This is a genomic window from Shinella sp. GW835-FHT14H05 (genome assembly GCF_058793575.1).
In genome coordinates, this window is sequence record NZ_JBXAFY010000007.1 from 218,349 (window position 1) to 273,023 (window position 54,675).

57 protein-coding genes and 1 riboswitch (2 of these 58 running past the window's edge) are annotated in these 54,675 nt (G+C 65.0%); of the genes, 25 read left to right on the top strand and 32 right to left on the bottom strand.

Annotation, left to right across the window (positions count from 1 at the left end):
* On the top strand, positions 1-61 hold the final stretch of the coding sequence (locus tag AC1Q6Z_RS21565; RefSeq protein ID WP_492649222.1) for a metallophosphoesterase family protein. It extends 593 nt beyond the left edge of the window; the window shows 61 of its 654 coding nt (coding positions 594-654); the start codon falls outside the window, past its left edge; its stop codon occupies positions 59-61.
* 8 nt (positions 62-69) lie between these two features.
* On the opposite strand, the gene AC1Q6Z_RS21570 is transcribed toward AC1Q6Z_RS21565, so the two are convergent.
* Together AC1Q6Z_RS21570 and AC1Q6Z_RS21575 are read right to left on the bottom strand one after the other, a co-directional pair.
* Positions 70-1,167 (bottom strand): FAD-binding oxidoreductase, encoded by a 1,098-nt coding sequence (locus AC1Q6Z_RS21570; protein ID WP_492649223.1) that lies wholly within the window; start codon positions 1,165-1,167, stop codon positions 70-72.
* A 1-nt stretch (position 1,168) separates the two neighbouring features.
* Complete coding sequence (locus AC1Q6Z_RS21575) at positions 1,169-2,413, bottom strand: aromatic ring-hydroxylating oxygenase subunit alpha (RefSeq protein WP_492649224.1); 1,245 nt, start codon at positions 2,411-2,413, stop codon at positions 1,169-1,171.
* 108 nt (positions 2,414-2,521) lie between these two features.
* A riboswitch (cobalamin riboswitch) is annotated at positions 2,522-2,751 on the bottom strand.
* A gap of 300 nt (positions 2,752-3,051) precedes the next feature.
* Here AC1Q6Z_RS21575 and AC1Q6Z_RS21580 point away from each other — a divergent pair.
* Positions 3,052-3,657, top strand: a complete 606-nt coding sequence (locus AC1Q6Z_RS21580) for a DUF6656 family protein (RefSeq protein ID WP_492649225.1) — start codon at positions 3,052-3,054, stop codon at positions 3,655-3,657.
* Positions 3,658-3,712: 55 nt separating this feature from the next.
* Here the strand turns inward: AC1Q6Z_RS21580 and AC1Q6Z_RS21585 are convergent, their stop codons facing one another.
* Positions 3,713-4,768 (bottom strand): GGDEF domain-containing protein, encoded by a 1,056-nt coding sequence (locus AC1Q6Z_RS21585; protein WP_492649226.1) that lies wholly within the window; start codon positions 4,766-4,768, stop codon positions 3,713-3,715.
* A 156-nt stretch (positions 4,769-4,924) separates the two neighbouring features.
* On the opposite strand from AC1Q6Z_RS21585, the gene AC1Q6Z_RS21590 reads away from it, so the two are divergent.
* A complete protein-coding gene (locus AC1Q6Z_RS21590; protein WP_492649227.1) occupies positions 4,925-5,899 on the top strand; it encodes an L-threonylcarbamoyladenylate synthase in 975 nt (324 codons plus the stop codon).
* A 10-nt stretch (positions 5,900-5,909) separates the two neighbouring features.
* The gene (locus AC1Q6Z_RS21595; RefSeq protein ID WP_492649228.1) at positions 5,910-7,340 is read left to right on the top strand and encodes an FAD-binding oxidoreductase; all 1,431 of its coding nucleotides are present in this window, start codon (positions 5,910-5,912) and stop codon (positions 7,338-7,340) included.
* Here the strand turns inward: AC1Q6Z_RS21595 and AC1Q6Z_RS21600 are convergent.
* Positions 7,337-9,919 carry a DUF1217 domain-containing protein gene (locus AC1Q6Z_RS21600; protein WP_492649229.1) on the bottom strand — a complete coding sequence of 861 codons (2,583 nt, stop codon included), beginning with the start codon at positions 9,917-9,919 and terminating at the stop codon, positions 7,337-7,339. The two genes, AC1Q6Z_RS21595 and AC1Q6Z_RS21600, sit on opposite strands and share 4 nt — an antisense overlap.
* A gap of 285 nt (positions 9,920-10,204) precedes the next feature.
* Here AC1Q6Z_RS21600 and AC1Q6Z_RS21605 point away from each other — a divergent pair, with 285 nt between their 5' ends.
* Together AC1Q6Z_RS21605 and AC1Q6Z_RS21610 are read left to right on the top strand one after the other, a co-directional pair.
* Entirely contained in the window at positions 10,205-10,768 is a 564-nt protein-coding gene (locus tag AC1Q6Z_RS21605) for a DUF6101 family protein (RefSeq protein ID WP_256118560.1), read from the top strand.
* A gap of 168 nt (positions 10,769-10,936) precedes the next feature.
* On the top strand, positions 10,937-11,107 hold the full coding sequence (locus tag AC1Q6Z_RS21610) for a hypothetical protein (protein ID WP_435267443.1): 171 nt from the start codon (positions 10,937-10,939) through the stop codon (positions 11,105-11,107).
* A gap of 3 nt (positions 11,108-11,110) precedes the next feature.
* Here the strand turns inward: AC1Q6Z_RS21610 and ubiA are convergent, their stop codons facing one another.
* Positions 11,111-12,064 (bottom strand): 4-hydroxybenzoate octaprenyltransferase, encoded by a 954-nt coding sequence (ubiA, locus tag AC1Q6Z_RS21615; protein WP_492649230.1) that lies wholly within the window; start codon positions 12,062-12,064, stop codon positions 11,111-11,113.
* Positions 12,065-12,119: 55 nt separating this feature from the next.
* Complete coding sequence (locus AC1Q6Z_RS21620) at positions 12,120-12,905, bottom strand: MipA/OmpV family protein (RefSeq protein ID WP_439629915.1); 786 nt, start codon at positions 12,903-12,905, stop codon at positions 12,120-12,122.
* A 193-nt stretch (positions 12,906-13,098) separates the two neighbouring features.
* Between AC1Q6Z_RS21620 and AC1Q6Z_RS21625 the strand changes: the two genes are divergently transcribed.
* The 3 genes from AC1Q6Z_RS21625 to AC1Q6Z_RS21635 all read left to right on the top strand — a co-directional run bounded on the left by AC1Q6Z_RS21625 (position 13,099) and on the right by AC1Q6Z_RS21635 (position 15,269).
* Positions 13,099-13,338: a hypothetical protein gene (locus tag AC1Q6Z_RS21625; protein ID WP_256118557.1), complete on the top strand. Its 240-nt coding sequence runs from the start codon at positions 13,099-13,101 to the stop codon at positions 13,336-13,338.
* A 75-nt stretch (positions 13,339-13,413) separates the two neighbouring features.
* Entirely contained in the window at positions 13,414-14,685 is a 1,272-nt protein-coding gene (purD, locus tag AC1Q6Z_RS21630; protein WP_492649231.1) for a phosphoribosylamine--glycine ligase, read from the top strand.
* A gap of 107 nt (positions 14,686-14,792) precedes the next feature.
* Positions 14,793-15,269, top strand: coding sequence for a plant virulence effector HPE1-like domain-containing protein (locus AC1Q6Z_RS21635; protein WP_492649232.1), 477 nt, complete (start codon positions 14,793-14,795; stop codon positions 15,267-15,269).
* A gap of 80 nt (positions 15,270-15,349) precedes the next feature.
* Here the strand turns inward: AC1Q6Z_RS21635 and AC1Q6Z_RS21640 are convergent, their stop codons facing one another.
* The 4 genes from AC1Q6Z_RS21640 to AC1Q6Z_RS21655 all read right to left on the bottom strand — a co-directional run bounded on the left by AC1Q6Z_RS21640 (position 15,350) and on the right by AC1Q6Z_RS21655 (position 20,606).
* On the bottom strand, positions 15,350-15,865 hold the full coding sequence (locus tag AC1Q6Z_RS21640) for a 2-thiouracil desulfurase family protein (RefSeq protein ID WP_492649233.1): 516 nt from the start codon (positions 15,863-15,865) through the stop codon (positions 15,350-15,352).
* Between the two features lie 13 nt (positions 15,866-15,878).
* Complete coding sequence (gene glyS / locus AC1Q6Z_RS21645; protein WP_439629829.1) at positions 15,879-17,993, bottom strand: glycine--tRNA ligase subunit beta; 2,115 nt, start codon at positions 17,991-17,993, stop codon at positions 15,879-15,881.
* Positions 17,994-18,096: 103 nt separating this feature from the next.
* Positions 18,097-20,043, bottom strand: a complete 1,947-nt coding sequence (locus tag AC1Q6Z_RS21650) for a DUF2207 domain-containing protein (RefSeq protein ID WP_492649234.1) — start codon at positions 20,041-20,043, stop codon at positions 18,097-18,099.
* A gap of 14 nt (positions 20,044-20,057) precedes the next feature.
* Entirely contained in the window at positions 20,058-20,606 is a 549-nt protein-coding gene (locus AC1Q6Z_RS21655; RefSeq protein ID WP_492649235.1) for a LemA family protein, read from the bottom strand.
* A 190-nt stretch (positions 20,607-20,796) separates the two neighbouring features.
* Between AC1Q6Z_RS21655 and AC1Q6Z_RS21660 the strand changes: the two genes are divergently transcribed.
* Positions 20,797-20,994: a hypothetical protein gene (locus AC1Q6Z_RS21660; protein WP_256118548.1), complete on the top strand. Its 198-nt coding sequence runs from the start codon at positions 20,797-20,799 to the stop codon at positions 20,992-20,994.
* A gap of 58 nt (positions 20,995-21,052) precedes the next feature.
* Here the strand turns inward: AC1Q6Z_RS21660 and AC1Q6Z_RS21665 are convergent, their stop codons facing one another.
* Positions 21,053-21,757, bottom strand: a complete 705-nt coding sequence (locus AC1Q6Z_RS21665) for an SDR family oxidoreductase (protein ID WP_435267450.1) — start codon at positions 21,755-21,757, stop codon at positions 21,053-21,055.
* A 128-nt stretch (positions 21,758-21,885) separates the two neighbouring features.
* On the opposite strand from AC1Q6Z_RS21665, the gene AC1Q6Z_RS21670 reads away from it, so the two are divergent.
* Positions 21,886-22,782 carry a LysR substrate-binding domain-containing protein gene (locus AC1Q6Z_RS21670; protein WP_492649236.1) on the top strand — a complete coding sequence of 299 codons (897 nt, stop codon included), beginning with the start codon at positions 21,886-21,888 and terminating at the stop codon, positions 22,780-22,782.
* A 7-nt stretch (positions 22,783-22,789) separates the two neighbouring features.
* On the opposite strand, the gene AC1Q6Z_RS21675 is transcribed toward AC1Q6Z_RS21670, so the two are convergent.
* The 6 genes from AC1Q6Z_RS21675 to AC1Q6Z_RS21700 form a co-directional block, all read right to left on the bottom strand.
* Entirely contained in the window at positions 22,790-23,752 is a 963-nt protein-coding gene (locus tag AC1Q6Z_RS21675) for a glycine--tRNA ligase subunit alpha (protein WP_256118545.1), read from the bottom strand.
* Between the two features lie 94 nt (positions 23,753-23,846).
* Positions 23,847-24,917 carry a dTDP-glucose 4,6-dehydratase gene (locus tag AC1Q6Z_RS21680; RefSeq protein ID WP_492649237.1) on the bottom strand — a complete coding sequence of 357 codons (1,071 nt, stop codon included), beginning with the start codon at positions 24,915-24,917 and terminating at the stop codon, positions 23,847-23,849.
* Between the two features lie 212 nt (positions 24,918-25,129).
* Positions 25,130-25,321: a hypothetical protein gene (locus AC1Q6Z_RS21685; RefSeq protein ID WP_064329246.1), complete on the bottom strand. Its 192-nt coding sequence runs from the start codon at positions 25,319-25,321 to the stop codon at positions 25,130-25,132.
* A gap of 33 nt (positions 25,322-25,354) precedes the next feature.
* The gene (locus AC1Q6Z_RS21690; RefSeq protein WP_492649238.1) at positions 25,355-26,227 is read right to left on the bottom strand and encodes a S49 family peptidase; all 873 of its coding nucleotides are present in this window, start codon (positions 26,225-26,227) and stop codon (positions 25,355-25,357) included.
* A 78-nt stretch (positions 26,228-26,305) separates the two neighbouring features.
* Positions 26,306-27,112 carry a tRNA1(Val) (adenine(37)-N6)-methyltransferase gene (locus AC1Q6Z_RS21695; protein WP_492649239.1) on the bottom strand — a complete coding sequence of 269 codons (807 nt, stop codon included), beginning with the start codon at positions 27,110-27,112 and terminating at the stop codon, positions 26,306-26,308.
* On the bottom strand, positions 27,109-27,330 hold the full coding sequence (locus tag AC1Q6Z_RS21700) for a putative signal transducing protein (RefSeq protein ID WP_435267457.1): 222 nt from the start codon (positions 27,328-27,330) through the stop codon (positions 27,109-27,111). The genes AC1Q6Z_RS21695 and AC1Q6Z_RS21700 overlap by 4 nt, the downstream gene beginning before the upstream one ends.
* Positions 27,331-27,439: 109 nt before the next feature.
* Here AC1Q6Z_RS21700 and AC1Q6Z_RS21705 point away from each other — a divergent pair, with 109 nt between their 5' ends.
* From AC1Q6Z_RS21705 to AC1Q6Z_RS21725, 5 genes are all read left to right on the top strand, one after another.
* On the top strand, positions 27,440-28,456 hold the full coding sequence (locus AC1Q6Z_RS21705; protein ID WP_256118541.1) for a polyprenyl synthetase family protein: 1,017 nt from the start codon (positions 27,440-27,442) through the stop codon (positions 28,454-28,456).
* Between the two features lie 167 nt (positions 28,457-28,623).
* On the top strand, positions 28,624-30,477 hold the full coding sequence (locus AC1Q6Z_RS21710) for a tetratricopeptide repeat protein (RefSeq protein ID WP_256118540.1): 1,854 nt from the start codon (positions 28,624-28,626) through the stop codon (positions 30,475-30,477).
* 4 nt (positions 30,478-30,481) lie between these two features.
* Complete coding sequence (locus tag AC1Q6Z_RS21715) at positions 30,482-31,381, top strand: 4-(cytidine 5'-diphospho)-2-C-methyl-D-erythritol kinase (protein WP_492649240.1); 900 nt, start codon at positions 30,482-30,484, stop codon at positions 31,379-31,381.
* The gene (moaB, locus tag AC1Q6Z_RS21720) at positions 31,368-31,916 is read left to right on the top strand and encodes a molybdenum cofactor biosynthesis protein B (protein WP_435267459.1); all 549 of its coding nucleotides are present in this window, start codon (positions 31,368-31,370) and stop codon (positions 31,914-31,916) included. The genes AC1Q6Z_RS21715 and moaB overlap by 14 nt, the downstream gene beginning before the upstream one ends.
* Before the next feature lie 78 nt (positions 31,917-31,994).
* Positions 31,995-32,987 carry a calcium-binding protein gene (locus tag AC1Q6Z_RS21725; RefSeq protein WP_492649241.1) on the top strand — a complete coding sequence of 331 codons (993 nt, stop codon included), beginning with the start codon at positions 31,995-31,997 and terminating at the stop codon, positions 32,985-32,987.
* Here the strand turns inward: AC1Q6Z_RS21725 and AC1Q6Z_RS21730 are convergent.
* A complete protein-coding gene (locus tag AC1Q6Z_RS21730; RefSeq protein WP_492649242.1) occupies positions 32,984-33,517 on the bottom strand; it encodes a glycosyltransferase family protein in 534 nt (177 codons plus the stop codon). The genes AC1Q6Z_RS21725 and AC1Q6Z_RS21730 overlap by 4 nt on opposite strands.
* A 172-nt stretch (positions 33,518-33,689) precedes the next feature.
* Here AC1Q6Z_RS21730 and AC1Q6Z_RS21735 point away from each other — a divergent pair, with 172 nt between their 5' ends.
* The 4 genes from AC1Q6Z_RS21735 (at position 33,690) to AC1Q6Z_RS21750 (ending at position 36,310) form a co-directional block, all read left to right on the top strand.
* Entirely contained in the window at positions 33,690-34,847 is a 1,158-nt protein-coding gene (locus AC1Q6Z_RS21735; RefSeq protein ID WP_492649243.1) for a PA0069 family radical SAM protein, read from the top strand.
* 166 nt (positions 34,848-35,013) lie between these two features.
* Entirely contained in the window at positions 35,014-35,664 is a 651-nt protein-coding gene (gene rnhB, locus AC1Q6Z_RS21740) for a ribonuclease HII (RefSeq protein WP_256118533.1), read from the top strand.
* A gap of 102 nt (positions 35,665-35,766) precedes the next feature.
* Positions 35,767-35,943 (top strand): hypothetical protein, encoded by a 177-nt coding sequence (locus tag AC1Q6Z_RS21745; protein ID WP_256117961.1) that lies wholly within the window; start codon positions 35,767-35,769, stop codon positions 35,941-35,943.
* A 190-nt stretch (positions 35,944-36,133) separates the two neighbouring features.
* Complete coding sequence (locus tag AC1Q6Z_RS21750; protein ID WP_256117961.1) at positions 36,134-36,310, top strand: hypothetical protein; 177 nt, start codon at positions 36,134-36,136, stop codon at positions 36,308-36,310.
* A gap of 128 nt (positions 36,311-36,438) precedes the next feature.
* Here the strand turns inward: AC1Q6Z_RS21750 and AC1Q6Z_RS21755 are convergent, their stop codons facing one another.
* The 12 genes from AC1Q6Z_RS21755 to AC1Q6Z_RS21810 form a co-directional block, all read right to left on the bottom strand.
* Positions 36,439-36,924: a F0F1 ATP synthase subunit B gene (locus AC1Q6Z_RS21755; protein ID WP_256118531.1), complete on the bottom strand. Its 486-nt coding sequence runs from the start codon at positions 36,922-36,924 to the stop codon at positions 36,439-36,441.
* A gap of 10 nt (positions 36,925-36,934) precedes the next feature.
* A complete protein-coding gene (locus AC1Q6Z_RS21760; RefSeq protein WP_256118530.1) occupies positions 36,935-37,588 on the bottom strand; it encodes a F0F1 ATP synthase subunit B in 654 nt (217 codons plus the stop codon).
* An 88-nt stretch (positions 37,589-37,676) separates the two neighbouring features.
* On the bottom strand, positions 37,677-37,904 hold the full coding sequence (locus AC1Q6Z_RS21765; RefSeq protein WP_024270186.1) for a F0F1 ATP synthase subunit C: 228 nt from the start codon (positions 37,902-37,904) through the stop codon (positions 37,677-37,679).
* A gap of 66 nt (positions 37,905-37,970) precedes the next feature.
* On the bottom strand, positions 37,971-38,723 hold the full coding sequence (locus AC1Q6Z_RS21770; RefSeq protein WP_256118529.1) for a F0F1 ATP synthase subunit A: 753 nt from the start codon (positions 38,721-38,723) through the stop codon (positions 37,971-37,973).
* A gap of 61 nt (positions 38,724-38,784) precedes the next feature.
* Complete coding sequence (locus AC1Q6Z_RS21775; protein ID WP_492649244.1) at positions 38,785-39,180, bottom strand: AtpZ/AtpI family protein; 396 nt, start codon at positions 39,178-39,180, stop codon at positions 38,785-38,787.
* Between the two features lie 272 nt (positions 39,181-39,452).
* Positions 39,453-40,607 carry a cell wall hydrolase gene (locus tag AC1Q6Z_RS21780; protein ID WP_492649245.1) on the bottom strand — a complete coding sequence of 385 codons (1,155 nt, stop codon included), beginning with the start codon at positions 40,605-40,607 and terminating at the stop codon, positions 39,453-39,455.
* A gap of 293 nt (positions 40,608-40,900) precedes the next feature.
* On the bottom strand, positions 40,901-42,802 hold the full coding sequence (locus tag AC1Q6Z_RS21785; protein WP_492649246.1) for a potassium transporter Kup: 1,902 nt from the start codon (positions 42,800-42,802) through the stop codon (positions 40,901-40,903).
* Between the two features lie 14 nt (positions 42,803-42,816).
* Entirely contained in the window at positions 42,817-43,797 is a 981-nt protein-coding gene (locus tag AC1Q6Z_RS21790; RefSeq protein ID WP_492649247.1) for a magnesium transporter CorA family protein, read from the bottom strand.
* A gap of 141 nt (positions 43,798-43,938) precedes the next feature.
* Positions 43,939-45,138, bottom strand: a complete 1,200-nt coding sequence (locus AC1Q6Z_RS21795; protein ID WP_492649248.1) for an Mrp/NBP35 family ATP-binding protein — start codon at positions 45,136-45,138, stop codon at positions 43,939-43,941.
* A 102-nt stretch (positions 45,139-45,240) separates the two neighbouring features.
* Positions 45,241-45,984, bottom strand: coding sequence for a helix-turn-helix transcriptional regulator (locus tag AC1Q6Z_RS21800; protein WP_492649249.1), 744 nt, complete (start codon positions 45,982-45,984; stop codon positions 45,241-45,243).
* 84 nt (positions 45,985-46,068) lie between these two features.
* The gene (locus AC1Q6Z_RS21805) at positions 46,069-46,806 is read right to left on the bottom strand and encodes a helix-turn-helix transcriptional regulator (protein ID WP_439616551.1); all 738 of its coding nucleotides are present in this window, start codon (positions 46,804-46,806) and stop codon (positions 46,069-46,071) included.
* A gap of 262 nt (positions 46,807-47,068) precedes the next feature.
* Positions 47,069-47,863, bottom strand: a complete 795-nt coding sequence (locus tag AC1Q6Z_RS21810) for an IclR family transcriptional regulator (protein ID WP_492649250.1) — start codon at positions 47,861-47,863, stop codon at positions 47,069-47,071.
* A gap of 105 nt (positions 47,864-47,968) precedes the next feature.
* Here AC1Q6Z_RS21810 and AC1Q6Z_RS21815 point away from each other — a divergent pair, with 105 nt between their 5' ends.
* From AC1Q6Z_RS21815 to AC1Q6Z_RS21835, 5 genes are all read left to right on the top strand, one after another.
* Positions 47,969-48,730, top strand: coding sequence for an SDR family NAD(P)-dependent oxidoreductase (locus AC1Q6Z_RS21815; RefSeq protein ID WP_492649251.1), 762 nt, complete (start codon positions 47,969-47,971; stop codon positions 48,728-48,730).
* A complete protein-coding gene (locus tag AC1Q6Z_RS21820) occupies positions 48,730-49,647 on the top strand; it encodes a 2-dehydro-3-deoxygalactonokinase (RefSeq protein ID WP_492649252.1) in 918 nt (305 codons plus the stop codon). The genes AC1Q6Z_RS21815 and AC1Q6Z_RS21820 overlap by 1 nt, the downstream gene beginning before the upstream one ends.
* 14 nt (positions 49,648-49,661) lie before the next feature.
* Entirely contained in the window at positions 49,662-50,300 is a 639-nt protein-coding gene (locus AC1Q6Z_RS21825) for a 2-dehydro-3-deoxy-6-phosphogalactonate aldolase (RefSeq protein WP_256118519.1), read from the top strand.
* Positions 50,297-51,181, top strand: coding sequence for an SMP-30/gluconolactonase/LRE family protein (locus AC1Q6Z_RS21830; RefSeq protein WP_492649253.1), 885 nt, complete (start codon positions 50,297-50,299; stop codon positions 51,179-51,181). Before AC1Q6Z_RS21825 ends, AC1Q6Z_RS21830 begins: the two co-directional genes overlap by 4 nt.
* 145 nt (positions 51,182-51,326) lie before the next feature.
* Complete coding sequence (locus tag AC1Q6Z_RS21835) at positions 51,327-52,040, top strand: PRC-barrel domain-containing protein (protein WP_256118517.1); 714 nt, start codon at positions 51,327-51,329, stop codon at positions 52,038-52,040.
* A 91-nt stretch (positions 52,041-52,131) separates the two neighbouring features.
* On the opposite strand, the gene AC1Q6Z_RS21840 is transcribed toward AC1Q6Z_RS21835, so the two are convergent.
* Complete coding sequence (locus AC1Q6Z_RS21840) at positions 52,132-54,180, bottom strand: oxidoreductase (protein ID WP_492649254.1); 2,049 nt, start codon at positions 54,178-54,180, stop codon at positions 52,132-52,134.
* Between the two features lie 8 nt (positions 54,181-54,188).
* On the bottom strand, positions 54,189-54,675 hold the 3' end of the coding sequence (locus AC1Q6Z_RS21845; protein ID WP_492649255.1) for a trimethylamine methyltransferase family protein. Its footprint extends 1,055 nt past the window's final position; only the last 487 of its 1,542 coding nucleotides appear in the window; the start codon falls outside the window, past its right edge; its stop codon occupies positions 54,189-54,191.

Here is a 54,675-nt window from a genome sequence, read left to right on the forward strand (position 1 = left end):
TGATGCCATCGCCGGCGCGCCGATCGACTTCATCGAGGTTGCGGCCACCGGCGACGCATAAACTCCTCCTCACGCCTCGATAGACACATCCCCGATCGGCCGCGAGCAGCAGGCGAGGATGTAGCCTTCCTCGATTTCGTCGTCGAGGATGCCGCCGTTGTGGCGCATGTCGACCTCGCCGGAGACCTTCATGACACGGCAGGTGCCGCACAGGCCGCCCTCGCAAGCGGCACCGATGCGCACGCCGGCTGCGCGGGCGGTTTGCAGGATCGTCTGGCCGGGCGGGCATTTGGCGTCCTTGCCGGCCATGGTGAAGGTGACGTTCGAGATCGCCTCCGCATCCACCTCGCCCGCACCGCCGCGGATGGCGAGTTCTTCAGGCGCGGGTGCGGCCGCCGGCTGGAAGCTCTCCTCGTGGTAGCGTTCCATGTTGAAGCCGCAGACCTTCAGCATATCGCGCACGCCGCGCATGAACGGCTCCGGGCCGCAGCAGAAGACGGTGCGATCACGGAAATCGGGCGCCAGCAGCGAGAGCCGGGCGGCATCGATGCGGCCGCGCAGGCCGTGCCAGCCGTCGCGCGGATTGTGGCCCTCGACGACGAAGCCGAGCGCGAGGTTCGGCATGTGGGCGGCGAGACATTCGAGCTCCGCCTTGAACAGCAGGTCCTCCGGCTTGCGTGCGCAGGTGACGAAGGCGACATCCGATTGCGGCGCGCAATCCGACATCCAGCGCGTCATCGACATCATCGGCGTCACGCCGGAGCCGGCCGAGATGAACAGGTACTTTTCCGCCGGATAGCGCACGAAGGAAAAGTCGCCGAGCGGGCCGAAGGCCTTGAGCTTCACGCCGGGGCGCAGGTTGTCGAACATCCAGCGCGTGCCGATCGAATTCTTCTGCACCTTCACCGTCACGGAGACGGCGAAGGGGCGCGAGGGCGTCGAGGACAGCGTATAAGTGCGCATCACCGGATCGTCCGGCGACACCGGCAGTTCCAGCGTGACGAACTGGCCCGGCAGGTAGCGGAACCAGTTGTCGCGATCCGAGCGGAAGGTGAAGGTCATCACATCCGTCGTCTCCGCCGTGACGGCGATGCATTCCAGGAGGTGCTGGCGATCGTTCCACGGATGGAGTTCGTCGAAATGGTGGAAATGGCTCGCGACCGTCATGTCAGGCCACCCGCGAGAGCGGCTTTTTGGCGCCGTCGAGCCGTTCGATCATGAAGTTGGCATACCATTCGACGAACTGCATGACGCCGCCTTCGTCCTCCGGCGAATAGGGGCCGGGCTGGTAGGCGGGCGAGCGGATGCCGAAGGCGTTTTCCTCGACGATCCGGCGGTCCTGGTCATTGGTCTCGGTCCAGACATGGGTGAGCTCGTCGAGACGATAGTCGATGCCTTCCACCGCATCCTTGTTGACGAGCCACTTGGTGGTGACCTGCGTCAGCTCAGGGCCAAGCGGGATGACACGGAAGGTGATGGCGTGGTCGGCCAGCACATGGTTCCACGTCGTCGGATAGTGGAAGAGCAGCAGCGTGCCGATATGGCTTTCCAGCACGTCGCTCGACAGCGGGCGCTGGACGGCGCGCGCGCCGGACATGGTGTAGCTCTCGGCGTCCTGGATGAGCGGCATGCGCGCGGCGCGGAACTGGCCCGTCGGCGACATGCGGAACTCGCTCGGCAGGCCGGCCGCCTCGCACTTCGCCCAATGCTCGGCGATGACCGGATCGTCCTTGGCGCCCTGCACGCCGGTGGCGCTGGGGGCTTCCGGATAGGTGCGGCAGAGTTCCGGATGATTGGCGGCGCAGTGGTAGCACTCGCGGTTGTTTTCCCAGACGAGCTTCCAGTTGCCCTTTTCGATGATCGTGCTTTCGAAGGCGACCTTGGTTTCGCCGAGGCGATGGCGCGCGAGATAGGGCTCGACCAGATTGCGGAAGGCGGTGAAATCCGGCGCCTGATCGGCCAGGCAGATGAAGATGTAGCCGCCGACCGTCTCGCAGTGGATCGGCTTCAGGCTATGCTGCGTCTTGTCGAAATCCTCCGCCATGTGGCGGGCGAAGAGCAGCGAGCCATCAAGTTCATAGGTCCACTGGTGATAGGGACAGACGAGCTTTGCCGACGTTCCCTTCTGCTGGTTGCAGACGCGCGAGCCGCGGTGGCGACAGGAATTGTGCAGCGCGCGCACCGTGCCCTTGCGGTCGCGCGTGATGACGACGGGATAATCGCCGACCTGGACGGTGAAATAATTGCCGGCCTTGGGGATTTCGCAATCATGGCCGATGAACAGCCAGTCGCGATACCAGATCGTCTCCATGTCGAGCTTGTAATGGTCGGGGTCGATGTAGAAGGCCTGCTCGAGGCTGTAGCCATCGCGCCGGTTCTTGAGCTTGCGGAGCACGTCGCTGCGAATGTCCATGCCGGATCCTCGGATAATCTAAATGGGGGCTGAGGCGCACGGAAGAAGACGGCATCCGGGCAGCGAACCGCACGGAATGCACGCTTCCCAGCCGCCCGCCGCAGCCAGTCACGATCGTTTCTCCAGGCTGGTTTCCGGGCTGAGGAGCGTTCTGCGGGGCATGACCTTGTCGGGTCATTCCTCTTCGAACCGTCGCGGCGCCTTCCCAGACCTCCCGTCCAGTGACGTATGCCGCGTCTTGCTCCAACACCGTTGCGGGGGCAGCGCCGGATTTTAACCGGCTTCCCAATTCTCCAAACTCTTTTCAGGAGCGTGGCACCTTGAGTGAGCTTATCTAACCGCAAGAATCGTCGCGCGACATGTCGAAAAACGACATGCCATCATGATTTGGCGACAGGATTTTCGCGTGGTTAAAAAGCGGGACGCCGAGATTTCTGCATATATGTCAGGGTGATATGCCTAGCTTTGCGGCAAAATGCCCATCCCCTCGGCAGTTTGCAGCCCACGATCATGCTCTTGTCATATTGCGACCCATAGCACTTGCCTGCGAGGAATGGGGAGCGGACCGGAAAGAATTGTTTAACGTCGTTTGCATAAACTTCTCCCCGATCAAGGCGCTAGGATGGGGTGCTCGCCACGTGCAGCAGACGAAGTTCCGATATTACGACGCCGTCGCCTACAAGCGCGCGAACCCGCCCAAATCCGCCGTGCACACGGAATTCCTGCGCACCGGCCGCATCGATCGCAACCTCGACTGGCTGCCGAGCGAGAAGCGTTACCTCACCTACCAGGAGGTCGCAGAACGCACGGGGCGCAAGCTCGAACGGGCGGGCACGGTCACGCATGACCGCATCAACGGTTTCCACCGCTCGATCCAATTTCCCAAACTGATCTTCCACCGCACGCTCGCCCGCACGCCGCATCTCGGCTATTGCCACATCACCGTCGCCAATTCGCGCTTTGCCGAATTCGAGAGCGTGCAATGGGCCTTCTACATGGCGAACTTCTTTGCCGACATCGGTGACGAGGAGCAGTTCTTCGCCGGCATTTCGCAGAAGCCGGGCCGCATGTATTTCGCCGTCGCCATCGTGCCCGGCGACGAGGAAGGCCGCTTGCGGATCGACCGCAAGGTGCGCGGCAACGGCGTGATTTTTCGCACGGACGATCCCGCCCTCGCCATGAAGAACGTGCTGCTGCTCGGCGCCCGCGACGAGGCGCTCCGCAAGATCATCCGCGCCATTTGAAGCTAGAACGCATGTCGTTATCGCAAAACCGCTGCACACTTTTGCGCGACATGCTTTAGGCTCTATACAGCAGCCATTCCTTGCCCGCCGGCACTTCGTCGCCGCGGCCATAGACGATCACGAGATCCCCGCCCGCTCCCTTTGCCTCCGCAAGCGCCCGTTCGCAGGCCGACGAGAGGTCGAGCGCGCTGTCGGCGCGGTCCGACATGCAGACACCGGCCGAAAGCGTCAGGTGGCCGAGGTTGCGGCCGGTGCGCGGATCGCGCAGCGCCATCGTCTGGAAGGCGGCGCGCAGCAGGTCGATCAGCCGCGTCACTTCGCTTTCGTCGGCGGTGTGGAACAGGAAGCCGAAGCGCAGGCCATCGATGCGCACGGCAAGCTCGCCGGCCGGGAAGACCTGACGGATCAGCCCGCCGTAGAAGCTCACGAGGTGCTCCGACAGGGCTTCGATCTGCGCGGGTGAGAAGCGGCGGTCGGCATCGACCTCCGCGACCGCGACGCCGCAGAGCATCGGCAGGTCCGGATTGGAATAGATGCGGGCGAGCGCCTTGTTGAAGGCGCGGCGGTTGCCGAGCTTGGTCGGCGGATCGACGAATTTCATCGCCTCGAACTCCGCCATCTCCTTCTGGATGCTGTCCATGACGGCCGATTGCGCGGCGACCTTTTCCGCCATTTCCGCCGTGTGGGTGACACGCAGCTCGGTCGCCCGTTGCAGGGCTTCGAGCGACGAGCCGAGCGCGCCCTCGCCCGCCGCGCTGCGGATGACCTGCGAGGCCTCGCCGATCAGGCGGCCGTAGTCGGACAGCGACGAGCGCTCCTGGCTGAGCAGCTCCATGAAATTGCCCATCTCGCTGCTGATCGCGCCGGCGGAGCGTTGCAGCACGCTCGCCTCGTGCTGGTGCGGCAGGTATTTGCGCCCGAGCTCGTCCAAAGCAGCTTGCGTCTTGTATTTGCCGAGAGCGATGAAATCGCGCACCAGATCCGGGTTGGCACCGGCATAGGCCTCGTAGACCAGCTCGTAATTGCGCGGCAGGCCATCGATGCCCATCTGCTTCATGGCCGTTGCGACGCGGAGCGCGATATCGGTCGTCGAGGATTTCTTGTGAGCCATCAATGCGGGACCTGTGTGCGGGACTTTTCACACCTTCGTAACAGCCCCCGCTTTCGGTCGCTCTAATCGGGTCGCTCGCATTTTAGGCAAACGGCCGGCCCTTGGCATTTCCCGGCAAAGAACGCTAAAGGAGGCCGGGAGCGACGGAAGGGCGAGATGGCAGATATCGTGGATACGCGGACGGAACCGGAGGCAGCACTTGCCCGGGCGTGCGAGGTGCTCGGCCGCGGCGTGCCCGTCGCCATTCCCACCGAGACGGTCTATGGCCTCGCCGCCGACGCCACCAATCCGCTGGCCATCACCCGCATCTATGAAATGAAGGGCCGGCCGCGCTTCAATCCGCTGATCTGCCACATGGCCGACCTAACCATGGCGGAACGGCATGCGGTCTTCGATCCCCTCTCGCGGCAGATCGCCGAGGCCTTCTGGCCCGGCCCGCTGACGCTCGTGCTGCCGATCCGGTCGGACAGCGCCATCCATCCGCTTGCCCGCGCCGGGCTGGACACGGTCGGCATCCGTGTACCGACGGGTTTTTCAAGCCGGCTGCTCGCCGCCTTCGGCCGGCCGCTGGCGGCCCCGAGCGCCAACACATCCGGCCGCATCAGCCCAACCACCGCCCGCCATGTCGCCGAGGATTTTGGCGCGAAGCTGGAGCTGGTGCTGGATGCGGGGCCTGCCGTCGTGGGGCTGGAATCCACCATCCTCAAGGTCGAGGGCGAGACGATCCGGCTGCTCCGCCCCGGCGGGCTCGATGCCGCCGAAGTCGAACGCGTCACCGGCCGCACTGTGCTGCGCAACGACAAGGCTGGCGCGACGATCGAGGCGCCGGGCATGCTCGCCTCGCATTATGCGCCCGATGCACCCGTGCGACTCGATGCCCGCGAGGTGCGGCCGGGCGAGGTGCTGATCCGCTTCGGCGGCACGCCGCTGCCGGGCGAGGCCGACGCGGCGCTCGTGCTGGATCTGAGCCCGGGCGGCGATCTCGCGGAGGCGGCCGCCAATCTCTTCGGCTATATGAAACAGGCGGATGCGACGGGTGCTGCCGCCATCGCCTTTTCGCCGATCCCCTCGACCGGCCTCGGCGAGGCGATCAACGATCGTTTGCAGCGCGCCGCCGCGCCCCGCGGATAAAGGAAACACGATGGTCCAGGCAAAGCTTTCCCCCGATCTCATCGCTCGCTTCGCCGCCATCACCGGCCCGGCCTATGCGCTCGTCGAGGACCGGGATATCGCGCCTTATCTCATTGAAAGCCGCGGGCTCTACCACGGCACGTCGCCGCTGGTGCTGCGGCCCGGTTCGGTGGCCGAGGTTTCCGCCATCCTGGCGCTCGCGAGCGAGACGCGCACGGCGATTGTGCCGCAGGGCGGCAATACCGGCCATGTCGGGGGTGCTGCGCCGCGCGAAGGTGAAGCCGATGTCGTGCTGTCGCTGTCGCGCCTCAACCGCATCCGCGATGTCGACCCGGTCGGCAATGTCATCGTCGCCGATGGCGGCGCCGTGCTGGCGGAGATCCAGAAGGCGGCCGAGGCGGTCGACCGGCTCTTCCCGCTGTCGCTCGGCTCGGAAGGCTCCTGCCAGATCGGCGGCAACCTTTCCACCAATGCCGGCGGCACCGCGGTGCTCGCCTATGGCAACATGCGCCAGCTCTGCCTCGGGCTGGAAGTCGTGCTGCCGACCGGCGAAATCTGGAACGGGCTGCGCCGCCTCAAGAAGGACAATACGGGTTACGACCTGCGCGATCTCTTCATCGGCGCGGAAGGCACGCTCGGCGTCATCACAGGGGCGGTTCTCAAGCTCTTTCCGAGGCCGCTCGGCCATGAGGTCGCCTTTGCCGGGGTGAAATCCGTCGCGGACGCGCTCACGCTCTTCGAACGCGCCTCCAGCCGCTGCGGCCATGCCCTTACCGGCTTCGAGTTGATGCCGCGTCTCGGCGTCGAGTTCACCACCCGCCATATTCCCGGCGTGCGCGATCCGCTCGCCAGCCCGCACGACTGGTATGTGCTGGTCGACATCTCGACCTCGGATGCCGCGGAAACCGCGACGCGCATGATGGAAGCGCTGCTGGCCGAAGGCATCGAGGCGGGGCTGGTGGAGGATGCGGTGATCGCGTCGAGCGAGGAGCAGCGCCGGGCGCTCTGGCACATGCGCGAAAACATGTCGCCGGCGCAAAAGCCCGAGGGCGGCTCGATCAAGCACGACGTCTCCGTGCCGGTCTCGGCCATTCCGGCCTTCATGGCTGAGGCCGACGCGGCGGTGATGGCGGCCATTCCGGGCGCGCGCATCTGCTCCTTCGGCCATATGGGCGACGGCAACATTCACTACAACATCTCGCAGCCAGTCGGCGCCGACAAGCAGGCGTTCCTCGACCGCTGGAGCGGGATAAACCACCTCGTGCACGGCATCGTGCTCAGCTACAACGGCTCGATTTCCGCCGAACACGGCATCGGCCAATTGAAGCGGGATGAACTGGCCGCAGTGCGCGAGCCGATCGAGATGGACCTGATGCGCCGGGTGAAACGATCTTTCGACCCCGCCGGCATCATGAATCCCGGCAAAGTCGTCAAAGTTTAGGAGCCGCCGGTGCGCAGTTGTGCCAGCGACATCATCAGGTCGGCGCTGATGCCGGCGGAGCCGGTGCCGTTCAGCACGGAGAGCGCCGGGTCGACGGTGGTCTGGTTGTCCAGGTCGTAGAGCACGGCGAACTTGACGATCATCTTGGAGACCTTTTCCGGGTCCTGCAGGTCCTCAAGCTCCAGATAGCGCTCGATCATGCTGGCCTGGGCGTCGATATCGGCGCTGCCGATTTCATCCGGAAGCTGGTAGATCGTCTTGAAGACCTCGAACAGCGCGTCGTCGGCGAGCAGGTCGTAGGGGCTGGAGATGGTTTCCGCCTTGCGCTCGAAATAGAGCGCCAGGCGCACGCCGGCATTGTCGTTGCCGGCCTCCTCTTCCAGCTTCTGGCGCACATAGCTGTCGAGCGTCTCGTAGATGCCGCGACGCGACTGGATCTGCGCGTCGTCCGGACGCTCGACCAGGCCCTCGGCATTGAAGTTGAATGAGGCGACGAGCTTGCGGTAGTCGCGATCCGCCTGCTGGTTGACGAAGCTCTTCGGGTCGTCGAGGTCGGAGGTGAAGATCTTTGCCATGAACTCGGCATCGACGCTTTCCGGATCGATGCCGTTGGCCGTCAGCACGAAGGCGACGAGGCGCGGGTCGGCGAGGAATTCCTTGACCGATTCCACCTTCTGCATCTGCACGGAGTAATATTTCGCCTCTTCCTCGGCGAGCGTGCGGTCGTCCTCCGTTCCGAAACGGGATTTCTCCACCACATAGGCGCGCGACATCACCAGGATCTCGGCCTCGGATTGTGCCAGCTTCGGCACGGTGATGTTGCCGTCCGACCCGAAATTGAACGCCTTGGCGAGCTCGACGTAACGCTCGTCCTTCAGCTGGTACACATAGCTCTTCGGATCGTTGAGGTCGCTTTTCAACACGTTCTTGATCGTCAGCGGCGTCACCTTGGCCGGATCGAGGCCGAAGGCTTTCAACGCGAAGTCGTAGATCGTCGCCTCGCCGACGAAATCCTGCACGGTCTTGACCGCGCCGATCTGGCTCTTGAAGCGGTTGACCGCAAGCTCGTCCGCCTCGTCGTCGACGTCGTTGTAGCGGATCATGTAATTGTTGGCAGTCGTGGTTGTCTGCGCGGCCGTCTGCGGCGTGTCGCCGGGCGCAAGCGTGCCGTCCAGCTGGAAGTTGAAGGCGGCGCGCAGCGCCTTGTACTGCTCCTTGCTGGAACCGCCGAACAGGTTGATGTAGCTCGTCGGATTGTTCGGGTCCGGATCGCTCTCGATGATGTTGCGGATCGTCAGGTTGGTGACGGCCGGCTTGTCGAGCCCGAAGGCGACCTTGAGATAGGAGACCAGGCGCGGGTCGTTGGCGATCTCGTCGGTCGTGGTGATGCTGGCGATCCGGCTTTCGAAATAGTCTCGGTGGATCAGCGCCGCCGCCGTCGTCACGCGCGGATTGGAGAGCGTGTAAAGCTCTTTCGTGCTGGTCTTCTGGCTGTCGGTCTGCACCGTGCCGGCGACCGCCGTGCCATCCGTTTCGAAATTATAGGCCGAGGCGAGCACCTGGTACTTGTCGACATTGGCAAGCACGCCGTTCTGGCTGGCGATCTCCGCCTTCAGCGCGGCGATGCGCGCGGCAGCCTGCGGCCGGGGAACGAGCACCGCATCGAGATCGGCGACGGCGACCTGCTTGTCCGCCAGTTCCGTCTGGTATTCCGCCCGCCGGGTCTGGAAGAGCGTGATCTCCGCCCGCTTGCCATCGATGATTTCCTCCAGCTCCGCAGCCGGCAGGCCGTTCGGATTGGTGGAGAGCGTGGCGATCTCGGCTTCGAGCGCGGTGATGCGCGTCTGCATGGCGGGAATGTCGGTTTGCAGCTTGGTGATGCGCTTCAGGTGGCTCTCGCGCAGTTCCAGCGGCTCCAGCGCGTCGCTCGCCGCCTGGCGGGCCGCCAGGGCATCCGCCGCCCGGCCGCCAAACTGGGTGTTGAAGAAGCTGTTCGGGTCGTCGAGGTCGCTCGTCAGCACGTTGCGGATCGTCTGGCGCGAATAGGTATCCGCATTGATGCCGAAGGCCGTCAGCATGTAGTTGCGCAGGCGGTCGTTGTTCAGCAATTGGTCGACGCTTGTCACGCCGTCGATGACGGCATCGTAATAACGCGTTTCCTCCTTGATCGCCGTGCCGGCATTGGCGGCGGTCGAGGAATAGAGCCCGATGATCTCGTCAAGCTGCACTTCGGTCTGCGCCGTGGCGGCCGTCGAAGCCTCGAAGCTGAAGGCGTTGGCGAAGGTGCGGTAGCGTTCGTCGGTCAACAAGTTGACGAAGCTGTTGGCGTCGGAGAGGTCGCTTTCCAGCACCTTGCGCATGAAGGCCTTGGCGTAGGTCATCTCCTCCAGGCCGTGGGCCTTCATGGCATAGGAATAGAGCCGGTAGTCGTCGAGGAACTCGTCGACCGATGTGACCTTGCCGATCGCCTCCTTGTAATAGGCGGTATCGCGCGCATTGGTCGTTTCGTTCGCGGTGCGGTCCAGCGACGTCAGCATGTCGCGCGTGATGAGGTTGTAACTCGTATAGGTGGACAGCATCGAAAAACTCTCTTTTCCGGGCGCGGGCAGGCCGATCGAAGGCCATTTTCGCGCGCGAGGCTTGTCCCGGCCTGTCGGGGGCGTGGCACAGATTGGCCGGCCCGCGTTCACCTCTCCTAAACCCTGCGCCGTGGAGTTTTGCTAACCATCAGGAACTGCAAAGTTTTCTTAACCGCAATTTTTAAGCGGCTCGGAAGGGGCCGCGCCTATTCTCGCCCTCAGAGGACGAAAAGTCCCGATGAGAAGACCGGACACCGGCTCTCAAGGAAAACAAGGGCGAAAGACATGCTGAATACCGTTTCCAAGCCGGCCTGGGCCGGCACCACGCTCCGGCTCGACCCCAAGCGCTTCCCGCAGCAGGTGACATTCGAGCTGCGCGCCGAGGGAACCAATGCGACGATCACGCTCGACGAACGCGGCGCCGTGCTGCGCAAGGTGCTGCCGTCGAGCGGCCTCCCGCTCTCGATAGCCCTGCCGCCCCGCGCCTTCAAGGGCGTGGCCGCCCGCGCCATCGACCACGGCAACGGCCAGGTCACCGTCACCCTCGAACTGCACCACGACGACCCGGACCTCTGCATCCCGCTGCTCGTGGCACACGATCTCTGCGATATCGCCGCCGACTGGCGCAGTTGGGCCGAGGCCTATCGCATTCCCATGCTGATGGTCGAGGCCGACGGCATCGCCCGGCCGCTCGACGACAACCTGACGGTCGGCAGCCGCCCGGCAAAACCGCGCCGCCGCCATTCCTTCTTCGCCGATCGCCGCCCGCGCTTCCTCGTTCGCCGCACGACCGGCAAGCTCGGCGTGCAGATGAAGATCAACGGCCGGGAGATCACCGCCCGCAGTTGAGCCTGCAATGAAAACATGACCTCCAAGAAGCCGGCCGTCCCCTGCGGCCGGCTTTTTCGTGTGCCTCTTCTCCTGTTCCCTCAGGAACACTTTTCACGCCGCCATCGTGGGAAACAGCTTCCAACAGACCGGCACAGCCCGGCACCGCGAAGCAAGGGACAGATCGCCATGGCAAAGTTCATCACCACCCTCCTCGGCCGTATCCGCACCGTCGAGAGCGCCACCACGGAACGCGCCCGCCCGCCGCGCCGCGGCTTCGAGATCGCCCCGCACCCCTCCATCCTCCGCCGCCTGGAAGACCGCCCGCAGACGGGCGCCCGGGCGCCGCGGCACCGTTAAAGGTCAGGCGAACGGGATCGCGATCGTCAGGGACAGGAAGAGGCAGAGGCCGACCACGCCGTTGAACTTGAAGAGTGCGAGGCACTGTTCGGGGTCGTCGATGTCGAGGGTGGCGATCTGCCAGGCGAGCATGAGGGCGGCGATGGCGAGGCCGAGCCAGGCGACGAGGCCGATGCCGGCGAGCCAGAAGGACAGCGCGACCAGCACCACGGTCAGGCCGTAGAGGCCGATCAGCCATTGCGCCGTGCGCTCGCCGAACAGGCGGGCGGTGGAGCGCACGCCGATCAGCGCATCGTCTTCCTTGTCCTGGTGGGCGTAGATCGTGTCGTAGCCGATCGTCCAGGCGATGGCGGCGATGTAGAGCGCGACGGAGGCGCTCGACACTTCCGCGAATTCCGCCGCCCAGCCCATCAGCGCGCCCCAGGAGAAGGCCATGCCGAGGAAGAATTGCGGCCAGTCCGTAAAGCGCTTGGCGAAGGGATAGATCGCGACGATGGCAAGCGAGGCGACGCCGAGCAGGATCGTAAACAGATTGAACTGCAGGAGCACGACGAGACCGACGAGCGCCTGCAAGCCCATGAAGATCTTCGCCTGCCGGCGCGTGACGCGGCCCGACGGCAGCGGGCGCGAGCGGGTGCGGGCGACGGCCTGGTCGATCTCGTGGTCGACGAGGTCGTTATAGGTGCAGCCGGCGCCGCGCATGGCGACGGCACCGACGAAGAACAGGAAGAGCTGCGTGAGGAAGCGCACCGTGTCGAAGGTGCCGATCGCGGCCGAGACATTGGCGGCCAAAGCCGTCGACCAGAGGCAGGGCAGAAGCAGGAGCTGCCAGCCGATGGGCCGGTCCCAGCGCGCGAGCTGCGCATAGGGCCAGGCGCTGCGCGGCAGCACGCGGTAGACCCAGTTTCTGGACGGCGCATCGGCGACGCGGCCGGAATCGGACGGAGAGCTGATCATGTCCCTCAATCGCAAGCGGCACCGCGCGGGTCAAGCCGGCGCGGTGCCGCAGCGCTCAAGGCACTGTAAAATCGAAGCGGTAGGTGGCGGACAGGCCGATCAGCAGCTGGTCGCGGTCGCCGCGCTCTTTGACGAGGCTGGACTTGGCAGCATCGCCGACGAGGCGCTTGTATTCGGCGAAGGCGCTCGTCTCGATCTTTTCGTTGACCTGCCAGGTGATCGCGGCACCCGCGCCGACGGAATGGATGCCGCCGTCCGGATCGTAGGCGGCGAGGCCGGATTTGGCGACCTGGTTGCGGTTCACGCCATAATAGGTGTCCATGTAGTCGTTCGAGGCGAGCGTCACGCGCGGGCCTGCGGAAATGCGCACGTCCGGCCGCACGTCGACGAAGGCGTCCGCCGCGACATCGGCGACGATGCCGTCATGGCTGCGGATGCCGTGGCGCACTTCGCCGCGCACGCGCAGCCAATCGGTCGGATAGGCTTCGGCGAAGCCGCCGAGTTCGCCGCCGAACTTCACCGGCGTCAGGCCGCGCAGGTCCTTCGAATCGTCGTCGTCGCGCGGCATGATGAGCTTGCCTGTGGCGCCGGCACGAAAACCGCCATTGTCGATCAGCGCGAAGGACGGGTTGTCGTTGCGCGAGGAGAAACGCACCGTGCTGCCGGCCTTGCCCAGCGAGATCATCGGAGTGACCTGGAACAGGTATTTTTTCGCGCCCTCGTAGCGTGGCGCGGCAAAGCCGGCAGCGCCGACCTTCAAATACCAATCCCCGGACCAGAAATAACCGCCGTCGCCGGCAAGGGCGGAAACGGGCGCAAAAAGGAGAGCGGCCGCAGTCATTGCGGTCGAAACACGGATACTCAAAACACAATCCTCGCTTCACCGACAGGCCCGCCGCGGGCTGCCGAAACCTTTGATTGCGTCAACATTAGCCCCCTTTCATTACCGTTTCGCTAACCATCCGCCGGGTCGGCCCATAGGAACGATTCGCCCAAGTCTGCGTTTTCCGCGTGACGAAACAAGGAGTTTCCCGATGACCGTCAGCACGATGGAACTGAAGCTGCAGGCAATCCGCTCCGACGAGGGGCTTTCGCGCAAGGAGAAGATCGCCCAGCTGGAAAAGCTACGCACCGAGGCCCGCGCCCTGCAACGCGCCGCCAGCGAAAGCGCGATGGTGGAGGATGACGGCTGGTACGAGGACGTGCACCTGATCGACACCGAGCTCGAAAATCTCGGCCGTGGCACGCCGGAAAAGGGCGCGGCGACGCTCTGACGCCGCGCAACCCTTGACCTTTCAGCCCCATCCCCTTAACCCGCCAACAACCAAGGACGGATCGAGGGTATGGGCATGAAGGTTCTGTTGATCGGATCGGGCGGACGCGAGCACGCGCTGGCCTGGAAGCTGGCGCAATCCCCCCTCCTCACCACGCTCTATGCCGCCCCCGGCAATCCCGGCATCGCCGAATGCGCAACGCTGGTTCCCCTCGACATCGACGACCACGCCGCCGTCTCAGCCTTCTGCAAGGAAAACGGCGTGACCTTCGTCGTGGTCGGGCCGGAAGCACCACTCGTTGCGGGCATCGCCGATGCGCTTCGCGCAGACGGCATCGACGTGTTCGGTCCCTCGGCGGCCGCGGCCCAGCTTGAAGGCTCCAAGGGCTTCACCAAGGACCTCTGCGCCAAATACGACATTCCCACCGGCGCCTATCAGCGCTTCACCGATGCCGCTTCCGCCAAGGCCTATGTCGAGGCTGAGGGCGCGCCGATCGTCATCAAGGCCGATGGGCTTGCCGCCGGCAAGGGCGTGACGGTCGCCATGACGCTCGACGAGGCACTCGCCGCCGTTGCCGACTGCTTTGATGGCGCCTTTGGCGCGGCGGGTGCGGAAGTCGTGGTCGAGGCCTTCCTCGATGGCGAGGAGGCGAGCTTCTTCTGCCTCTGCGACGGCGTGAACGCGCTGCCGCTCGCCTCCGCCCAGGACCACAAGCGCGTCGGCGATGGCGACACCGGCCCGAACACCGGCGGCATGGGCGCCTATTCGCCGGCCCCCGTCATGACGCCCGAGATGGTCGCGCGCACGATGCAGGAGATCATCGAGCCGACGATCCGCGGCATGGCGGCGGATGGCCATGCGTTCCAGGGCGTGCTCTTCGCCGGACTGATGATCACCGCCAAAGGCCCCGAGCTCATCGAATACAATGTGCGTTTCGGCGATCCGGAATGCCAGGTGCTGATGATGCGGCTCGAAAGCGACCTTCTGCCCATCCTGCATGCCGCCGCGACCGGCCGGCTTGACACGGTTTCCGCCGCCTGGCGCGACGCCCCGGCGCTCACCGTCGTCATGGCCTCAAAGGGGTATCCTGGCGCTTACGAAAAGAACACGCCGATCCTCTCGCTGCCGGCCGATGACGCGGCCACGAAAGTGTTTCATGCCGGCACAGGCCTGAAGGACGGCCAGCTTGTCGCGACCGGCGGGCGCGTGCTCAATGTCACGGCCGTCGCGCCGACCGTCGCCGAGGCGCAAAAGGCGGCTTACCAGGCGCTCGACCGAGTGGAATGGCAAAACGGCTTCTGCCGCCGCGACATAGGCTGGCGCGCCGTCGAGCGTGAAAACGGCTGAATCCCGCCCATAAAAAACGCGTGGTCGTTCAAAGTTTACCATTTCCCCTGACGGGACCGTAACCGGCGGGCGCTATTCTCCCCTCAACCCTGAGGGAGAACCGTTTCATGCGTACCCTGCTGCCGACCCTTGCCCTGATGCTTCTCGCCGCCCCGGCCTTTGCGGGTTCGATCGAACCGCTCGCCAGCGCCACCGCCGACGGCACCAGCGTCGCGACGATCCGCTGCGAGGATTGCCCGGCGCTGAAGCCGAAGGCCAAATCCGCCACCTACCATGTCGACGCCATCGAGCCCGGCACGCAGAAGGTGGAGATCCGCGAGCAGAACGGCGAACGCAAGATGTTCCGCACGGAAGCCTGGATGGGCGGCTCGCCCGTGCTCTTCGTGAGTAAGGCCCCGGCCGAGACGGTGCAGGCTGCCGACGCCGAAACACCGCTGGACGAGAAGGCGACAGCGACGGAAACCGTCGATGCCGGCGCCAAGACCGGCGCGCTCGACGGTACCGCCGCCCGCGACGCGGCGACGGCCTCGATGGCGACTTCACGGGAGTTTGATCCGGCAGGGTTTGAACTTCGGCTCAACTGACCGCATACTGCAGACCCCTGCCTCTCAGTCCCTCCAGGCTGACAGGAATCCGCGAAAGCGGACGTTTTGCGCCCCTGACCTCAAGCGGGGGCGCAATCGTGTCGGCCGGCCTCTCCCAAATCGCTGACGAGCTGGTCGACCTCACGGTCGGAATAGACGGCGATGCCGTTTCGGCGCAAAAGCGCTGCCGTCACCCCCTGCCCCGCATGCCTAATACCTGAAAAGCTGCCGTCATAGACGAAGCCGGAGCCGCAGGACGGGCTGCCGTCGATCAGCAGCGCATGCCGGCAATCGTTCTCCCGCGCCACATCGAGCGCGATGCGCGCGCCGTCAATATAGGCCGCCGAAACATCCCCGCCCGAAACCTCGAGCACGCGCGCCCGCCCGTCGAGCACGTCGTCGCCGTCGCGTCCCGCTTCGATCTCCGCCGGCGGACGCGGCACCTGGAAACCGCTGGCAAGCTCCGGACAGAGCGTCACCAGCCGCCCCTCCGACCGCCAGCGATCGACGGCGTCATGCAGGAGCGGTTTCGCCGAGCCGTTGTAACGGACCGGCAGGCCGGCAAGGCAGGCGCTAATGAGGATTTTGCCCGGCATCAGCGCCCTTCCCTTATCCCGTTATCTTGGAGAAATCCGCCACCGTACCCGTTGCCGCGCGAATGGCGGCGAGGAGTGCCAGACGGTTGGCGCGGATGGCCGGGTCCTCGTCGTTGACGAGCACGTCGGTGAAGAACTGGTCGACCGGCGCGCGCAGCGCCGAGAGCGCTTCCATGGCGGAGCGGAAATCTTCGCGGGCGACGGCGGCGGCCGCCTCCTTCGAGGCGGTTTCCACGGCGGCATAGAGCGCCTTTTCGGCATCGAGCTTCAGCAGGTCGGCCGAGACGGCGCCTTCGACGACGGTGCCCTTCTTCTCTTCCGCAGCGAGCAGTTGCGTGGCGCGCTTGGTGCCGGCAAGCAGGTTCTGGCCGTCTTCCGAGGTGATGAACGCCGTCAGCGCCTCGACACGGCGGGCAACCATCAGCAGGTCGTCGGCCTCCGGCGTCAGCACGGCGTCGATCAGGTCGTGGCGCGCGCCGAGATCGCGGAGGTAGACCTTCAGGCGATCGTGGAAGAAGGCGATGAGGTCCGCATCCTTCGCAACCGAGGCGAGCGGCAGGCGGATGTTCTTTTCGAGCAGCATGCGGATGACGCCAAGTGCGGCGCGGCGCAGCGCATAGGGGTCCTTCGAGCCGGTCGGCTTTTCGTCGATCGCCCAGAAGCCCGTCAGCGTATCCAGCTTGTCGGCAAGCGCCACGGTCACGCCGATCTTGTCGCCCGGCAGGCGGTCGGAGGGGCCGTTCGGCTTCCAGTGATCCTCGATCGCCTCGGCGACCGCAGCGTCTTCGCCCTGGAGGACTGCATATTTGCGGCCCATGATGCCCTGGAGCTCGGGGAATTCGCCGACGGCTTCGGTGCGCAGGTCGGCTTTCGCAAGCACCACGGCACGGTCGACGAGCGCGGCATCGGCACCGGTCACCTTGGCGAGTTCGGCGGCGAGCTTGCGGATACGTTCGACACGCGCACCCTGCGTGCCGAGCTTGGCATGGAAGGTGACGTTCAGCGCGTCGAGCTTGGCCATGCGCTGGTCGAGCGGCTTTGCGAGGTCGAGGCCGAACTTTTCGGCCGATGCCTTCAGCGTGTCGAGGTCGGGCAGGTCGCGCTGGTCGCGCTGCCAAAAATGCTTGGCGTCCGAAAGGCGGGCGCGCACGACCTTGCCGTTGCCGTGCACGATCTCCTTGCCGCCATCCTTCGCCTCGATGTTGGAGACGAGGATAAAGTGGTTGGAGAGCGTGTCGGCGCCCGGCTTGCGGGTGACGAAACATTTCTGGTTGGTCTTGATGGTCAGGCGGATGATTTCCGACGGGATCGCCAGGAATTCCTCCTCGAACGTGCCCATCAACACCTGCGGCCATTCAACGAGGCCGGAGACTTCTTCCAAGAGACCCTCGTCCTCGACCAGTTCAAGGCCGTTGGCAAAGGCGATGTTGTTGGCGTCCGTCGCGATGATCTGCTTGCGGCGCTCGGCATCGAGCACGACCTTGGCCTTTTCGAGATTGGCGGAATAATCCTCGAAGCGGCGCACCGTGATCGCGTCCGGCGCATGGAAGCGGTGGCCGTAGGTGACGTTGCCGGCCACCAGCCCATCGACCTCGAAGGGCACGACGCGTGTCTCCTCCGTCTCCGAGCCGAAGGTGCAGACGATCGATTGCAGCGGACGCACCCAGCGCAGCGCGCCGGGTTTGGCCGAGGCGGCACCGGAGCGCATCGACTTCGGCCAGGGGAAATTGCGGATTATGCCCGGCATCACCTCGGCGATGATCTCATCGGCCGGGCGGCCCGGCTTGACCGTATGCGCGACGTAGAAATCGCCCTTCTTGGGATCGCTGTGCACATGGGCCTCAGCGACCGAGGCAAGGCCCGCCTTGCGCAGAAAGCCCTGGATCGCCTGCTCGGGCGCCGAGGTCGCCGGTCCCTTGATATCCTCGCGCACATCGCTGGAGCGGGCATTGAGGCCGCGAATATCCAGCGTCAGGCGCCGCGGCGTCCAGTACTCGCGCGCACCCTCATAGGTCAGGCCCGCCTCCACCAGCGCATCCGTGACGAGTTTCTTCAGATCACCCGCCGCCTTACGCTGCATGCGGGCGGGGATTTCCTCGGAGCGGAGTTCAAGCAGAAGATCGGGCATAAGGGTCACTGACTGGTGGAGTTTTCGACTGGCGGGGACTTAGCAAGCCCCAGCGCAATTGTCATCCGTCCAATCCCGAAAAGTGGGCCAAAGCGACGATCGGCTACCACCCGCCTCCCCCACCGCCGCCGCCGCCTCCCCCCGAGGAGCCGCCACCGCCGCCGCCGGAGGAAAAGCCGGAGGAGGAGCTTTTTGGTGGGTCGGGGAGTGAGGAGGTTATGGTGCTGGCCATGGAGCCGGCGAAGCCGCCCATCTGGTCGGAGAAGCGGCCGGAGGAAAAGCTGTCGCCGTGATACCAGGCGGGCTGGTAGGCGGCAGCGGCGGCGCCGGCCGCGGCTGCGGCGAGGAGCCAGCGGTCGAAGGTTTGCGACCAGGGTTTTTCGACGCCGAGCGCCACGGCATAGGGCAGCAGTGTTTCGAAATGGCGGGGCGACATTTCCGGCGCGCCGGCCATGTTCATGCGGTCCTTTTCGGCGAGCGTCAGGTATTGGCGCAGGCCCTCGATGCCGTCCATCAGCTTGCGGCCGAGCGGCGTGGGGGCGCCCATCAGGAAGAAGAAGACGAGATTGGCGACGATGATGCCGCCGACGGCGGCAAAGAGCGGCATCTGGCCGGCGGCAGCGGTCGTCAGGAAGATCGCGACGGTGATGCTGCCGAAGACGGTGAGCGACACGAAGCCGACGAAGGCGGCGATGGCGACGGCGAGGATACGGGCGCCAAGCGAATTCGCCCGCTTGAAATTCTGCCCGAGCGCCACCGCGAAGATCGACACGAAGACCGAGGCGAAGAGCGGCAGGATGACCAGCGCGATGCTGTCCTCCGGCAGCCCGCCGAAGATCAGCAGGCTGGCAAGGCAGGCGAGCGACAGGAGAATGCCGCCGATGATCTGGGGCCAGTTGGCGAGGTAATATTTGCGCCGGTGCTCCTTCTCCATCGCATCGCGAAAATCGCTGCCGAGCGTCTGCACGCGCTTGCCGTTGGTCTTGTCGATGACGAGGCTGAAGCCGGGGCTTTTGAGCGCGTTGAGCAGCACCTTCTCACCCGTCGGCAATTCGCCCTCGACGGGTTTTTCCGTGCGGGTGACGGTGAGCGAGTTTTTCAGGTCCTGCAGCTCGACCAGCCCCTTGACCGCGAGATTGAGGAAGGAGGCCGACACCGCCGTCCAGCCGCGCCCGCCAAAACCCTTCTCCTCGATATAGTTGACGAGGGCGGGCGACATGCCGTCCGGCGCATCCCAGCGCGGCACGACGACGCCCTCCGGCGGGTCGCGGCCGACGGAGAGCCAGGCCCAGAGATAATAGCCGACGACGAGGACGAGGCCGCCGAAGGCGAGGATGAGGCTGCGGTTGTCCTTGAAGAACAGTACGCGCTCCTCGGCCGCAGTCGGCTTGTCGATGCTGCCGGCCGGCATCTTCACGCCGATCGTCAGGCCCTCCTGCGGCCCGAGCTCCCGCGTCGTCTCGAAGGTCGCCTGGTTGCCGCGATTTTCAGCGCGGGCATTCTTGTCGGTCGCGCCGAAGGGGCCGGTGAAGAAAGTCAATTCCTCCGCGTTCACGCCCGGCGGCAGCGTCACCGTCGCGCTCGCCCGGTAGATCGGAAAGGCCCATTCGGTGCCGGTGACGTTCCAGAACAGTTCGTCATGCGTGTCGAAGAAGCGGATCTGCCGCGTCGTCTCGTAGGTCAGGCGGTATTGGTGGAAGCCGGGATCAAGCAGCACGTCGGCGGAGCCGAAATAGATGCGGATGCCGCGGCGGATGCTTTCCGTGCGGTAGGGTTCCGGGCGGCCGTCGCGCTCGACGCTGAGGATCTTGAAGCCGACCTCGCGCTCGCGGCCTTCGGCGTCCACGAAGGTCAGCGGGAAATCGCGGTAGATGCCGCGGCGGATCTGGTTGCCCTCGGCATAGACGCGGATCGCCTCCGTCACCGTCAGCGTGCCATTCTTGGCGACCGTGATATCGGAATGGTAGCGGTCGAAATATTCTTCCGCCCGGGCCGCGCCCCCGACCAGAAGGCAGAGCCACAGCGTCAGGAGGGCGGCAATCCGCATCATGGAGGACTCCAGGTCTAGAATTTCACGGTCGGCACGGCCCGGTCGGCCGGGTTCTCGATCTCGAAATAGGGCGCCTTCAGGAATTTGAAGAGGCCGGCGACGAGGTTGGAGGGGAAGCTTTCGACCTTGACGTTGAGATCGCGCGCCGCACCGTTGTAGTAGCGCCGCGACATCTGGATCTCGCCCTCCAGCGTTTCCAGCGTCCCTTGCAGCTCGGCAAAGTTTTGGTTGGCCTTGAGGTCCGGATAGGCTTCAGCGAGCGCGAAGATGCGGCCGAGCGCCTGGCTCAGCATGCCTTCCGCCTGAGCCCGGCCGGCGACGTCACCGGCGGGCACGGCCTGCGCGCGGTTGCGCAGGTCCACGACGTTTTCCAGCGTCTCTTTTTCGTGAGCGGCGTAGCCCTTCACCGTTTCGATGAGGTTGGGGATGAGGTCGGCGCGGCGTTTCAGCTGCACGTCGATGCCGGACCAGGCCTCCTCCTTCACCTGCCGTGCGCGCACGAGGCCGTTGTAGATGATGATGGCGTAGATGACGACCACCGCCGCGATTGCCAGACCGATCATGAGGTTCTCCGCTCCTTCAGTGCGTTCGGCGCGAGCTTAGCATCCGAAGCGGCGCAGGAAAGCCCCGCAAGGCCGGATGAAGCGTCAATTTTCCCAAAGACATCAGCGTCCTGTCACCCGGGGAACCGCGGGAGGACGGGCTTTCATCGATAGTCGCTTCATCAACAACACGAACTCCGAAGCAACCGCCATGAAAGCCCTCGTCCTCACCATCAACGTTCTCGGTTTCACCGCCCTCTTCCTCGCCTATACGATGGGTGCAGCGGTCGACCGTCCGAAGGGTGTACGCCGGGCTCTCCAGACCTATGCCGGCCAGCTCCCCACCGGCACCTTCCCCACCCTGAAGCCCGTCTGGGAACTTGGCGTAAAGGCTTCGACGCTGGCTTGAACGAAAAAGCCTCTCCGGCGGAACCGGAGAGGCGAAGACAGTCGCAATGTTTGCCGTGTCAGATCGAACGGGTGATGCCGCCGTCGACGCGGATGTTCTGGCCGGTGATATAGCCGGCACCGTCGGAGGCGAGGAAGGCGACCGTGGCTGCGACCTCCTCGCTGGTGCCGTAGCGCTTCATCGGCACGCCGTCGCGCCGTTCGTCCGTCGCCGGCAGGCTGTCGATCCAGCCGGGCAGCACGTTGTTCATGCGGATGTTTTCGGCCGCGTAGGTATCGGCGAAAACCTTGGTGAAGGAGGCGAGGCCGGCGCGCGCAACGGCGGATGTCGGGAACATGGCGCTCGGCTCGAAGGCCCAGGCGGTCGAGATGTTGATGATGACGCCGGATTTCTGCTTCTGCATGATCGGGGTGACGAGGCGCGTCGGGCGCACGGCGTTCAGGAAATAGACGTCGATGCCGGCGTGCCAGTCCTCGTCGGTCAATTCGAGGATCTGCTTGCGCGGGCCATGGCCGGCGCTGTTGACCAGCACGTCGATGCGGCCCCAGCGTTCCAGCGCGCCATCGACGAGGCGCTTCAGGTCGTCGTTCGACTGGTTGGAGCCGGTGACGCCGAGGCCGCCGAACTCTTCCGCCAGCGCCTCGCCCTTGCCGGAGGAGGATAGAACGGCGATCTTGAAGCCGTCCGTCGCCAGCCGCCGCGCCGCCGCCGCGCCCATGCCGCTGCCGCCTGCGGTGATGATTGCCACTTTTTCTACTGCCATCTTCCATCTCCCTGTCGAGAACGCATGGCGGACAAACCGCCTTTCTTCGTGATGTTCCAAGTGATACCATCGGCAGGCCAGGAGCGCGAGCCAGTTCCACGCTCATCATCCAGTAGAAATTCTATCGCATGTCCGACGCCATACGCCGCCTCCCCTCGCTGAATGCCTTGCGTGTTTTCGAGGTCGTGACGCGGCATCTCAATTTCCGGCTCGCCGCCGAGGAGCTCGGCGTCACCCAGGGTGCCGTCGCCCAGCAGGTGCGCGGGCTTGAGGCGGAGCTGGGGCTAAAACTGTTCGATCGGCAGCCGCGCACGCTCGCGCTGACGGAAGCGGGGCGCGGTTATGTCGCCAATGTCCGCCGCGCTTTCGAGCTGATCGCCGAGGCGACGGAGGCCCTGCGACCGGAGCCGCAGCACCTGACGATCAGCGTCACGCCGACCTTCGCCTCCAAATGGCTGATCCCGCGCCTGCCCGAATTCACCGCCGCCCATCCCGATATCGACCTGCGCATTCTCGCGACCGACCGGATTTCCAATTTCCAGACGGATGCCGTCGACCTGGCGGTGCGCTACGGCCGCCCGCCCTTCGGGCCGGGGCTCGATGTCGACCTGCTGTTCGAACAGGTGGTGGTGGCGGTCGGCAGCCCGCTCCTCATCGAAAAGCTTGGGAGCCCGGCGCAGGCGGAGGCCTTTGCACGCTATGCGCTGCTGCACGATGCGCATGATTTCTGGCCGCAGTTCCTCGAACAGGTCTTTCCGGAAGGGGCGCCCACCGCGCCGAAAAACATCCGCTTCAACCAGACGGCCCATGCCATCGAAGCCGCGATTGCCGGCCAGGGGCTGGCGCTGGCGAGCCGGCTTTTCGTCGAGGGGGATATTCGCGATGGCCGGCTGACGGGGCTGTTTGCCGTGGAAATGCGGGCGGGCGCAGATTTTTACGCCGTCTCGCCCCGCAAGCCGCGCCATGCGACATCCGTCGCGGCGGTGCGGACCTGGCTTGCAACCGCGGACGGCCGCAAGCGCTAGAAAACGGTCAGGCCGCGTCCTTCGTCCAGTTCACGCCGCCGGCATCCGTCAGCAGGAAGGCCTCGCCGCAGGCCTTCGCCAACGTGCGCACGCGCAGGATGTAGCTCTGGCGTTCGGTGACCGAGATCACACCGCGGGCATCGAGCAGGTTGAAGACGTGGCTCGCCTTGATGCATTGGTCATAGGCCGGCAGCACGCATTTGTGCAGGCGCTGGTTGTCGGCATCGCCCGGCGCACCGGCGGCCAGAAGCGCCTGGCACTCCTTTTCCGCATCGATGAAATGGCGGTGCAGCATGGCGGTGTCGGCGAATTCGAAATTGTGGCGGGAATATTCCTGCTCGGCCTGCAGGAAGACATCGCCATAGGTGATCTTCTCGTCGCCCTCGCGGCCGTTGAAGTTCAGGTCGTAGACGTTGTCGACGCCCTGCACATACATGGCGAGACGTTCGAGGCCGTAGGTGAGTTCGCCGGCGACGGGCGCGCATTCGATGCCGCAGACCTGCTGGAAATAGGTGAACTGCGAGACTTCCATACCGTCGCACCAGCATTCCCAGCCGAGCCCCCAGGCGCCGAGCGTCGGGCTTTCCCAATCGTCCTCGACGAAGCGCACGTCATGCAACAGCGGGTCGAGGCCGATCGCCGCCAGCGAGCCGAGATAGAGCTCCTGAAGGTTCGACGGATTCGGCTTCAGGATGACCTGGTACTGGTAATAGTGCTGGAGACGGTTCGGGTTTTCGCCGTAACGACCATCCGACGGGCGGCGCGAGGGCTGCACATAGGCGGCGCGCCACGGGCGGGGCCCGAGCGCGCGCAGCGTCGTTGCCGGGTGGAACGTGCCGGCGCCCACTTCCATGTCATAGGGCTGAAGCACCGCGCAGCCCTTGTCCGCCCAATAGTTGTGCAGCGTCAGGATGAGCCCCTGGAAGGAGCGCGTCGGGTTCATATGGTCAGGCAGGGCGGCTGAGGTCATCGGTTTCGTCCGGGCATTCTTTGAAAAAGCTGGCGGACTGGTGCCACGATGCGCCGGAAGGGTCAAGGGTTTCGGGCGGCTCGCCCCAAACCTCTCAGTGCCGTTCGAGCGAGCGGAACAGGCCGGAGCCGGCGGCCTGGGTGACGGCCTGCACGCGCTGGGGCGCCAGATCCGGCACCTGATGCAGCTGCCGGCGCAGGCCTGCGGGCACGCGCGCGCCATACCAGGCGGCGAGCATCGGAAGCTCGCGGCGCAGCGAGCTCTTCGCCTGCCAGCCGAGCGCCTTCAGGGCACGCGTATCGAGCGGCGGGCGGCCGACATTGTCCGGCCGGCCGGCGGTGAAGCTCACGCCGGAGATCGGGTCCTGCACCGCATCAAGCACCAGGCGCGCGACGGAGAGGATGTCGTGCAGGTCATCGCCGGCAACATTGTAGGTGGCGTTTTCCGCGCCGCCGGTCACGACCGTGCGCAGGGCCGAGCAGAAATCCGTCATGGTAACGAAGGCGCGCGTCTGCATGCCGTCGCCATGCACCGGCAGCGGGCGGCCGACGGTTGCGAGCTCCAGAAAGCGCGGCAGAAGCTTTTCGGTATTCTGCCGGGTGCCGACGATGTTGACCGGGCGCAGCACGCGGATATCGAGGCCGAAGGAGCGGCGCAGGCCCGCGATCAGCATTTCGGCGGCGGCCTTGGAGGCGCCGTGCGGATTGTCGGGAAGCAGCGGCGCAAGCTCGCCGACCAGCCCGCCATTGCCGGCGCCATAGACCTCCGCCGAGCTGATATGGATCATCAACGGCACGCGGCGGCGGCCCATCGCCTCCACCAGCACCTGGGTGCCGAGCGCATTGGCGAGCGTAAAGCGTTCCGGCACGGAAAAGGCGCGCTCGACATGGCTTTCGCCGGCCGCATGCACGACGAGGTCGGCATCCTTCAGGACCTCGGTCACGAGGTCGAGATTGCCAACGTCGCCTTCCTGGAGCGTCACGCGGCCGGTGCGGAAGGCGGCGTCGAGATGCGACATGTCGGCGGCATAGGTGAAGGAATCGAGCACGCGCACGCGGGCATTCGGGCAATGCTGGAGCAGGTCGTCGACGATGTGCGAGCCGACGAAGCCGGCACCGCCCGTCACGACGATGGTGCGGATCCGATCGAGATCGAGCGAGGCCATGGTATACTCCGTTTCATCGCAGGCGCTTTGCGGGATGCCATCATGGCGACCCTTGCCGTTAGATCGGGCTTCCTGCCCGCGCGGGCAACGCCAACCTTGGGCTGCAAAGGAATAAATGCGGCATTAACCTTACGACGCTTGGTTAATGTCCCGGCGCGGCACGGCAAGAGCCGCAGGCCGCTCCCGCGACGGCACGAAAACGTGCCGAAAGGCTACTCGTCGTCGCGGCGCAGGCGGTATTCGCCGGTTTCCGGATCCTTGACGAGCGTGCCGGTGGCGCCGGTGCGGCGTTCCTCCTCGCTGCGCTTGCGCAACTTGCTCAACCGCTCGGCATCCGCCACGAACTTGCGATAGCCGAACCAGGCAAGGCCGACGACCAGAAGCAGAAAGATGATCTGGGCCATCGCCCCTCCCCTATTCTTTTATTGTGTGCGCGATCAGGAAAGGCCGAAGCGGCCCCAGAGCGCCTTTTCTTCCGCGAGACTGGCCACGGCCGCCACGCCGGCAGAGCCTATACGCTCCGCCACGTCGCCGGAAAGCCCCCCGATGCCCGGCGCCTTGCGGCCAAACAGCCCCTTGGGCGCGGAAACCAGCTCCAGCCGCGTCTTCGGCCCATAACGCCGCTTCAGCTCCGAGCGCATGTCCGAGAGGCCATCGACGAGGCCGAGCGCGACGCCGCGCCCGCCGGTCCAGAACAGGCCGGAAAACAGGTCCGGATCGTCGGCGAGTTTCGCGCCGCGACGGTCCTTCACCATGTCGATGAAGACCTGGTGGATTTCGAGCTGGAGGGATTTCAGATATTCGATCTCGTTTTCGCGCTCCGGCTGGAACGGATCGAGGATCGCCTTGTTGGTGCCGGCGGTATAGACGCGCCGCTCGACGCCGATCTTCTTCAGCATTTCCGGAAAGCCGAAGCCGCCCGAGACGACGCCGATCGAACCGACGATCGAGGTCGGATCGGCAAAAATCTCGTCACCGGCGAGCGCGATCATATAGCCGCCGGACGCCGCGACATCCTCGACGAAGACCAGCACGCGCTTGTTCTTCTCCGCGGCGAGTTCCCGGATGCGCTGGAAGATCAGCCGCGACTGCACCGGCGAGCCGCCGGGAGAGTTGATGGAGATCGCCACTGCCGGCGCGTCGCGGTAGGCAAAGGCCTTTTCCAGAGCCGGGGCCGCGGTCGAAAGATTGAGCGGTGGACGGAACTGGCTACCCGCCGCCATGATCGCCCCTTGCAGCCGGACAACGGGGATCGCGACCCCCTCCGTGCGGAACCTCTTCGGCACCAGCGACTTCAAAAATCCGGCCATCGCGCGATCCTGTCTCCTGTTTCGTTGCCCGGCTGATGTATGCACGACCGGGGAAAACACAATGGCGAGTGCCGAAATTCAGGGTTTTCGCAGCCGCGCGTAGCTCGCGCGGCCATTGTTGAGATCGTCTACGAAGGGTGTGAAGGCGTGCTGGGGGCCGTCGTGCATGACGAGGGGCATGCGCAGCGCGAGACGGGCGCGGGAGCCCTTGATGGCAGTGACGAGGATGCGCAGTGCGCTCTCGCCGGCGCGGGGGTGGATGGGGGTGATCTCGATGCCGCCGAAGCGGCGGCCGCAGGCTGCGATGATCTCGGCGATCGATTCCGGCCGGGCGATGAGCGAGAGCTGGCCGCCGGGTTTCAGGATGGCGCCGGCGGTGCGGATCCAGCGCTCGAAAAGGTCGTCCTCCATCGCATGCGCCTCGGCCTTCAGCGCATCCGGCGTGCGCCGGTCGGCGCCGTCGTTGAAGGGTGGGTTCATGATCACATGGTCGTGCACGTCATCGGCAAGACCAGCGGCGACGCGTGCCCTGCCGGCGAGCGCGACGTCGGCTTCGAGGACAGAGACACGGCCGGCGAAGGCGGCGTTCAAGTCCAGGGCCAGCGACTTGCGGGCGAAATCGGCCATCAGCGCAGAACGCTCGACGAGCAGCACCTCGGCCTTTTCGAGGCGCACGGCGACGGCGAGACCGGCTGCACCGGCGCCCGCGCCGAGATCCGCCACCCGCATCGGCCCATCGCCGGGAACGAGGGCGGCGAGCAGCATCGCGTCCATGCCGGAGCGGTGGCCGATGCCCTTCGGCTGGACGACATAGAAACGGCCGCGGTGGAAGGCGTCGACGGTTTCGGCGATGGCCGTCCGCGCATCCGCCTGCTCCTGGCTCACGGCCGCAACTCCGCCGCCAGCCCCGCGTCCTTGAGGATGCGGCGTGCCTCGTCTTCCCGGTCGGCTTCCACCAGGAAGCGGCGCGGCAGCATGCCGAGGGAGCCTTCGAGGATGCTCATCGCCTCGTCGGCGATCAGGCAGTGGATGCCGGCCTCCTTCATCAGGCTTTCCGCGAAGGAAAGCAGGACGACGTCGTTGGTGCGGATCAATTCAATCATACGGGTTCTTTTTCCAGCCATAATTGCCGAGGCGGGACAATTCGCCTCTTGCCGCAGGAAGCCCCGCTTTCTATTGTCTTTCAACAAAAATGAACAGGAGTCCGGGCATTTGGGCGTCGTGATACCGCTTGAAGAAGGCAAAAACAAACAGGCATCGGTGAAGCCGCTCGTCGATCTGACAAAGGCCGACATGGAGCGGGTGAACCAGCTTATCCTGTCGAAAGCCGGCTCCGACGTGCAGATGATCCCGGAGGTCGCCAACCACCTGATCTCTTCGGGCGGCAAGCGCCTGCGCCCCATGTTGACGCTCGCCGCCGCCTCGATGTTCGGCTATGACGGCGACCATCACATCAAGCTCGCGACCAGCGTCGAGTTCATGCACACGGCGACGCTGCTGCATGACGACGTGGTCGACGAAAGCGACCTTCGCCGCGGCAAATCGACCGCGCGAATGATCTGGGGCAACCAGGCAAGCGTGCTCGTCGGCGACTTCCTGCTCGGCCAGGCCTTCAAGATGATGGTCGAGGTCGGGTCGCTGGAAGCGCTCGACGTGCTTTCCACCGCCGCCACCGTGATCGCCGAGGGCGAGGTGCTGCAATTGTCGGTCGCCAAGAACATGGAGACGACCGAGGACGACTATCTCCAGGTCATCCGCGCCAAGACGGCGGCGCTCTTCGCGGCCGCCGCGGAAGTCGGCCCGATCATCGCCAGCACCAACCGGGCCGAGCGCAACGCGCTGAAATCCTACGGCATGAATCTCGGCCTCGCCTTCCAACTCGTCGACGATGCGCTGGACTATGGCGGCAAGGCGGCCGACCTCGGCAAGAACACCGGCGACGATTTTCGCGAGGGCAAGATCACGCTGCCCGTCATTCTCGCCTGGCGGCGCGGCACGACGGAAGACCGCGCCTTCTGGCGCGAGGCCATCGAGGGCGGCAAGAGCGACGATGCCAACCTGGAGCGCGCTTTCAACCTCATCACCCGCTATGGCGGCCTGACGGACACGATCGCGCGTGCCCAGCACTATGGCATGATCGCGCGCGACGCGCTCGCCCCCCTGCCGGCGAGCCCGTGGAAGGACGCGCTGCTCGAGGTCATCGACTTCTCGATTGCCCGCGTGAGCTGAGCCACGGAAGGTTGAATTCGGTCCGGCAGGATTTTCTTGCCGCACCGCGCCAAAAAAGCCATTCTCTACCGTCATGAGTCCGTGACTGATTTGGGCCTGATCGTGGCCGGATTTGGCGCGACCGGCCTCCGGGGCGAACTCTACACTTTCTGGCGAAAGGCATTTTGATGCGGCATTCCCTTCTCCTTCGGCTTCTCTCCGGCGTGGCGATAGCGGCCAGCATCGTGCTTGCCGGTCCCCTGGCCGGCCCCCAGGCGGCCTATGCGGAGGACAAGCCCGCAGCGGCAGCCGCCGAAGACACGCCGTTCGATCCCTTGAGCGTCAACACCTTCTCCGGCGCGTTCCTGGCCGCCCGCACGGCGGATTTCGACAAGGACTACGAAACCGCCGTCGCGCTCTACAAGATCGCGCTGCAGTTCGACGCCACCAACACCGACGTCAAGCAGCGCCTGATGGTGACGCAGCTGATGAACGGCGACTTCGAGGAAGGCGTGAAGCTCGCCGATGCGCTACGCAACGACCCGGCCGTCGAGCGCATCACCGCCGTGGTGCGCGGCATGGAGGCGATCCGCAAGCGCGAATACAAGAGTGCTGAAAAGATCCTCGTCTATAACGGTCCGAACGATCTGGACCGCATGATGAACGACCTGCTGCTCGCCTGGGCGAAGTTCGGCGACGGCAAGTCGAAGGACGCCATCAAGCTGATCTCCAGCATGGACGGGCCGGAATGGCTCGCCATCTTCAAGAACTACCATGCCGGCGCGCTCGCCGCCGCGGCCGGCGACAAGGCGACGGCACGCGCCCGCCTCAACGATGCAGTCCTCGACCGCAATGGCGCCAGCGCCGCGCCGGACACGTTCATCCGCGCCGTCATGGCGCTTGCTCGGCTTGAGGCCCACGAGGGCAACAAGCAGAAGGCGCTCGATGCGATTTCGGTCGGTGACAGCTTCATCACCAGCTACGCGCCGCTGAAGGCGCTGCGCCAGAGCATCGAGGCCGGCGAAAAGCAGGAACAGCAGGTGCGCACGGCAGCCCAAGGCGCCGCTGCGGTGCTGTTCTCGATCGGCGGGGCGCTGAACCGCGAAGGCGCGGAAGACATCGTCTCGCTCTATATGCAGGCGGCGCGCGCGCTCGACCCGGATAGCGACGACATGCTGGTGCTGCTCGGTGGGCTTGCCGAAAACCAGAAGAAGCCGGAACGCGCCATCGAATATTACCGCGCCGTGCCGGAAAAGTCGCCGATGCGGCGCATTTCCGAATTGCAGCTCGGCCTCAACCTCGCCGATACCGGCAAGGTGCCGGAAGCCAAGAAGCACCTCCAGGAGCTGATCGAGGCCGACCCGTCGGATCTCCGCAGCTATCTGGCGCTCGGCAGCGTGCTGTCGGATGCCAAGGACTACAAGGACATGGCGGCGCTCTATGACCGCGCCGTCGAGGCGATCGGCCCGGTGCCAACGCGCAACCACTGGAGCGTCTTCTTCCAGCGCGCCATCGCCTACGAGCGGCTGAAGGAATGGGAAAAGGCCGAGCCGAACTTCCGCAAGGCGCTGGAGCTCAACCCGGAACAGCCGCAGGTGCTGAACTATCTCGGCTATTCCTGGGTGGACATGAACATCAACCTCGACGAGGGGCTGGACATGATTCGCCGCGCCGTCAGCATCAAGCCTGACGACGGCTATATCGTCGACTCGCTCGGCTGGGCCTATTATCGCCTCAACCGCTTTACCGACGCCGTGGCGGAGCTGGAGCGTGCTGCGGAGCTGAAGGCCGGCGATCCGACGATCAACGACCATCTGGGTGATGCCTACTGGCGCGTCGGCCGCAAGCTGGAAGCCACCTTCCAGTGGAACCGCGCGCTCGGCCTGAAGCCGGAAGAGGCGGAAATCCCGAAGATCAAGCTGAAGATCGAGAACGGCCTGCCGGAGCTCAAGAAGACCGAGCCGGCCTCGGCGGAAGCCAAGGACGAAAAGCCGGTGCAAAACCCCTCGCCGGAAGGCACGGCGGTCGACCGCAAGTCCTGATCGCATGCCTGACGCCGACCCGCTCTCGGGCTTTGCCGTCCTTGAACGGGCGCCGGCCAAGATCAACCTCGCGCTCGCCGTCGTCGGCCAGCGCGAGGATGGCTATCACCTCCTCGAAAGCCTCGTGACCTTCACCGCCTATGGCGATCGCATCGGCCTGTCGCCGGCGGCGGAGGATCGTTTCACGCTATCCGGCCGCTTTGCAGAGGCGCTTGCGGCCGATGGCGACAATCTCGTCACCCGGGCGCGCGATCGGCTGCGGGCCGCGCTGGCGAACCATGGCCAGGCCGCCCCGCCGGTGCACATCCATCTCGAAAAGAACCTGCCCATCGCATCGGGCATCGGCGGGGGATCGGCAGATGCGGCGGCGACCCTGCGCGGGCTTCTGGCACTCTGGCAGGCAGACCTACCGAAGAACGAGCGCGACGCCATCGCCATCGGCCTCGGCGCAGACGTGCCGATGTGTCTTGTCGGCCAGCCGCTGATGGCCCGCGGCGTCGGCGACAGCCTCACGCCGCTGACCATGCCGTCCATGTCGATCGTGCTCGCCAATCCCATGGTCGGCGTCTCGACACCGGCGGTCTTCAAGGCGCTCGCCTCCAAGCACAATCCACCCTTCATTCCCGTCACCGGCCGTGAAGGCTGGGTGAGCCTGCTTTCGCGGCTGCGCAACGACCTGGAACCCCCTGCCCGGCAGCTCTGCCCCGAGATCGCGTCTCTTTCGCAGAGCCTCTCGGCCACAGACGCGGATCTCGTGCGCATGTCCGGTTCCGGCGCGACATGCTTCGCGCTATACCCATCCGATGACGCCGCCCAAGCCGCTGCCACTGATCTCGGCAGACAGCATCCGCATTGGTTCTTCGTGGCGACCCGCACAGTTGGAGCGACCCATGGCACGCATTGACGAGACAAGGCCCTTCATCCCGGTCGGTATTGCCGTGCTCACCGTGTCTGATACGCGCACGCCCGACACGGATCGCTCCGGCGACACGCTCGTCGCCCGCATCGCTGAGGCAGGCCACCGGCTCGCCGCCCGCGCCATCGTGACGGACGACGTCGCCGAAATCCGCGCGACGGTGGAGGCCTGGACGCGCGACGAGGCGATCGACGTCGTCATCACCACCGGCGGCACGGGTTTTACCGGCCGCGATGTGACGCCGGAAGCGCTGGAGCCGATCTTCGAAAAACGCATGGACGGCTTTTCCGAAGTCTTCCACCGCATCTCCTACGACAAGATCGGCACCTCGACGATCCAGTCGCGCGCGACCGGCGGCGTCACCAATGCCACCTTCATCTTCGTGCTGCCGGGCTCGCCGGGCGCCTGCAAGGATGCCTGGGACGGCATTCTCAAGGCGCAGCTCGACTATCGCCACATGCCCTGCAACTTCGTGGAAATCATGCCGCGGCTCGACGAGCACCTGAAGCGCACGGCCGGCTGACCTGTTCCATAGGAGACTGCGCACCCCCGCATCGCCCCCTATGACTTTCCCAGCAATCGAAAAGTTGAGGAGAGACCAATGGGACGCACGATCAACGGCACCAACCGCGCAGACCGCTTCGTACAAGGCAGCAGCTTCAACAATGTCGAAGTGACGATTTTTGCGCGCGGTGGCAACGACACCATCATCCTCAACCGCACCGACGATTTCGGCGGCCGCAACCAGGTGGATGCCGGCGCCGGAAACGACAGCGTCGTCAACATGAAGGAAGACGGCAGCGTCATCCTCCTCGGCGCGGGCAACGACACCTATGTCGGCACCGGCTTCGGCTCCTTCGTCAACGAGCGCGCCGACATCGTCAAGGCCGGCGCCGGCAACGACAAGATCGCCGTCAGCACCTTCAAGAGCAGCTATTTCGGCGAGGGCGGCAACGACCGCTTCTTCTCCGTCGGCGAGCAGAACACCTTTCATGGCGGCTCGGGCGTCGATTCGATCAGCTATCTCCCGCGCGACGACGACAATGTGGTGGGCGGCACCGGCGTCGGCATCGATCTCGGCAACGGCCTGGCGCAGACCGGGTCCAACCGTTTCGAGCGCCTGATCAGCATCGAGAATGCCGAGGGCACCAATGCCGGCGACATTCTCTTCGGCTCCAGCGTCTCGAACATATTGAAGGGTCTTGGTGGCGACGACCAGATTGCCGGGCGCGGCGGCAACGACGTGCTTACCGGCGGCCGCGGCATGGACCTGTTGCAGGGCGACAGCGGCGCCGACCGTTTCGACTTCAACGGCGTCTTCGAATCGGCGGTGGGCGCGCGACGCGACGTCATCCTCGATTTCACCCACGGCGAAGGCGACAAGATCGACCTGCGCGACATCGACGCCAATGCCGGCCGCGGCGGCAACCAGGCTTTCGCCTTCATCGGCGGCAACGATTTTTCCGGCAATGCCGGCGAGCTTCGCATCCAGGGCGGCGTGGTGTCCGGCGACGTCAACGGCGACGGCCAGGCCGATTTCGAGATCGAGGTCCGTGGGCTGGACGGCCTCTTCCGCAGTGACTTCCTGCTTTAATCCACGCTCTCGGCCCGCATGGCCTTCACCGCCCAGGCAGGCACGATCTCGGCGACCAGTTTTCGCACGCCCGAGCGGCCCGCCATGTCGGCGAGCGCCATGCCGGTGCGCACGGTCGCCGATGCCTGACGCTTGCTGACGAGATACCCCTGCTCCAGCGGCGCGGCGCGGCGCGCAAACCGCTTGAAGAACGGCCGGCGATGGTTGCGCGAGCCGAGAAAACGCGCCGGGTTCTTGTTGATCGACACATGATCGACGATGGCATCGACCCAGCCGGCCAGCGGGCGCGCGCCCGGCTCCAGCAGCAGCAGCCAGTCGCCGCGGGCGGAGCGCACGACATCCTTCATGTCCCAGCTCGTCAGGAACCGGCAGCCTGCCGCATCCGCCACCTTGGCCGAGCCGTCGCGCGAACCGTGGTCGAGCACGATCACGTCGCGCACGATGCCCTGCACGGCGCCCGTGACCAGCGCCGACAACGTCTGCGCAAGCTCGGCCTCGTTGTCGCGGCATTCCAGGATGATTGTCAGCATTCCTTTGCAATACCGCATTGCAGCATGGATTTCCACCGCCCCCGCCCCGCCATGTTCCCGCATGGTTAGAAAGCATGGTTAGCGGCGCGGGGAATTTTGTTCTTGCATTGTTCTGGTTTCGGCGATAGGAATATAGTCATTGGAACGGGGGTCTGCCCCGCCGGAGACAGCCATGAACGATCTTGCCGATCTCAGGCAGGGCTCCCTCGCGCCCGGCCACACGAAAGACGTTGCCGAGGCGCTGATGGCACAGACGGGCATGCGCGTCGATGGGGACCGCCGGCGCGGCCGCGGGGCCGGGCTCAACTTCACCGGCCGGTTCGAGCCGGTGACGCGCGAGACCGTCGACGACGGCTGGCAGACACTGGAGGAACTTCCGCCCTTCCGCACCGAGGTGCAGGTGGAAAAGCCGCGCACGATCATCACCAGCAACGATTCGCCCGACATTCCCTTCGACCGCTCGATCAATCCCTATCGCGGTTGCGAGCACGGATGTATCTATTGTTTCGCCCGGCCGACCCATGCCTTCATGGGCCTCTCCGCTGGCCTCGATTTCGAGGCGAAGCTGTTTGCCAAGCCAGATGCGCCGAAACTGCTGGAGCGCGAGCTTTCCAAGCCCGGCTACAAGCCGCGGGTCATCGCGATCGGCACCAACACCGATCCCTACCAGCCGATCGAGAAGGAATGGCGCATCATGCGCCAGATCCTCGAAGTGCTGGATGCCGCCAATCATCCCGTGTCGATTGTCACCAAGTCGGCGCTGGTCATGCGCGACATCGACATCCTCGGCCGCATGGCGGCGCGTGGGCTCGCCTGGGCCGGCATCTCGGTCACCACGCTCGACCGCAAGCTGGCACGCACCATGGAACCGCGCGCCGCGACCCCGCCGCGCCGGCTGGAAGCCATTCGCGCGCTGTCAGAAGCCGGCATCCCGGTCGCCATCATGATGGCGCCGATCATTCCCGGCCTCAACGACCACGAGATCGAGCGCGTGCTCGATTCGGGTAAGGCGGCCGGTGCCTGCGAGGCAAGCTATGTGCTGCTCCGCCTGCCGCTGGAAGTAAGCCCGCTCTTCCGCGACTGGCTTCTACGCCATTATCCGGACCGCTACCGCCACGTCATGTCGCTGGTGCGTTCGATGCGCGGCGGCAAGGACTACGACGCGGAATTCGGTAAGCGCATGAAGGGCGCTGGTCCCTATGCCTGGCAGATCGCCCGCCGCTTCGAGATGGCAGCCAAGCGGCTGGAGTTGACCCGCACCCGCCGCAGTCTCGCCAGCGACCAGTTCGTGCCGCCCTCGGGCAGCGGCGTCCAGCTCTCGCTGCTTTAGCTGTACCCCGGGCGTTCCCGGGTCGTGCGAAAACGACATTCGCCGGGCATTCGCGCCCGGCATCATCTTCCGGCCCGTCTTCCCCGGGCGTGCCGGTTGCTCCTCCGGCATCCGCCTCCTGCCGGGGGACTTGCAGGGAATCGGACGGATGTGCGAGGTTCGCCGCATGTCCCGTCCCGCATCCTCCGATTCCCGCCTTCTTTTCGACCTGCCCGAAGGGCCGGATTTCCTGATGGAGCTTGCCGCCCGCAAGCGCGGCCTCTGGCCGGTCGCCGGCACGGACGAGGCGGGCCGCGGCCCGCTCGCCGGTCCCGTCGTCGCGGCGGCCGTGGTGCTCGATCCGGACAACATTCCGGAGGGGCTGAACGATTCCAAGCAGCTGAGCGCCGCGAAGCGCGAGCAGCTCTTCACGCTCATCATGCAATCGGCCTTCGTCTCCGTCGCCTCCAGCTGCTCGCGCCGCATCGACGTCATCGACATCCGCAAGGCAAGCCTCGATGCCATGCGCCGGGCCGTCGCCGGGCTCGAAGTCGCCCCCAAGCTGGTTCTTGCCGACGGTCGCGACGTGCCGCCCGGCCTCGCCTGCGAAGGCCGCGCCGTCGTCAAGGGCGATGCCCGCTCCGTCTCCATCGCCGCCGCCTCAATCGTCGCCAAGGTCATGCGCGACCGCATGATGGCGCGGGCGGAAGCCACCTTCCCCGGCTACGGCTTCGCCCTCCACGCCGGCTATGCCACCGAGGTGCACCGCAAGGCGATCCAGGCCATCGGCCCCTGCCGACTGCACCGCATGAGTTTTCGCCCGCTCAAGCAGGAATAGTCCAGCCCTGTTCCATCCGGAACAGCGCGTAGCGGGGCGATATGGGAAAGTCTGATCACTGGATGAGAGAGGCTCATCCCTCAGAGATCAGGAGAGACCCCCATGCGCAAGATCATCGTTTCCGCCACCGTTGCCCTCGTTGCAGCCGTTTCCTTCGCCGCCCCTTCGCAGGCCGGCTACTACAGCTACGGCTACAAGCCGCATTGCTTCGTCAAGAAGATCCATTCCTACGACTACTACGGCAACCTGATCGTCAAGAAGATCAAGATCTGCAAGTAAGTGCCCCCCACTGACCTCCTCGAAGGCCCGGATGTTCCCCTGCATCCGGGTCTTTTGCCGTCCGCCAAAAAGCAAAAAAGCCGGATTGCTCCGGCCCTGTTCCATGCGGAACAGCGGGCGGCGGGGCGATGTGGGAAAGTCTGATCACTGGATGAGAGAGGCTCATCCCTCAGAGATCAGGAGAGACCCCATGCGCAAGATCATTGTTTCCGCCACCGTCGCCCTCGTTGCAGCCGTTTCCTTCGCTGCGCCTTCCCAGGCCGGCTACTACAGCTACGGCTACAAGCCGCATTGCTTCGTCAAGAAGATCCACTCCTACGACTACTACGGCAACCTGATCGTCAAGAAGATCAAGATCTGCAAGTAAGCGTCACCCCCAACTGACCTCCCCGAAGGCCCGGATGTTTCCCCGCATCCGGGTCCTTTGCCGTCCGGCCCAAACAGCAAAAAGGCCGGATCGCTCCGGCCTTTTTCAAATCATGCTGTGGAAGAACCTCAGTTGAGGCGGGTCTTCACTTCGCTGATGGCGTTGTCGAAGAGTGCCTTGCCGGTGGCGGCATCGGCCTTGGCGGCGATGACCTTTTCGGCGGCGGCGACCGCGAGGTCGACGGCGGCGGCGCGCACGGCGTTGATCGCGTCGGCTTCCGCCTGCTTGATCTTCTGCTCGGAGAGCACCGTGCGGCGGGCGACGTATTCCTCTGTCTTCTGCTTGGCTTCCGCGGTCAGCAGGCTCGCTTCGCGCTCAGCGGCGGCGACGATGCTGGCGGCTTCCGCCTCGGCATCCTTGCGCTTGCGCTGGTATTCGGCGAGCAGGTGCTGGGCTTCCTCGCGAAGGCGCTTAGCTTCCGCCAGCTCGTTCTGGATCTTTTCCGCGCGGGCGTCGAGGCCCTTGGCCATCATGCCCGGAACCTTGAGGTAGGCGATGAGGGCCAGGAACAGCAGGAGGCCGACAAAGGCATAGAATGTTGCGTCGAATGCCATGGGATGCTCCTTATTCGCCTGCGGCCGATTTGACGGCCGAAGCGACTTCGGCCTTGGTGGCCTTGGCGCCGATCAGCTGCTCGACCACGGCTGCCGTGGTTTCCTCGGCGATGGCGCCGACATCGGCGAGCGCCTTGGCCTTGATTTCGGCGATGCGGGTTTCGGCACCGGCGATCTTTTCCTGCAGCGAGGCTTCGATCTTGGCGCGCTCGGCGTCGGCCTTGGCCTTGGCTTCGTCGCGGGCGGTCGAGGCGATCGCATTGCCCTTGGCGCGGGCGGTGGCGAGATCCTGCTCGTAGGCAGCGATCGCGGCATCCGCTTCGGCTTTCAGGCGCGAGGCTTCGTCGAGATCCTGCGCGATGCGGTCATGGCGGGTCTCGAGGATCGAGCCGATGCGCGGAATGACGACCTTCGACATGAGAAGGTAGAACAGACCGAAGGTGATCGCCAGCCACAGGAGCTGCGATGCGAACGTGGTCTGGTCGAAAGGCGGGAAGACGCCGGTGGCGTGTTCGTCGCCATGGGCCACACCCGTTTCGGTGTGCGTTTCGCCTGCCGGCTGAGCCGCATGCGCGTCCGCAGGGGTCTCATGCGTTTCCGCAGAGGTTGCCGCCTGGGCGATTTCGAAAGGGGTGGACTCGGCCGATGCCAAGGTCACAGACATGCTGACCTCCAGGGGGCATTCTCAATCATGTACGAAACGTACGATGGACCACGGCCCTGTCGGGCCATGGTCCAGTCCTCGGCCGATATCAGACGGCGAAGAGGAGGAGGAGAGCGATGAGCAGCGAGAAGATGCCCAGAGCTTCCGTAACGGCGAAGCCGAATACGAGACGGCCGAACTGGCTGTCAGCGGCAGACGGATTGCGCAGAGCGCCGGCAAGGTAGTTGCCGAAGATGTTGCCGAGGCCGAGAGCCGTGCCGGCGAGACCGAACGTGGCAAGACCTGCGCCGATGAACTTTGCTGCTTCCGCTTCCATGATGAACTCCTTGAATGGGTTGTTGCGGCTTATGAGCGACGCCCGAAGGCGCCGGCGACTGTTTCCTTAGTGACCACCCGGATGCACGGCATCGTTGAGGTACATGCATGTCAGAACTGCGAAGACGTAGGCCTGCAGGAACGACACGAGGAATTCGAGACCGGTCAGGGCGACGGTCATGAGAAGGGGCAGGATCGAGCCGACCACACCGACGGCGCCGAGGGCGCTGAGCGAAGTGACGAAGCCGGCGAAGACCTTCAGCGTGATGTGACCCGCCAGCATGTTGGCGAAAAGACGGATCGAGAGGCTGATCGGACGCGAGAGGAACGAGATGACCTCGATCGAGACGACCAGCGGCAGGAGCGCGCCGGGCACGCCCGACGGCACGAAGAGCTTGAGGAAGCCGAAACCGTGCTTGTAGAAGCCGTAGACGACGACCGTGCCGATGACGAGCAGCGCCAGCGCAAAGGTGACGATGATCTGGCTCGTGACGGTGAAGAAGTAGGGCATCATGCCGAGCAGGTTTGCCGTCAGCACGAACATGAAGAGCGAGAAGACGAACGGGAAGAACTTCATCCCGTGGCTGCCCGCCCCTTCCCGGAGCATCGAGGCGATGAACTCGTAGGACATTTCCGAGACCGACTGCATGCGGCTCGGGACCAGGCCGCGCTGGCCGGTCGTGAAGTAGAGGAAGCCCGTGGCGACCGCGACGGTGGCGACCATGAAGAGCGAGGCGTTGGTGAACGAGAAATCGATACCGCCGATTTCGATCGGAACAATCTTGTTGACCAGGAACTGATGGGTCGGATCGTTGGACACCGCTTATCTCTCTCGCTTGCCCGCCTTGCGGCGGAAGTCACCCATTAAGTGGACCGCACCCTCAGGCGCCATCCTTCGTCTCGGTTTCTTTCCGCCCGCTCCCGGCCTTGCCGGGATCGCGCCCGGCCAGCCTGTCGACCGGATGGGGCGATGCCACCATGCCAGCCGCGCGCATGACGTTCAGAACGCCGGCGCAGAAGCCGAGGAGCAGAAGAACGATCATCCCCCACGGCCCTGTACCTGCAAAATGGTCCAAAAGATAGCCCAGAAGCGCCCCGACGATGACGGCAGCGACGAACTCGCTCGAGAGCTTCATGGCCACCGCGTAGCCCTTGCGGCTCTCGGATGCCCGCGCCTCGGCGGCCTGTTCCGCCCCGTCGTCCTTGCGCCGTTCCGCGAGTTCCGCGTCCAGGCGCTTCAGCCGGTCTTCCAGACTTCCCTTTTGCTGATCGGTCATGGCGTCCTCCCGTTCGTTCCCGCCGGAGCTTTCGCCCCATTGCGGACATATTGAAGGCTAGGATTCAAGCCATATCCGACCCCTTTCGAAGTCGGCCGCAACATAGTTTTAGGTGCCAGCATAGTCAAGGCATGGCGAAGCTTTGCGCCACAGCAAATATATTGAAGAAAATCAATAAATTATCGGGATTCACGCCGGAGGCGCGACCGATCGTCCCGGGAATCGTTTCCGCATGTGCGCGGACTCACCCTTGAGCCGCGACAGCGCGCCCCTCAGCTCCAGCCGCCGCCATAGGTGCGGTAGAAGATGTGCTGGCCGATCTTGGCGACCCGCTTCATGGTGCGGCCCCAGGGCGGGTTTACATAGGTGGCGTGGTAATGCGTGGCCGAGCCGACGTCGTCGAGCCAGATCTTGCCGGCGGTGACCGCCATGGCGATCTCCTTGGCGGTCTTCCAGTGCCAGGGGGCGAGAATCAGGTCGGGAATGCGGTCGCAGGCAAAGGAGAACTGGCAGCGGTTGCGCCAGTTTTCGTTCTGGTAAACGACGCCGCAGATGGTGTTCGGATAGCTGGGGTTGCGCACGCGGTTCAGGATGACCTGCGCCACGGCAGCCTGGCCCTTCACCTCCTCGCCCCGCGCCTCGAAATAGATGCCTTCGGCGAGGCATTTCTGTTCCTTGGCGGTGAAGACACCGGCCGGCAGCGGGGTCGCGGCCCAGGCGTGGTCTTCCGGAGAGATGTCGGGAATGAAGCGGCCGAGTTCCTTGTTCGGCTTCAGGATCGAATCGAAGGGTGATTCCCGGGCGTAATCCGGCTCGACGCGGGCATAGGCGGTGGCGAGGATGTCGGCCTTGTCGCTGGTGACGAGGCTTGCGATCATCGGCGAGAGGCCCTCGTCCTTATGGACCGGCTTCTTCTTGTAGAAGGCCGTGGCGATCTCGATCTCCTTGCCCTTGATCTGCGGCTTGGCGAAGGCCATGCGCTCGCCGGTGTCGAAGACCGGCGAGAAGATCGCGCTGGTGCGCTCCAGGATGGAGCCGGCGGTAAAGCCCTTCGGCGGCGTGACCGGCAGGACGGCGATGATGCGGCCCTTCTTGTCTCGGCGGTTGACGCGGTCCTCGTCGGGAATGCCGCCCTTGCCCTTGTGCTCGCTGCGCAGCGCCGCCTTGACGCCGCCCGGCAGTTCCACGCCGGCACCGCTCTCGATGCCGCCGGTGGTCATGGCGTCTGCAAAGGCGATCTCGACTTCGTGGATGGAGCCGGCGGGTGAGCGGGTCAGCACCATGGTCTGGTTGCCGCCCTTGCGGTTGAGGCCGGAAAGGTAGGTGGCGAGGTCCGTATGGGCCGCCTGGGTGGGAAAGCCGGCGACGATGCCGAGGCCGACGACGAGTGGGATCTTCCATTCCCGCTTGGCAAGGGTCTCGCGCAATTCCGCTGCGCATCCTTGCCGGAACTGCCGCAGGAAGGCCAGGAAGCGCCCTGCCCCTGCATGACGAATGCTACGCTTACGCAACTTTTTACTCCGCACGCATGCGCAGGCACGCCGCCACTATCCGATGGCGTGTCTTCCTGCCCGAAACTGACTGTATGGGAGCCCTGCCGCGCCGAAGCACGGGCCCGAAGCGGCTCGTTGTCAGGGTAAAATGAAGCATTAACCTTGATGGTTGGTTAATGCTGATAAACCGCATTGGGGAGGCCAGTCACCTCCCCTTCACATTTTCGTCAGATGACGACGTGCGAGCCAAGCTCGACGACACGATTGGTCGGCAGGCGGAAGTAATCGGAGGGGTCGGTCGCGATATTGGCGAGCGCGATGAACAGCCGGTCCTGCCACATCGGCATGCCCGATTCGGCATCCGGGACCAGCTTGCGGCGGCCGAGATAGAATGAGGTCGACATGATGTCGAACTTGTGCCCCGCCTTTCGCATAAGGCCGAGCGCGTGCGAGACGTTCTGCGTCTCCATGAAACCGAAGCGCATCTCGATCCGCGAGAATCGGTCGGAAATCCGCTCCACCGAGAATCGCTCGGCGGGGATGACGCGCGGCGTGTTGGACGTCTTGACGGTCAGGATGAAGTTCTGCTCGTGCAGGACGTGATTGTGCTTGATGTTGTGCAGCAGCGCCGCGGGCGCAAAATCCGGATCGCTGGTCAGGAAGATCGCCGTGCCGGTGACCTGCACCGGCGCATGCGCGCTCTGCTTCTCAACCGACTTTACGAAGGCCGGCAGCGGCACCTCGATGCGGCGTGTCTTGTCGCGCAGGATGCGGGTGCCGCGCGTCCAGGTCCACATCAGCACCACGACGGCACCGGCGATGGCCACCGGCACATAGCCGCCGTCATGCACCTTGAGCAGGTTTGCGCCGAGGAAGGTCAGTTCGAGCAGGAAGAGCGGCAGCAGCACGGCGACGGTGGCCAGCAGCGACCAGCGCCAGCGTTTGCGAAGGAACTCGAAGGCGAGAACGGTCGTCACCACCATCGCGCCGGTGACCGAGATGCCGTAGGCGGTCGCGAGCGCCTCGGACGAGCCGAAGATGAAGACCAGCATCATCACGCCGAACAGCAGCACCGTGTTGACGCCCGGCAGGTAAATCTGGCCGGTCTGGGTTTCGGATGTGTGGAAGATTTCCATACGCGGCAGGAAGCCCAGATGGATCGCCTGCCGCGTCAGCGAAAAGGCGCCGGTAATGACGGCCTGGCTGGCGATGATAGTCGCCGCCGTCGCCAGGATGACGACGGGCAGCAGCGCCCATTTCGGGAACATCAGGAAGAACGGGTTGGAGATCGTCTCGGGATGCGCAAGCACCAGCGCGCCCTGGCCGAGATAGTTCAGCGTCAGCGCCGGGAAGACCAGACAGAACCATGCCCACTGGATCGGCCGGCGGCCGAAATGGCCGAGATCGGCATAAAGCGCTTCCGCGCCGGTGACCGTCAGGAAGACGGCGCCGAGCACGACGAGACCAACATAACCTTCGCTCAGCATGAAAAGCACGGCGTAGTAGGGGTTGAAGGCCGCAAGGATGCCGAGATCGTCGCTGATATGGTTGAGGCCGGCAATGCCCATGACGATGAACCAGATGGCCGTGATCGGACCGAAGAATTTCGACACAGCGGCCGTGCCCCAGGACTGCACGGCAAAGAGCATCACCAGGATGACGACCGATATGGGCACGACATAGTCGCCGAGCGTCGGCGTCACCAGTTTCAAACCCTCGACGGCCGACAGAACCGAGAGCGCCGGCGTGATCATCGCGTCGCCGATGAAGAGGGCGGCCCCGACGGCCGCCAGGAAGAACAGCACGGCGGCGTGGTTGCCCGCGGTCTTGGTGAGCAGCGCAAGCAGGGAAAGAGTGCCGCCCTCGCCGTGGTTGTCGGCGCGCAGCAGGAAGAGCACGTATTTCAGCGTGACGATGATCGTCAGCGTCCAGATCATCAGCGAGATCAGGCCGATCACCTCGACGCGCGACACGCCATCGTCGGCGACCGGGCGGAGCGCCTCGCGGAAGGCATAGAGTGGGCTCGTGCCGATATCGCCATAGACGACGCCGACGGAGCCGAGGGCGAGAAGGAACAGTGTGCGCGCCCTGTTGTGGGAATGCGGGGCGCTACCGGCGTGTTCGTGCATGGGGCGATCAGGCTCTAGAGCCAGCCTTTCCAGCGAAAGAAGAAGAACGGGAGGATTGCCGACAGCAGCATGGCCGCCAGCGTCAGCGGGTAGGCATAGGCAATGTGCAGTTCAGGCATGAATTCAAAGTTCATGCCGTAGGTGGAGGCGATCAGTGTCGGCGGAAGCAGCACGACGGAGGCGATCGAGAAGATCTTGATGATGGCGTTCTGCTCGAGATTGATGAGACCGAGCGAGGCATCGAGCAGGAAGGTGATGTTGCCGGCGACGAAGCTCGCATGTTCGGACAGCGACTGCACGTCCCGCGTCACCGTGCGGCAGAGTTCGAGGCTCTCGCGATCGGATTGCAGCGCCGGCACGCCGTGCAGGAAGGTCAGCATGCGCGAGAGCGACATGAGGCTGTCGCGCGCCTTGGCGACGAGGCGGTGCAGCGCGGAGACCTGCACGACGCGGTCTTCCAGGTAGTGCGCGGGCCGTCGGCTGAGATGGTGGTTGCCGAAGACCTCCAGGGAGAGCTTGTCGGCGCGACCGACCGCGATCTCCAGGATTTCGGCGGTGCGGTCGGCGATGGTTTCGAGAAGCCGCGTGATCAGCACCGTCGGCGAGGCGCAGCCGCCCGGGATGCGGTGCATGCCGGCCTTGAACAGCGAGAACGAACGCGGCTCGGCATAACGCACGGTCAAAAGCCTGTCCGGGGTCAGGATGAAGGCGACGTCGGTCAGGTGCGGCAGGTCGCTTTCCGCCTTCACCATCAGCGAGGCGGTCATGTAGGTCGCGTTGCCATCGGTGTAGAGGCGGCTCGACGGCTCGATGTCCTTGAGTTCGTCGCGGGTCGGCACATCGATCCGGAGCGCCTTCTCGATCAGCGCCTCGTCCTCGCGTGTCGGCTCCATGAGGTCCACCCACACGGCACGATCGAGAATCTCGGCGGCGGCGGAATCGCTTTCCGCCGGCAGGGTGCATGCCTCGCCGTTGGGACGGAAAACCGTGATCACCGGCGAATGGCTCCGGAACGGACCATCGCTCACACTCCTGATTGAACGCCGCCTGTGGCGGGGTTGGCCGCGCATATTGCGCGGCGCAACATAAAAATCAAGCTTACGGCGCTGAACGCGGTTGGGGACCGAAAGGTTCGCCTATTCGAAGACGATGGCCGGGGCGCCGCGACCACCCTTGCCCTGCACCGCCTGCAGCTCCTCCCAGACCCGGGTGGCGATGGCGCGGTAGGTCTTTGCCGCCGCACCCTCCGGGTTGGAGACGACGACTGGCGTGCCGGCATCGGAGGTCTCGCGGATATCCATGGTCAGCGGCACCTCGCCGAGGAAGGGCACGCCGATGCGCTCCGCCTCCTTGCGCGCGCCGCCATGGCCGAAGATGTCGTAGCGGTTGCCGGTATCGGGCGCGATGAAATAGCTCATGTTCTCGACGATGCCGAGCACCGGCACCTCGACCTTGTTGAACATGTTGAGACCTTTTCGCGCGTCGATCAGCGCGAGGTCCTGCGGCGTCGAGACGATGACGGCACCGGCGAGCGGCACCTGCTGGGCCATGGTGAGCTGGGCATCGCCCGTGCCGGGCGGCATGTCGACGACGAGCACGTCGAGCTCGCCCCAGGCGACCTCGCGCAGCATCTGCATCAGCGCCGACTGGATCATCGGCCCGCGCCAGATCATCGCCACTTCCTCGTCGACGAGGAAGCCCATCGACATAACCTTGATGCCGTAATTCTCCATCGGCTTGATGATACGGCCGTCGATCTGCTGCGGCCGGCCGGAAATCTGGAGAAGCCGGGGCATGGAGGGGCCGTAGATATCGGCATCGAGGATGCCGACGCGCAGGCCATTGACCTTGAGCCCCAGAGCCAGGTTGACCGCGGTGGTCGATTTGCCAACGCCGCCCTTGCCGGAGGCGACCGCGATGATGGCGCCCACACCCGGGATGCCGGATTTTGCGCGCTGCTGCGGCTGCGCCGGCGTGGCATGGGCGTGGCCTGTGTGGGAGTGGCCTGCATGAGAATGACCGGCGTCGCCGCGGCCTGGCGGCGGCGGGGCGGGTGCGCGCGTGGCGGCGGGGCCGGTGGCAGCGCGCTTATCGGCGGTCAGTGCCACCATGGCGGCCTTGATGCCGGGGATTTCCTTGACGACGCGCTCGGCGGCAGCGCGCATCGGATCGAGCTCACGGGCGCGGTCGGCCGGCACGGTGATCGAGAAATAGGCCTTGCCGTCGGAGATGAAGACGTCCGAGACGAGGCCGAGATCGACGATATTGCCGTCCATCTCCGGCCCGCGCACCGTGCGCAACCGTTCCAGCACCTGTTCCTTGCTTACATCCGTCATGAAACCCTCGATCGTCCTGTCGTGGCGTCAAACCACAGCCCTGCCCCCGTAGATAGTGTACGGGACGGCCATCGCCAAACGAATTTCCCTGCGACAGAAAGCTCAGGCGATCAGCCCGCGGCGGATCGCCTTGACCACCGCCTGGGTGCGGTTGACCGCTTCCAGCTTGCGGGTGACCTGGTTGAGATAGTGGTTCACCGTGTGCTCGGAAAGGCCGAGGATTTCGGCGATCTCCAGGCTCGTCTTGCCCGCTGCCGTCCAGCTCAGGCACTGGATCTCGCGTTCGGTGAGCACCACCTGGCCGGATTTCCACGCGGCACCGATCTCGGCCAGCCGGTTGAACAGGTGCACGGAAATCATCTGCAGCATCAGCCGGTCGTCGCGTGCCAGCGTCGGGCCCTCGCCGCCCCAGACGACCGCGCCGCGATTGCCGAGTGCATCGTGGACCGGGAAGAAATGGCCGACCAGCATGCCGTGATTGGTCATCATGTCGAGCAGTTCGGTAAAATCCGCCTGCTCGGAGGATTCGCCGATCCATTCGCGCATGTCATACGTAAAAGGCACCGTGGTGAGCCGCAGCTTCCGGATTCCGGCGGAGTGGCGCACCATGCGCAGGGCATCGTATTTGCCGAGAATTTCCTGCGGCCAGTTGCTGACGATGGAGTAGGCCGACAGCTTTTCCGCCTCGAAGCCCGGCAGGTTGAAGACGATGAAGAATTTGAGCCCGTATTCCTCGCACTTGCGCCGCATATAGCGCACGATATCGAACTGCGTTTCGAGGGCGGCGATGTCGCTGCCCTCGTCCTGTAGCTGGTTGTCGGTGCTGCTTGTCTCGTCAGCTGTCATGGTCCCCCGCAATTTTGTTCTTAGCCTTGAGCAACTGGAGCCGAGCCGCACGTGTTCCAGAAAATCGCAAGGTTTTTTTGTGCATCAGTTCAGAAGTCCGGCGCGGATCGCCTTTGCGACCGCCTGGACCCGGTTGACGGCATCAAGCTTGCGCGTCGCCCGGTTGAGATAGTGGTTGACCGTATATTCCGACAGGCCGAGAATTTCCGACATCTCGACACTCGTTTTCCCGGCAGAAGCCCAGGACAGGCACTCGATCTCGCGGCGCGAGAGAGAGACGTTCTGCCGGCGCCCGGCGCGCAGGTCGACGACCTCGGTGAAGATGAGGTTGGCGACCGCGTTGAGCTCGGCCATTTCGCGCGGATTGAGGGCTTCGCGCGTGCCGCCGAATGCAAGCGCGCCGCGCAGGCCGGCCGAATTGTGCGCCGGGAAATAGGCCCCGCGCGACAGGCCGTGCTGATCGAAAAGGCAAGCTGCAATCGCCGACTTGCCATCGATCCGCCCACGGTTCGTGCGGTCCGCATCATAGGTGAAAGGGTTGGTGCTCTGGCGCAGTCGCTCGATGACGGGGCTGCCGAAAATCAGGCCGGCATGGTCGTATGTCTTGAGCATCTCGTCCGGCCAGGACGTCAGCAGCACATTGGAGGAGAAATCGGTCGACGTTTCGGAAGGAACGTTGATCAGCAGGTAGCTGCGAAAGCCATAATGCTTGGCGAGGCCATCCAGCGTCTCGGCAACATCCTCCTCCGAGCCCAGAGTCGAGGGACTGACGTCCCAGCGATGCCGAAGCTGTGCAGATGTCGTGTGAAATCGATCCGCCATATCCATTTTCCTTCAGCACGCACGCGAACGTGCGGCAAAACATGCCGACACGATGCACTGCTTGCTTCAGGAACCCCCGTATCCCAATGCAAGTATGTAAGATGAACCGCGCCTCAAGTTCGCGGGTGAGCGACGCAAATCTGAGCCGGCCGAAAAGGAAGCTAATGGTGCCCCCATCCCGCGTCCAGCGCGATTTTCTAATTTACCGTAAAATGGGGGTCGAAGACAACCATGCCATTATTTACGTACCTCAAACCTCGACCTACCGTTGCGGGCCGAGGCGAGCCGCCAGTTCCGCCGTGATGGCGCGGGCAGCATGGCTGACGCGCGGCGCCCAGCCGTCGAGCTGCTCCTGCCCGACCCGATAGGCCGGCCCCGTCACCGAAACGCCCGCGAAAAGCGCGCGGCCGGCATCGAAGACCGGGGCTGCGACGCAGCGGATGCCGGGCTCGTGCTCCTCCCGGTCGAAGGCTATGCCGCTCGCCCGGATTTCCGAAAGTTCGGCGAGAAGCGACGCTCGGTCGGCGAGCGTCTGCGGCGTAAAGCAGCGGAATTCCAGGCCCGACAGGATGACATTGAGCGCGGCCGCATCGAGCACCGACAACGCCGCCTTGCCGACGCCGGTGCAATAGACGGGCGAGGCATTGCCGATCTGCGAATTCATGCGCACGGCCTGCCGGCTCTCCACCTTGTCGAGATAGATGATTTCCCGCCCGCGCAGGACCCCGAGATGCACGGTCTCGCCGGTCTCCCGGTGCAGCGCTTCGAGAAAGGGCGCGGCGACGGCGCGGAATTCGTTGCGCGCCCAGCTGGCGGAGGCGAGTTTCAGCAGGCGCAGGCCGGGCGTATAGGAATGGTCGGGGCGCAGTTCCAGGAGCCCCTCCTGCACCAGATGGGAAAGCTGGCGGTGCAGCGTGCCGCGCGGCTGGCCGCTGACGGCGAGCACGTCGGTGAAGCGCATGGGGCGGTCGGCAAGCGCCACCGTCTCCAGCACGGCGATCGCCTTTCCGAGCGTGCCGGTGGCCGCACCGCCCTCGTCCTGCCGTTCCGGTTCCATTGTCGCAGCTCCCGCCGATCCCTTGACAGAGGCGTATAGTAACGGAATAATTCCGAATAATCAAACTCAGTTCCAAATAATGGAATTTATATCGGGAGCGTGACGATGGCGAGCCGCTATTCGGACCTCGCAGGACAGGGCGTTTTCATCACCGGCGGCGGATCGGGCATCGGGGCGGCACTGGTCGCGGGTTTTGCTGCCGAGGGTGCCCGCGTCGCCTTCGTCGACATTGCCGAGGCGGAGAGCCGCGCGCTCGTCTCCGAGCTTGACGGCAAGGTCGCCCACCTGCCGCATTTCATACGGGTGGACCTGCGCGATATCGCGGCCCTGCGCAGCGCGGTCAACGAGGCGGCGGCGGTGCTCGGCGGCATCCGCGTGCTCGTCAACAATGCCGCGCGCGACGACCGGCATGATCTTGACACCGTCGAACCGGACTACTGGGACGACAACCAGGCGGTCAACCTGCGCCCTCACTTCTTCGCCGCGCAGGCCGTCGCCCCGTTCATGCGCCAGGCCGGCGGCGGGGCGATCGTCAACTTCTCCTCGATCGCCTATCTGCTGAACATGGGCGAGTTTCCCGGTTATGCGGCGGCCAAGGCCGGCATCATCGGCCTCACCAAGTCGCTCGCCGGCCGGCTCGGGCCGGAGAAAATCCGCGTCAACGCCATCCTGCCCGGCATGGTGCTGACCGAGCGCCAGAAGCGCCTGTGGATCGACGAGGCGGCGATGGCCGGCGGCATCGAGCGGCAATGCCTGAAGCGCTCCCTGACGGAAGACGACATGGTCGGTCCCTGTCTTTTCCTGGCGTCGGAAGCCTCCGCCGCCATCACCGCACAGACGCTTATCGTCGATGGAGGCATGCTCTGATGACCGAACCCGCTTATGTCGCGGTCGACTGGGGAACGTCCAGCTTCCGCCTCTGGCTCATCGGCCGGGATGGCGGCGTGATCGCCGAGCGCCGCAGCGGCGAAGGCATGACGACCGCCGCGCGCACCGGCTTTGCCGACGTGCTGGCAAGCCACCTCTCGGCAATCGCCGCCCCCGCCGGCCTGCCCGTGCTGATCTGCGGCATGGCCGGCGCCAAGCAGGGCTGGGTCGAGGCCGGTTATCTCGATACGCCGGCGGCGCTTTCCGCCATTCCCGCAGCCGCCGTGCGCATTCCCGGCATGGACGCCGATATCCGCATCCTGCCCGGCCTCGCCCAGCGCGATGGCGCGGCACCCGACGTCATGCGCGGCGAGGAGACGCAGCTTCTGGGGGCGGCCAGCGAACTCGGCACCGGCGACCACCTCGTCTGCATGCCCGGCACCCACAGCAAATGGGTGCGCCTCTCCGGCGGCAAGGTGCAGGGGTTCTCCACCTTCATGACCGGCGAGCTTTTCGAGACCATCGCCAAGCACACGATCCTCAGCCACGCAATCGCCGATGCCGGCGCGATTTCGGGCGGCAGCGCTGCGTTTCGCGATGCCGTGACGCGCATGGTCGCCAACCCCGCCATCGCCACCAGCCAGCTCTTTTCCGTGCGCGCGGGCTCGCTGATCGCCGGCCTTTCGCCGGAAGATGCCAAGGCGCGGCTTTCCGGCACGCTGATTGGGCTGGAGATCGCCGGTGCCCTTTCGCTCGTCGCCGCCGGCACGCCGGTCGCGCTCGTCGTCTCGGGCGGGCTTGGCGCGCTCTACAAGGAAGCGCTTGCCGCCGCCGGCCTTTCCCCCTCCATCATCGATGCCGATAGCGCGGTGCGCAACGGCCTTGCCGCAGGCGCCAAGGCGCTCTGGTCCCTCTGAGAAAGCAAAACAAGATGTCCCGCATTCCCTTCCCCCCGATGAAGTACCCGCTGATCGCCATCCTGCGCGGCCTGAAGCCGAGCGAGACCGAGGCGGTCGTCGGCGCCCTGATCGAGACCGGCCTGACGGCGATCGAGATCCCGCTGAACTCGCCCGAGCCCTTTAAGTCGATCGAGATCGCCGTGAAGATGGCGCCGGAAGGCTGCCTGATCGGCGCCGGCACGGTGCTGACCGTCGAGGATGTCGGCAAGCTTGCCTATGTCGGCGGGCGGCTGATGGTGAGCCCGAATGTCGACCCGGAGGTGATTTCCACCGCCGCCGCGCGCGGCATGGTGACGATGCCCGGCGTCTTCACCCCCACCGAGGCGCTTGCGGCGGCGCGCGCGGGTGCCACGGGCCTCAAATTCTTCCCGGCCAGCGTGCTCGGCCCTTCCGGCATCCAGGCGATCCGCGCTGTGCTGCCGGCCGAACTGGAAATCGCCGCCGTCGGCGGGGTTTCGGAGAAGAACTTTGCCGATTATGCCGCCATCGGCGTGCGCAGCTTCGGCCTCGGCTCCAGCCTCTACAAGGTGGGCATGGGCGCCGACGAGGTGCGCGCCCGGGCAAAAGCGACGATCGAGGCCTATGATGCCGTCTATGGAGGAAACCGATGACCGAGACCCATTCCTTTAACGGTCGCATCCTGTGCGACGTCGCCAGCGAACTCGGCGAAGGCCCGACCTACGATCCGGCGACCGACAAGGCGCTGTGGTTCGACATCAAGGGAAAGAAGCTGCACGAGCTGCATCTTGCGACCATGACCAAGGTGGTGCACGACCTGCCTTTCCTGGGCAGCGTGCTCGCCGTCATCGATGCGGAGCGCCAGCTCATCGTTTCCGACCAGGGCCTCTTCATCCGCGCCACCGCGGACGGCAAGCTCACTCCCTTCGCCACGCTGGAAGACAAGGCGCACAACCGCTCCAATGACGGGCGCGTGCATCCTTCCGGCTCGCTCTGGGTCGGCACGATGGGGCGCGGCGAGGAGAAGCGCTCCGGTGCGATCTATCATGTGGCGCGCGACACGGTCACACGGCTCTATTCCGACATCACCGTTCCCAACGGCATCTGCTTTTCGCCGGACGGCAGCATCGGCTATTTCACGGATACGGGCGTCAATCATCTGATGCGCGTGGCGCTCGACCCGGCAACGGGCCTGCCGGTCGGCCAGCCGGAGGTGCTGAGCGACGAAACCGTCAATGCCGGCGGCATAGACGGCTCAGTCTGCGATGCGGACGGCCTCATCTGGAACGCGCGCTGGGGCGGCAACGCGGTCGAGGTCTACAAGCCCGACGGCAAGAAGATCGCGCGTCATCTGGTGCCCGCGTCGCAGGCGACCTGCCCGGCCTTCATCGGCAGCAAGGCCGACCGCATGCTGGTGACATCCGCCTGGGCGGGATTCGATGCGGCGCGGCGTCTGGCCGATCCGCATGCCGGCCAGACCTTCGAGCTCGGCATCGCGGTAAAGGGGCGATTCGAACCGAAATTCCTGCTCTAGACGCATAGCTGCAATCAAAAACGAGGCAATTTTTATCGGAACCAAACCGGGGGGTCGCCGTTCCTTGTCCATCAGCCGGTGCGGACGGGCACTTCAAAACCTCCGCCGCGCCTTGATGCCAACGAGACGAAAGGCAGGTTCCAAAATGACCAACAAGCTTCTTACTTCCGTTGCCGCTGGTGCAGTTTTCCTGGGCGCGGCTCTTGCTCCGGCAGCGTATGCGCAGGACACCACCCAGCCGGCCGCCGGTGAAACCCAGACCATGGAAAAGCCGGCCGTAATGCCGGGCGATGACGCGACGGGCACGACGCCTGGCGACACCGCCGCCAACCCGACGACGACCCCGACCGACGACACGGCCCAGACGCCGGCCACCGGCACGGCAACCCAGGATACGGCTGAAACGCCGGCAACCGCCACGGAAGACACCGCCCAGGCTCCGGCCGCCGGTGGCGACTACCTGACGGCCCAGTCGCCGGAACAGATCAGCGCCAACACCTATATCGGCCAGGCTGTCTATAACAGCGCGGACGAAAGCATCGGCAAGATTTCCGACCTGATCATGGAGAAGGATGGCGGTATTTCCGCAGCCATCGTCGGTGTCGGCGGCTTCCTGGGCATCGGTGAAAAGTGGGTTGCGGTTCCGTTCGAGAAGATCTCGATCGCGCAGGTTCCGGACACGGATGATGTCAAGCTGACGACGACCGAAACCGCCGAAAGCCTGCAGGCCGCGCCGGAATTCAAGACCACGGCGCAGCAGGTAGCCGAACGCCAGGCCACGACCCCGGTCGACACCTCGACGACCTCGTCGACGACCGATACGGGCACGGCCCCGGCCACCACCCAGCCGGTTGAATAACCGCCTAGCCGGTTGAATAATCCGGCAGGTATTTTCTGACCTCTCCAGCCCGGTGGCGTCCCCTGCGCCACCGGGTTTTTTTGTGTGCAGACTAGAACAGCACCCCGTATCGCAAGGCATCGTAGATGCCGGCGTGGATGTTGCGGCTGTGGACTGCATCCCCGATGCGGATGAGGTCGAAGGCGCCGTCCGGGTTGCGGGTCTGGATGGGGTTTTCCTGGCGGATCAGCGCCTTGTAGTCGACGGCACCGAGATTGCGCGACAGGGGCTTCAGCTCGAAATAGAGGTCGGCAATCGGCATGGTGCCGTGTTCGACCACGACCTGCGCGACGCGGCGTTCGGCCGAGGCGGTCGGTGAGAAGTCGGAACAGAGCGTCGCCACCAGCGCATTGCCGTCGCGGCGCACGGATTTCAGCCGTGTGTTGATGGTGACGCGGACGTTCTTCTCCGCGAAGGTTTTTGCGTAGGGAACGTGGTTCATGCCGCCGATTTCCGGGGCGAAGAACCGCTCGGGCGAAACCACTTCGAGCTCGGCACCGGATTTGGCGATCAGTTCCGCCGCCGTCATGCCGCTATGCGCGCCGTTATCGTCATAAAGCAGCACCGGACCTTCCGGCCGAACGGCACCGGCGATGATGTCCCAGTTCGACACGACGAGATCGTCGCCCGCTTCCAGCTCCGGGTTTTGCGCGATGCCGCCGGTGGCGATGACGACGAGATCGGGGTTGAGGGCGAGCACATCGTCGCCGCCGGCAAAGACGTTGTAGTGAACGGGCACGCCAAGGCGCTCCAGTTCGGCAAGCCGCCAGTCGACGATGCCGACCAGTTCCTTGCGGCGCGGGTTGCGGGCGGCGAGCAGGATCTGGCCGCCGGCCTCGCCGGTCGCCTCCAGCACCTCGACGGCATGGCCGCGCTCGGCAAGCACGCGGGCGGCTTCCAGCCCCGCCGGGCCGGCACCGACCACGACGGCCTTGCGGACCGGGCCGGTCGTCTTCGAAATGACGTGCGGAATGGTCGCCTCGCGGCCGGTCGCCGCATTGTGGATACAGAGCGCGCCACCGCCCTCGTAGATGCGGTCGAGACAGTAGGTGGCGCCGACGCAGGGGCGGATCTGCGCCTCCCTGCCCTCCTCGATCTTCCTGACGATATGCGGATCGGCGATGTGGGCGCGCGTCATGCCGACCATGTCGAGCTTGCCCTCGGCGATCGCGTGCCGGGCCGTCGCGACATCGGCGATGCGGGCGGCGTGGAAGACCGGGAATTTCGTCGCCGCGCGCACCTCGCCCGCGAAATCGAGATGCGGCGAGGCGGCCATGCCCTGGATGGGGATCACGTTGGTCAGGTGCGCATCGTGGTCGATATGGCCCTTGATGATGTTGAGGAAATCGACCTTGCCGGAGCCGGCAAGCCGGCGGGCGATCTCGATGCCCTCCTCTCTCGAAAGGCCGATATCCCAGTCCTCATCCGCCACCATGCGGATGCCGACGATGAAATCCGGGCCGACGGCCTTGCGCACCGCCTCCAGCACCATGTCGGAAAAGCGCAGGCGATTGTCGAGCGAACCGCCGTACTCGTCCTCGCGCCGGTTGGTCGCTGGCGACCAGAAGCCGTCCATCAGGTGGCCATAGGCTTCGAACTCGATACCGTCGAGGCCGGCGGCCTGCATGCGTTGCGCGGCGGCGGCATAGTCGCCGACGATGCGCTCGATGTCCCAGTCCTCGATCTCCTTTGGGAAGGCGCGGTGGGCGGGTTCGCGCACGGACGAGGCTGACAGCACCGGCAGCCAGTCGCCCTTGTTCCAGCCGGTGCGGCGGCCGAGATGGGTGAGCTGGATCATCACGGCGCAGTCATGCTCATGACAGTCGTCGGCGATCTTCTTCAGCCACGGCACGATCTCGTCCGAATAGGCGTAGAGATTGCCGAAGGCGGGCGGCGAATCCTCCGAGACGATGGCGGAGCCCGCCGTCATGGTCAGCGCCATGCCGCCCCTGGCCTTTTCGACGTGGTAGAGCCGGTAGCGGTCCTTCGGCATGCCGTCTTCGGAATAGGCCGGCTCATGCGAGGTCGACATGATCCGGTTCTTCAGCGTCAGGTGCTTCAGCCGGTAGGGCTGGAGCAGCGGGTCTTTCGATGGCGTCATTTCAAGTCTCAATACCACGCATCTGCCATGGCGGCCTTCTTGCGGTCCATATAGTCGCAGAGCGCCGCGTCGATGGCGATATCCAGCGGCGGCGCTTCATATTCGGCGAGCGTCTTTTTCCACTGCCGATTGGCGCGCGTCGCCATGTCCGTCGAGCCGCCCTCCTCGCTCCATTTTTCGAAGGGCTCGTTGTCGGACAGCGTCGAATCCCAGAAGGCCGTCTGGTAGTTGCGCATCGTGTGGTCGCAGCCGAGGAAATGGCTGCCGGGGCCGACCTGCAGGAAGGCATCCATGGCGAGCGTGTTGTCGTCGACGACGACGCCCGCGAGATAGGAATGCAGCGCGCCGCAGAGATCCGCATCCATCACGAATTTTTCGTAGGACATGGCCAGCAGGCCATCCAGGAAGCCGGCGGAATGCAGGATGAAGTTTGCGCCGCAATGCACGGCCGACAGCATGGACATCAGCCCTTCCTGCATGGCCTGCCCGTCCGGC

Bases quoted from the DNA above. Each gene is read 5' to 3' on its own strand.
- AC1Q6Z_RS21570 (WP_492649223.1), bottom strand. From the start codon at position 1,167: ATGACGGTCGCGAGCCATTTCCACCATTTCGACGAACTCCATCCGTGG.
- AC1Q6Z_RS21575 (WP_492649224.1), bottom strand. From the start codon at position 2,413: ATGGACATTCGCAGCGACGTGCTCCGCAAGCTCAAGAACCGGCGCGAT.
- AC1Q6Z_RS21585 (WP_492649226.1), bottom strand. From the start codon at position 4,768: ATGGCTCACAAGAAATCCTCGACGACCGATATCGCGCTCCGCGTCGCA.
- AC1Q6Z_RS21590 (WP_492649227.1), top strand. From the start codon at position 4,925: ATGGCAGATATCGTGGATACGCGGACGGAACCGGAGGCAGCACTTGCC.
- AC1Q6Z_RS21595 (WP_492649228.1), top strand. From the start codon at position 5,910: ATGGTCCAGGCAAAGCTTTCCCCCGATCTCATCGCTCGCTTCGCCGCC.
- AC1Q6Z_RS21600 (WP_492649229.1), bottom strand. From the start codon at position 9,919: ATGCTGTCCACCTATACGAGTTACAACCTCATCACGCGCGACATGCTG.
- AC1Q6Z_RS21605 (WP_256118560.1), top strand. From the start codon at position 10,205: ATGCTGAATACCGTTTCCAAGCCGGCCTGGGCCGGCACCACGCTCCGG.
- AC1Q6Z_RS21610 (WP_435267443.1), top strand. From the start codon at position 10,937: ATGGCAAAGTTCATCACCACCCTCCTCGGCCGTATCCGCACCGTCGAG.
- ubiA (WP_492649230.1), bottom strand. From the start codon at position 12,064: ATGATCAGCTCTCCGTCCGATTCCGGCCGCGTCGCCGATGCGCCGTCC.
- AC1Q6Z_RS21620 (WP_439629915.1), bottom strand. From the start codon at position 12,905: ATGACTGCGGCCGCTCTCCTTTTTGCGCCCGTTTCCGCCCTTGCCGGC.
- AC1Q6Z_RS21625 (WP_256118557.1), top strand. From the start codon at position 13,099: ATGACCGTCAGCACGATGGAACTGAAGCTGCAGGCAATCCGCTCCGAC.
- purD (WP_492649231.1), top strand. From the start codon at position 13,414: ATGAAGGTTCTGTTGATCGGATCGGGCGGACGCGAGCACGCGCTGGCC.
- AC1Q6Z_RS21635 (WP_492649232.1), top strand. From the start codon at position 14,793: ATGCGTACCCTGCTGCCGACCCTTGCCCTGATGCTTCTCGCCGCCCCG.
- AC1Q6Z_RS21640 (WP_492649233.1), bottom strand. From the start codon at position 15,865: ATGCCGGGCAAAATCCTCATTAGCGCCTGCCTTGCCGGCCTGCCGGTC.
- glyS (WP_439629829.1), bottom strand. From the start codon at position 17,993: ATGCCCGATCTTCTGCTTGAACTCCGCTCCGAGGAAATCCCCGCCCGC.
- AC1Q6Z_RS21650 (WP_492649234.1), bottom strand. From the start codon at position 20,043: ATGATGCGGATTGCCGCCCTCCTGACGCTGTGGCTCTGCCTTCTGGTC.
- AC1Q6Z_RS21655 (WP_492649235.1), bottom strand. From the start codon at position 20,606: ATGATCGGTCTGGCAATCGCGGCGGTGGTCGTCATCTACGCCATCATC.
- AC1Q6Z_RS21660 (WP_256118548.1), top strand. From the start codon at position 20,797: ATGAAAGCCCTCGTCCTCACCATCAACGTTCTCGGTTTCACCGCCCTC.
- AC1Q6Z_RS21665 (WP_435267450.1), bottom strand. From the start codon at position 21,757: ATGGCAGTAGAAAAAGTGGCAATCATCACCGCAGGCGGCAGCGGCATG.
- AC1Q6Z_RS21670 (WP_492649236.1), top strand. From the start codon at position 21,886: ATGTCCGACGCCATACGCCGCCTCCCCTCGCTGAATGCCTTGCGTGTT.
- AC1Q6Z_RS21675 (WP_256118545.1), bottom strand. From the start codon at position 23,752: ATGACCTCAGCCGCCCTGCCTGACCATATGAACCCGACGCGCTCCTTC.
- AC1Q6Z_RS21680 (WP_492649237.1), bottom strand. From the start codon at position 24,917: ATGGCCTCGCTCGATCTCGATCGGATCCGCACCATCGTCGTGACGGGC.
- AC1Q6Z_RS21685 (WP_064329246.1), bottom strand. From the start codon at position 25,321: ATGGCCCAGATCATCTTTCTGCTTCTGGTCGTCGGCCTTGCCTGGTTC.
- AC1Q6Z_RS21690 (WP_492649238.1), bottom strand. From the start codon at position 26,227: ATGGCCGGATTTTTGAAGTCGCTGGTGCCGAAGAGGTTCCGCACGGAG.
- AC1Q6Z_RS21700 (WP_435267457.1), bottom strand. From the start codon at position 27,330: ATGATTGAATTGATCCGCACCAACGACGTCGTCCTGCTTTCCTTCGCG.
- AC1Q6Z_RS21710 (WP_256118540.1), top strand. From the start codon at position 28,624: ATGCGGCATTCCCTTCTCCTTCGGCTTCTCTCCGGCGTGGCGATAGCG.
- AC1Q6Z_RS21715 (WP_492649240.1), top strand. From the start codon at position 30,482: ATGCCTGACGCCGACCCGCTCTCGGGCTTTGCCGTCCTTGAACGGGCG.
- moaB (WP_435267459.1), top strand. From the start codon at position 31,368: ATGGCACGCATTGACGAGACAAGGCCCTTCATCCCGGTCGGTATTGCC.
- AC1Q6Z_RS21725 (WP_492649241.1), top strand. From the start codon at position 31,995: ATGGGACGCACGATCAACGGCACCAACCGCGCAGACCGCTTCGTACAA.
- AC1Q6Z_RS21730 (WP_492649242.1), bottom strand. From the start codon at position 33,517: ATGCTGACAATCATCCTGGAATGCCGCGACAACGAGGCCGAGCTTGCG.
- AC1Q6Z_RS21735 (WP_492649243.1), top strand. From the start codon at position 33,690: ATGAACGATCTTGCCGATCTCAGGCAGGGCTCCCTCGCGCCCGGCCAC.
- rnhB (WP_256118533.1), top strand. From the start codon at position 35,014: ATGTCCCGTCCCGCATCCTCCGATTCCCGCCTTCTTTTCGACCTGCCC.
- AC1Q6Z_RS21745 (WP_256117961.1), top strand. From the start codon at position 35,767: ATGCGCAAGATCATCGTTTCCGCCACCGTTGCCCTCGTTGCAGCCGTT.
- AC1Q6Z_RS21750 (WP_256117961.1), top strand. From the start codon at position 36,134: ATGCGCAAGATCATTGTTTCCGCCACCGTCGCCCTCGTTGCAGCCGTT.
- AC1Q6Z_RS21755 (WP_256118531.1), bottom strand. From the start codon at position 36,924: ATGGCATTCGACGCAACATTCTATGCCTTTGTCGGCCTCCTGCTGTTC.
- AC1Q6Z_RS21760 (WP_256118530.1), bottom strand. From the start codon at position 37,588: ATGTCTGTGACCTTGGCATCGGCCGAGTCCACCCCTTTCGAAATCGCC.
- AC1Q6Z_RS21765 (WP_024270186.1), bottom strand. From the start codon at position 37,904: ATGGAAGCGGAAGCAGCAAAGTTCATCGGCGCAGGTCTTGCCACGTTC.
- AC1Q6Z_RS21775 (WP_492649244.1), bottom strand. From the start codon at position 39,180: ATGACCGATCAGCAAAAGGGAAGTCTGGAAGACCGGCTGAAGCGCCTG.
- AC1Q6Z_RS21785 (WP_492649246.1), bottom strand. From the start codon at position 42,802: ATGCACGAACACGCCGGTAGCGCCCCGCATTCCCACAACAGGGCGCGC.
- AC1Q6Z_RS21795 (WP_492649248.1), bottom strand. From the start codon at position 45,138: ATGACGGATGTAAGCAAGGAACAGGTGCTGGAACGGTTGCGCACGGTG.
- AC1Q6Z_RS21800 (WP_492649249.1), bottom strand. From the start codon at position 45,984: ATGACAGCTGACGAGACAAGCAGCACCGACAACCAGCTACAGGACGAG.
- AC1Q6Z_RS21805 (WP_439616551.1), bottom strand. From the start codon at position 46,806: ATGGCGGATCGATTTCACACGACATCTGCACAGCTTCGGCATCGCTGG.
- AC1Q6Z_RS21810 (WP_492649250.1), bottom strand. From the start codon at position 47,863: ATGGAACCGGAACGGCAGGACGAGGGCGGTGCGGCCACCGGCACGCTC.
- AC1Q6Z_RS21815 (WP_492649251.1), top strand. From the start codon at position 47,969: ATGGCGAGCCGCTATTCGGACCTCGCAGGACAGGGCGTTTTCATCACC.
- AC1Q6Z_RS21820 (WP_492649252.1), top strand. From the start codon at position 48,730: ATGACCGAACCCGCTTATGTCGCGGTCGACTGGGGAACGTCCAGCTTC.
- AC1Q6Z_RS21825 (WP_256118519.1), top strand. From the start codon at position 49,662: ATGTCCCGCATTCCCTTCCCCCCGATGAAGTACCCGCTGATCGCCATC.
- AC1Q6Z_RS21830 (WP_492649253.1), top strand. From the start codon at position 50,297: ATGACCGAGACCCATTCCTTTAACGGTCGCATCCTGTGCGACGTCGCC.
- AC1Q6Z_RS21835 (WP_256118517.1), top strand. From the start codon at position 51,327: ATGACCAACAAGCTTCTTACTTCCGTTGCCGCTGGTGCAGTTTTCCTG.
- AC1Q6Z_RS21840 (WP_492649254.1), bottom strand. From the start codon at position 54,180: ATGACGCCATCGAAAGACCCGCTGCTCCAGCCCTACCGGCTGAAGCAC.